This is a genomic window from Geodermatophilus sp. FMUSA9-8, assembly GCF_037034165.1.
Classification (GTDB): Bacteria; Actinomycetota; Actinomycetes; order Mycobacteriales; family Geodermatophilaceae; genus Geodermatophilus; species Geodermatophilus nigrescens.
Genome location: NZ_JBAGKE010000011.1, coordinates 167485 through 223297 on the forward strand (window position 1 = coordinate 167485; position 55813 = coordinate 223297).

General features: G+C 75.4%; 59 protein-coding genes and 3 tRNA genes (1 of these 62 cut by a window edge). 22 read left to right on the forward strand and 40 right to left on the reverse strand.

What is annotated here, in order from left to right; all coding sequences use genetic code 11:
• The 9 genes from mfd to WA616_RS21085 form a co-directional block, all read right to left on the reverse strand.
• Nucleotides 1–1345 carry the 5' portion of a transcription-repair coupling factor gene (mfd, locus tag WA616_RS21045; RefSeq protein WP_336032875.1) on the reverse strand. It extends 2195 nt beyond the left edge of the window, so only the first 1345 of its 3540 coding nucleotides appear in the window; the start codon lies at nucleotides 1343–1345; its stop codon lies off the left edge, out of view.
• A gap of 419 nt (nucleotides 1346–1764) precedes the next feature.
• Nucleotides 1765–2547, reverse strand: a complete 783-nt coding sequence (locus tag WA616_RS21050; RefSeq protein ID WP_336032876.1) for a hypothetical protein — start codon at nucleotides 2545–2547, stop codon at nucleotides 1765–1767.
• Nucleotides 2548–3283: 736 nt separating this feature from the next.
• Nucleotides 3284–3913, reverse strand: a complete 630-nt coding sequence (locus WA616_RS21055) for a sugar transferase (protein ID WP_336032878.1) — start codon at nucleotides 3911–3913, stop codon at nucleotides 3284–3286.
• A complete protein-coding gene (locus WA616_RS21060) occupies nucleotides 3910–4176 on the reverse strand; it encodes a hypothetical protein (RefSeq protein WP_336032880.1) in 267 nt (88 codons plus the stop codon). Before WA616_RS21060 ends, WA616_RS21055 begins: the two co-directional genes overlap by 4 nt.
• Nucleotides 4177–4340: 164 nt before the next feature.
• A complete protein-coding gene (gene pth, locus WA616_RS21065) occupies nucleotides 4341–4898 on the reverse strand; it encodes an aminoacyl-tRNA hydrolase (protein WP_336033024.1) in 558 nt (185 codons plus the stop codon).
• A gap of 101 nt (nucleotides 4899–4999) precedes the next feature.
• Nucleotides 5000–5704, reverse strand: coding sequence for a 50S ribosomal protein L25/general stress protein Ctc (locus WA616_RS21070; RefSeq protein ID WP_336032882.1), 705 nt, complete (start codon nucleotides 5702–5704; stop codon nucleotides 5000–5002).
• A 169-nt stretch (nucleotides 5705–5873) separates the two neighbouring features.
• Nucleotides 5874–6854: a ribose-phosphate diphosphokinase gene (locus tag WA616_RS21075; RefSeq protein WP_073418578.1), complete on the reverse strand. Its 981-nt coding sequence runs from the start codon at nucleotides 6852–6854 to the stop codon at nucleotides 5874–5876.
• A gap of 13 nt (nucleotides 6855–6867) precedes the next feature.
• Nucleotides 6868–8379, reverse strand: a complete 1512-nt coding sequence (gene glmU / locus WA616_RS21080) for a bifunctional UDP-N-acetylglucosamine diphosphorylase/glucosamine-1-phosphate N-acetyltransferase GlmU (protein WP_336032884.1) — start codon at nucleotides 8377–8379, stop codon at nucleotides 6868–6870.
• Between the two features lie 44 nt (nucleotides 8380–8423).
• A tRNA-Gln gene (locus WA616_RS21085) sits at nucleotides 8424–8496 on the reverse strand.
• A gap of 203 nt (nucleotides 8497–8699) precedes the next feature.
• On the opposite strand from WA616_RS21085, the gene WA616_RS21090 reads away from it, so the two are divergent.
• Both WA616_RS21090 and WA616_RS21095 read left to right on the forward strand, forming a co-directional pair.
• Entirely contained in the window at nucleotides 8700–9689 is a 990-nt protein-coding gene (locus WA616_RS21090; RefSeq protein WP_336032886.1) for an acyl-CoA desaturase, read from the forward strand.
• Nucleotides 9690–9721: 32 nt separating this feature from the next.
• Complete coding sequence (locus WA616_RS21095; RefSeq protein WP_336032888.1) at nucleotides 9722–10345, forward strand: TetR/AcrR family transcriptional regulator; 624 nt, start codon at nucleotides 9722–9724, stop codon at nucleotides 10343–10345.
• 64 nt (nucleotides 10346–10409) lie between these two features.
• Here WA616_RS21095 and WA616_RS21100 read toward each other — a convergent pair whose 3' ends face one another.
• From WA616_RS21100 to WA616_RS21135, 8 genes are all read right to left on the reverse strand, one after another.
• A complete protein-coding gene (locus WA616_RS21100) occupies nucleotides 10410–11369 on the reverse strand; it encodes a 4-(cytidine 5'-diphospho)-2-C-methyl-D-erythritol kinase (protein WP_336032890.1) in 960 nt (319 codons plus the stop codon).
• Nucleotides 11366–12298, reverse strand: a complete 933-nt coding sequence (rsmA, locus tag WA616_RS21105) for a 16S rRNA (adenine(1518)-N(6)/adenine(1519)-N(6))-dimethyltransferase RsmA (protein ID WP_336032892.1) — start codon at nucleotides 12296–12298, stop codon at nucleotides 11366–11368. Before rsmA ends, WA616_RS21100 begins: the two co-directional genes overlap by 4 nt.
• Nucleotides 12243–13346, reverse strand: coding sequence for a resuscitation-promoting factor (locus WA616_RS21110; protein WP_073418572.1), 1104 nt, complete (start codon nucleotides 13344–13346; stop codon nucleotides 12243–12245). The genes rsmA and WA616_RS21110 overlap by 56 nt, the downstream gene beginning before the upstream one ends.
• Nucleotides 13347–13660: 314 nt before the next feature.
• Nucleotides 13661–14500 (reverse strand): hypothetical protein, encoded by an 840-nt coding sequence (locus tag WA616_RS21115; RefSeq protein WP_073418571.1) that lies wholly within the window; start codon nucleotides 14498–14500, stop codon nucleotides 13661–13663.
• Between the two features lie 27 nt (nucleotides 14501–14527).
• Nucleotides 14528–15418, reverse strand: a complete 891-nt coding sequence (locus WA616_RS21120) for a TatD family hydrolase (protein ID WP_336032896.1) — start codon at nucleotides 15416–15418, stop codon at nucleotides 14528–14530.
• On the reverse strand, nucleotides 15415–17211 hold the full coding sequence (gene metG, locus WA616_RS21125; protein ID WP_336032898.1) for a methionine--tRNA ligase: 1797 nt from the start codon (nucleotides 17209–17211) through the stop codon (nucleotides 15415–15417). Before metG ends, WA616_RS21120 begins: the two co-directional genes overlap by 4 nt.
• Before the next feature lie 37 nt (nucleotides 17212–17248).
• The gene (locus WA616_RS21130) at nucleotides 17249–17863 is read right to left on the reverse strand and encodes a hypothetical protein (protein ID WP_336032900.1); all 615 of its coding nucleotides are present in this window, start codon (nucleotides 17861–17863) and stop codon (nucleotides 17249–17251) included.
• A gap of 102 nt (nucleotides 17864–17965) precedes the next feature.
• Nucleotides 17966–19480, reverse strand: a complete 1515-nt coding sequence (locus WA616_RS21135; protein WP_336032903.1) for an amino acid permease — start codon at nucleotides 19478–19480, stop codon at nucleotides 17966–17968.
• 134 nt (nucleotides 19481–19614) lie between these two features.
• On the opposite strand from WA616_RS21135, the gene corA reads away from it, so the two are divergent.
• Complete coding sequence (corA, locus tag WA616_RS21140) at nucleotides 19615–20706, forward strand: magnesium/cobalt transporter CorA (RefSeq protein ID WP_336032905.1); 1092 nt, start codon at nucleotides 19615–19617, stop codon at nucleotides 20704–20706.
• 250 nt (nucleotides 20707–20956) lie between these two features.
• A complete protein-coding gene (locus WA616_RS21145) occupies nucleotides 20957–21790 on the forward strand; it encodes a DUF559 domain-containing protein (protein ID WP_336032908.1) in 834 nt (277 codons plus the stop codon).
• Nucleotides 21791–21871: 81 nt separating this feature from the next.
• On the opposite strand, the gene rsmI is transcribed toward WA616_RS21145, so the two are convergent.
• Nucleotides 21872–22708, reverse strand: coding sequence for a 16S rRNA (cytidine(1402)-2'-O)-methyltransferase (gene rsmI, locus WA616_RS21150; RefSeq protein WP_336032911.1), 837 nt, complete (start codon nucleotides 22706–22708; stop codon nucleotides 21872–21874).
• A 105-nt stretch (nucleotides 22709–22813) separates the two neighbouring features.
• On the opposite strand from rsmI, the gene WA616_RS21155 reads away from it, so the two are divergent.
• The 3 genes from WA616_RS21155 to WA616_RS21165 are packed head-to-tail and all read left to right on the forward strand — an operon-like array spanning nucleotide 22814 to nucleotide 26503.
• Complete coding sequence (locus tag WA616_RS21155) at nucleotides 22814–24340, forward strand: dolichyl-phosphate-mannose--protein mannosyltransferase (RefSeq protein WP_336032914.1); 1527 nt, start codon at nucleotides 22814–22816, stop codon at nucleotides 24338–24340.
• Between the two features lie 42 nt (nucleotides 24341–24382).
• Entirely contained in the window at nucleotides 24383–25669 is a 1287-nt protein-coding gene (locus WA616_RS21160; protein ID WP_336032917.1) for an MFS transporter, read from the forward strand.
• A 42-nt stretch (nucleotides 25670–25711) separates the two neighbouring features.
• Nucleotides 25712–26503 carry an enoyl-CoA hydratase/isomerase family protein gene (locus tag WA616_RS21165; RefSeq protein ID WP_336032919.1) on the forward strand — a complete coding sequence of 264 codons (792 nt, stop codon included), beginning with the start codon at nucleotides 25712–25714 and terminating at the stop codon, nucleotides 26501–26503.
• Here the strand turns inward: WA616_RS21165 and ppk2 are convergent.
• From ppk2 to galU, 6 genes are all read right to left on the reverse strand, one after another.
• Nucleotides 26466–27704, reverse strand: a complete 1239-nt coding sequence (gene ppk2, locus WA616_RS21170; protein ID WP_336032922.1) for a polyphosphate kinase 2 — start codon at nucleotides 27702–27704, stop codon at nucleotides 26466–26468. The genes WA616_RS21165 and ppk2 overlap by 38 nt on opposite strands.
• A 135-nt stretch (nucleotides 27705–27839) precedes the next feature.
• Nucleotides 27840–27913, reverse strand: a tRNA-Ala gene (locus WA616_RS21175).
• 71 nt (nucleotides 27914–27984) lie between these two features.
• Nucleotides 27985–28704, reverse strand: a complete 720-nt coding sequence (gene sepX, locus WA616_RS21180) for a divisome protein SepX/GlpR (RefSeq protein ID WP_336032925.1) — start codon at nucleotides 28702–28704, stop codon at nucleotides 27985–27987.
• Nucleotides 28705–28861: 157 nt separating this feature from the next.
• Nucleotides 28862–29488, reverse strand: a complete 627-nt coding sequence (locus tag WA616_RS21185) for a GNAT family N-acetyltransferase (protein WP_073418560.1) — start codon at nucleotides 29486–29488, stop codon at nucleotides 28862–28864.
• A gap of 1 nt (nucleotide 29489) precedes the next feature.
• The gene (glp, locus tag WA616_RS21190) at nucleotides 29490–30899 is read right to left on the reverse strand and encodes a molybdotransferase-like divisome protein Glp (RefSeq protein WP_336032927.1); all 1410 of its coding nucleotides are present in this window, start codon (nucleotides 30897–30899) and stop codon (nucleotides 29490–29492) included.
• 31 nt (nucleotides 30900–30930) lie between these two features.
• Nucleotides 30931–31845 carry a UTP--glucose-1-phosphate uridylyltransferase GalU gene (gene galU, locus WA616_RS21195; RefSeq protein WP_073418559.1) on the reverse strand — a complete coding sequence of 305 codons (915 nt, stop codon included), beginning with the start codon at nucleotides 31843–31845 and terminating at the stop codon, nucleotides 30931–30933.
• A gap of 81 nt (nucleotides 31846–31926) precedes the next feature.
• On the opposite strand from galU, the gene WA616_RS21200 reads away from it, so the two are divergent.
• The 4 genes from WA616_RS21200 to WA616_RS21215 are packed head-to-tail and all read left to right on the forward strand — an operon-like array spanning nucleotide 31927 to nucleotide 36638.
• A complete protein-coding gene (locus WA616_RS21200) occupies nucleotides 31927–32520 on the forward strand; it encodes a 5-formyltetrahydrofolate cyclo-ligase (protein ID WP_336032931.1) in 594 nt (197 codons plus the stop codon).
• Between the two features lie 46 nt (nucleotides 32521–32566).
• Nucleotides 32567–33916 carry an SLC13 family permease gene (locus WA616_RS21205; RefSeq protein WP_336032933.1) on the forward strand — a complete coding sequence of 450 codons (1350 nt, stop codon included), beginning with the start codon at nucleotides 32567–32569 and terminating at the stop codon, nucleotides 33914–33916.
• Between the two features lie 17 nt (nucleotides 33917–33933).
• Nucleotides 33934–35124, forward strand: coding sequence for a CaiB/BaiF CoA transferase family protein (locus WA616_RS21210; protein ID WP_336032935.1), 1191 nt, complete (start codon nucleotides 33934–33936; stop codon nucleotides 35122–35124).
• On the forward strand, nucleotides 35121–36638 hold the full coding sequence (locus tag WA616_RS21215) for a carboxyl transferase domain-containing protein (protein WP_336032937.1): 1518 nt from the start codon (nucleotides 35121–35123) through the stop codon (nucleotides 36636–36638). The genes WA616_RS21210 and WA616_RS21215 overlap by 4 nt, the downstream gene beginning before the upstream one ends.
• Before the next feature lie 153 nt (nucleotides 36639–36791).
• On the opposite strand, the gene WA616_RS21220 is transcribed toward WA616_RS21215, so the two are convergent.
• Both WA616_RS21220 and WA616_RS21225 read right to left on the reverse strand, forming a co-directional pair.
• On the reverse strand, nucleotides 36792–37193 hold the full coding sequence (locus tag WA616_RS21220) for a VOC family protein (RefSeq protein ID WP_336032939.1): 402 nt from the start codon (nucleotides 37191–37193) through the stop codon (nucleotides 36792–36794).
• Between the two features lie 9 nt (nucleotides 37194–37202).
• A complete protein-coding gene (locus WA616_RS21225) occupies nucleotides 37203–38312 on the reverse strand; it encodes an LLM class flavin-dependent oxidoreductase (RefSeq protein WP_336032942.1) in 1110 nt (369 codons plus the stop codon).
• Between the two features lie 217 nt (nucleotides 38313–38529).
• Between WA616_RS21225 and WA616_RS21230 the strand changes: the two genes are divergently transcribed.
• Complete coding sequence (locus WA616_RS21230; RefSeq protein ID WP_336032944.1) at nucleotides 38530–39843, forward strand: aminotransferase class I/II-fold pyridoxal phosphate-dependent enzyme; 1314 nt, start codon at nucleotides 38530–38532, stop codon at nucleotides 39841–39843.
• A 307-nt stretch (nucleotides 39844–40150) separates the two neighbouring features.
• Here the strand turns inward: WA616_RS21230 and WA616_RS21235 are convergent, their stop codons facing one another.
• Nucleotides 40151–40630 (reverse strand): SRPBCC family protein, encoded by a 480-nt coding sequence (locus WA616_RS21235; RefSeq protein ID WP_336032947.1) that lies wholly within the window; start codon nucleotides 40628–40630, stop codon nucleotides 40151–40153.
• Nucleotides 40631–40707: 77 nt separating this feature from the next.
• Here WA616_RS21235 and WA616_RS21240 point away from each other — a divergent pair, with 77 nt between their 5' ends.
• Nucleotides 40708–41115: a YkvA family protein gene (locus WA616_RS21240; protein WP_336032950.1), complete on the forward strand. Its 408-nt coding sequence runs from the start codon at nucleotides 40708–40710 to the stop codon at nucleotides 41113–41115.
• Here the strand turns inward: WA616_RS21240 and WA616_RS21245 are convergent.
• On the reverse strand, nucleotides 41112–41690 hold the full coding sequence (locus tag WA616_RS21245) for an MBL fold metallo-hydrolase (RefSeq protein WP_073418550.1): 579 nt from the start codon (nucleotides 41688–41690) through the stop codon (nucleotides 41112–41114). The genes WA616_RS21240 and WA616_RS21245 overlap by 4 nt on opposite strands.
• 154 nt (nucleotides 41691–41844) lie before the next feature.
• Here WA616_RS21245 and WA616_RS21250 point away from each other — a divergent pair, with 154 nt between their 5' ends.
• The 3 genes from WA616_RS21250 (at nucleotide 41845) to mscL (ending at nucleotide 43318) form a co-directional block, all read left to right on the forward strand.
• On the forward strand, nucleotides 41845–42195 hold the full coding sequence (locus WA616_RS21250) for an FmdB family zinc ribbon protein (protein ID WP_336032954.1): 351 nt from the start codon (nucleotides 41845–41847) through the stop codon (nucleotides 42193–42195).
• Between the two features lie 84 nt (nucleotides 42196–42279).
• Nucleotides 42280–42879: a Flp pilus assembly protein CpaB gene (gene cpaB / locus WA616_RS21255; protein WP_336032957.1), complete on the forward strand. Its 600-nt coding sequence runs from the start codon at nucleotides 42280–42282 to the stop codon at nucleotides 42877–42879.
• A gap of 13 nt (nucleotides 42880–42892) precedes the next feature.
• Nucleotides 42893–43318, forward strand: coding sequence for a large conductance mechanosensitive channel protein MscL (mscL, locus tag WA616_RS21260; RefSeq protein ID WP_336032960.1), 426 nt, complete (start codon nucleotides 42893–42895; stop codon nucleotides 43316–43318).
• Here the strand turns inward: mscL and WA616_RS21265 are convergent.
• The gene (locus tag WA616_RS21265) at nucleotides 43315–44013 is read right to left on the reverse strand and encodes a YbaK/EbsC family protein (RefSeq protein ID WP_336032963.1); all 699 of its coding nucleotides are present in this window, start codon (nucleotides 44011–44013) and stop codon (nucleotides 43315–43317) included. The genes mscL and WA616_RS21265 overlap by 4 nt on opposite strands.
• 90 nt (nucleotides 44014–44103) lie before the next feature.
• Between WA616_RS21265 and WA616_RS21270 the strand changes: the two genes are divergently transcribed.
• Together WA616_RS21270 and WA616_RS21275 are read left to right on the forward strand one after the other, a co-directional pair.
• Nucleotides 44104–44466, forward strand: coding sequence for a VOC family protein (locus WA616_RS21270; protein WP_336032965.1), 363 nt, complete (start codon nucleotides 44104–44106; stop codon nucleotides 44464–44466).
• Entirely contained in the window at nucleotides 44463–44882 is a 420-nt protein-coding gene (locus WA616_RS21275; protein ID WP_336032968.1) for a PaaI family thioesterase, read from the forward strand. Before WA616_RS21270 ends, WA616_RS21275 begins: the two co-directional genes overlap by 4 nt.
• 45 nt (nucleotides 44883–44927) lie before the next feature.
• On the opposite strand, the gene WA616_RS21280 is transcribed toward WA616_RS21275, so the two are convergent.
• The 4 genes from WA616_RS21280 to WA616_RS21295 are packed head-to-tail and all read right to left on the reverse strand — an operon-like array spanning nucleotide 44928 to nucleotide 47559.
• Complete coding sequence (locus tag WA616_RS21280; protein ID WP_336032971.1) at nucleotides 44928–45890, reverse strand: MSMEG_6728 family protein; 963 nt, start codon at nucleotides 45888–45890, stop codon at nucleotides 44928–44930.
• Nucleotides 45891–45921: 31 nt separating this feature from the next.
• On the reverse strand, nucleotides 45922–46221 hold the full coding sequence (locus tag WA616_RS21285) for a biopolymer transporter Tol (RefSeq protein ID WP_073418526.1): 300 nt from the start codon (nucleotides 46219–46221) through the stop codon (nucleotides 45922–45924).
• Nucleotides 46218–47072, reverse strand: coding sequence for an NAD-dependent protein deacetylase (locus tag WA616_RS21290; protein WP_336032976.1), 855 nt, complete (start codon nucleotides 47070–47072; stop codon nucleotides 46218–46220). The genes WA616_RS21285 and WA616_RS21290 overlap by 4 nt, the downstream gene beginning before the upstream one ends.
• A gap of 40 nt (nucleotides 47073–47112) precedes the next feature.
• On the reverse strand, nucleotides 47113–47559 hold the full coding sequence (locus WA616_RS21295; protein WP_073418522.1) for an SRPBCC family protein: 447 nt from the start codon (nucleotides 47557–47559) through the stop codon (nucleotides 47113–47115).
• 90 nt (nucleotides 47560–47649) lie between these two features.
• Between WA616_RS21295 and WA616_RS21300 the strand changes: the two genes are divergently transcribed.
• Nucleotides 47650–48465: an alpha/beta fold hydrolase gene (locus WA616_RS21300; RefSeq protein WP_336032981.1), complete on the forward strand. Its 816-nt coding sequence runs from the start codon at nucleotides 47650–47652 to the stop codon at nucleotides 48463–48465.
• Nucleotides 48466–48512: 47 nt separating this feature from the next.
• Here WA616_RS21300 and WA616_RS21305 read toward each other — a convergent pair whose 3' ends face one another.
• Entirely contained in the window at nucleotides 48513–48761 is a 249-nt protein-coding gene (locus WA616_RS21305; RefSeq protein ID WP_336032984.1) for a hypothetical protein, read from the reverse strand.
• Between the two features lie 91 nt (nucleotides 48762–48852).
• On the opposite strand from WA616_RS21305, the gene WA616_RS21310 reads away from it, so the two are divergent.
• A tRNA-Arg gene (locus WA616_RS21310) sits at nucleotides 48853–48928 on the forward strand.
• Between the two features lie 329 nt (nucleotides 48929–49257).
• Here the strand turns inward: WA616_RS21310 and WA616_RS21315 are convergent.
• Complete coding sequence (locus WA616_RS21315; RefSeq protein ID WP_336032987.1) at nucleotides 49258–49581, reverse strand: hypothetical protein; 324 nt, start codon at nucleotides 49579–49581, stop codon at nucleotides 49258–49260.
• A gap of 305 nt (nucleotides 49582–49886) precedes the next feature.
• Between WA616_RS21315 and WA616_RS21320 the strand changes: the two genes are divergently transcribed.
• On the forward strand, nucleotides 49887–50165 hold the full coding sequence (locus WA616_RS21320) for a hypothetical protein (RefSeq protein ID WP_336032990.1): 279 nt from the start codon (nucleotides 49887–49889) through the stop codon (nucleotides 50163–50165).
• Nucleotides 50166–50388: 223 nt separating this feature from the next.
• On the opposite strand, the gene WA616_RS21325 is transcribed toward WA616_RS21320, so the two are convergent.
• From WA616_RS21325 to WA616_RS21335, 3 genes are all read right to left on the reverse strand, one after another.
• Nucleotides 50389–51264, reverse strand: a complete 876-nt coding sequence (locus WA616_RS21325; protein ID WP_336032993.1) for an AraC family transcriptional regulator — start codon at nucleotides 51262–51264, stop codon at nucleotides 50389–50391.
• Between the two features lie 33 nt (nucleotides 51265–51297).
• On the reverse strand, nucleotides 51298–51567 hold the full coding sequence (locus WA616_RS21330; RefSeq protein ID WP_336032996.1) for a hypothetical protein: 270 nt from the start codon (nucleotides 51565–51567) through the stop codon (nucleotides 51298–51300).
• 364 nt (nucleotides 51568–51931) lie between these two features.
• Nucleotides 51932–52663, reverse strand: a complete 732-nt coding sequence (locus WA616_RS21335; protein WP_336032999.1) for a hypothetical protein — start codon at nucleotides 52661–52663, stop codon at nucleotides 51932–51934.
• Between the two features lie 487 nt (nucleotides 52664–53150).
• Between WA616_RS21335 and WA616_RS21340 the strand changes: the two genes are divergently transcribed.
• Entirely contained in the window at nucleotides 53151–53873 is a 723-nt protein-coding gene (locus WA616_RS21340) for a phosphatase PAP2 family protein (protein ID WP_336033002.1), read from the forward strand.
• Between the two features lie 30 nt (nucleotides 53874–53903).
• Here WA616_RS21340 and codB read toward each other — a convergent pair whose 3' ends face one another.
• Together codB and WA616_RS21350 are read right to left on the reverse strand one after the other, a co-directional pair.
• The gene (gene codB, locus WA616_RS21345; RefSeq protein WP_336033005.1) at nucleotides 53904–55223 is read right to left on the reverse strand and encodes a cytosine permease; all 1320 of its coding nucleotides are present in this window, start codon (nucleotides 55221–55223) and stop codon (nucleotides 53904–53906) included.
• Nucleotides 55220–55717 carry a nucleoside deaminase gene (locus WA616_RS21350; protein ID WP_336033007.1) on the reverse strand — a complete coding sequence of 166 codons (498 nt, stop codon included), beginning with the start codon at nucleotides 55715–55717 and terminating at the stop codon, nucleotides 55220–55222. The genes codB and WA616_RS21350 overlap by 4 nt, the downstream gene beginning before the upstream one ends.
• Between the last annotated feature and the right edge of the window lie 96 nt (nucleotides 55718–55813).

Genomic DNA, 55813 nt, shown 5'->3' on the forward strand with positions numbered 1-55813 from the left:
CCTGGGTGATGGAGGCCAGCCCGGCGTCGGGGGCGGACTCCAGGCCGGGCACCAGCCGCACGCCGAGCTCGGCGGCGCCGAACTGGTCGGCGGCGCGCTGCGCCGGGCCGGGGCCGGCGAAGGTCAGCACGACGCGCCAGCCCTCGCGGGTCCAGTCGCGCAGGGTGCCGACCGCGCGGTCGAGGTCGCCGGAGAAGCGCTCGACGGTCGTGGCCTCCAGCGCGGCCGCGTCGTCGTCGAGGTCGCCCAGGGTGAACGCGCCGGTGGTCCACCAGGGCAGGCCGCGGCCGCGGGCGGCGGCCTCGACGTCCTCCAGCGCCCGGAACGACGACGCCCCGAGGTCCAGCGGCGCCTCGCCGGCCTCCGCGGCGGTCGCCCAGGAGGCGGCGAGGAACTCCTCGGCGGTGCGGACGAGGTCGGCGGCGCGGCTGCGCACCCGCTCGGGGTCGGCGACCAGGACGTGGGTGCCGGCGGGCAGGAGGTCGGTGAGCAGCTGCAGCTGCCCCTCGACCAGCGCGGGGGTCAGCGACTCCATGCCCTCGACGGCGATGCCCTCGGCCAGCTTGCCGAGCATCTCGGCGAGGCCGGGGTGCTCCGCGGCGAGCTCCGCGGCGCGGGCGCGGACGGCGTCGGTGAGCAGCAGCTCGCGGCACGGCGGGGCCCACAGCCGGTCGGGCCGGTCGTCGAGGGAGCGCTGGTCGGCGGCGGAGAAGTACCGCAGCTCGTCGACCTCGTCGCCCCAGAACTCGACGCGGACCGGGTGCGGCTCGGTGGGTGGGAAGACGTCGAGCAGGCCGCCACGGACGGCGAACTCGCCGCGCTTCTCGACCAGTTCGACGCGGGTGTAGGCGGCGTCGGCCAGCGCGCGGGCGACGTCGTCGAGCTCGGCGGTGTCGCCCGGCTTCAGCTCGACCGGGACGAGGTCGCCGAGGCCCGGCGCCAGCGGTTGCAGCACGCTGCGGACGGGCGCGACCAGCACGTCGACCGTGCCGTTCTGGCCGGGGTCGGTGAGGTCGCGGAGCACGGCCAGCCGGCGGCCGACGGTGTCCGCGCGCGGGGAGAGCCGCTCGTGCGGCAGCGTCTCCCACGCCGGGAAGGTCTCCACCCGGCGACCCGGGAGGAAGCAGCGCAGCAGGTCGGCGGCGACGTCGGCGTCGCGCTCGCCGGTGGTGACCAGCAGGACCGGGACGCCGGCCCCGGGCGCCTGCGCGGCCAGCGCGGCCGCGACCAGCGGCTGCACCGGCGGCGGCGCGGGGACGGCGAGCTCGGCCGACCCCGCGGCGGCCACCACGCGGGCCATGCCGGGATCGCTGAGGACGACGTCGAGCACGCCGCGCAGGCTCACGGGGACTTCCTCCTGGGGACAACGGCCCGCAGCGGTGCCGCCGAGTGCGGCGCAGGCCCCCTCCCAGGCTAGACGCCGGTCGCGGGCTCCGCCGGGGTGCGATCGGCCGCCGGCACCGGCAGAGACACAGAGGGTGGCCCGTTGCGGAGGCGAGACCGACGGCGGTTCCGCGAGCCAGGCGTCCGTGTCGTAACCAGGGCCCACCGCGAGTGCCGCGACTGAACGACTTGGTCCATCGTGTGGATACGACGGCATGAACCGGCCCTGCCGTCGGCCAGCTCGCGCCACGACCTTCCTGGCCGTGGCCAAGCTCCGACCAGCACCGACGCTGGCCGCCCTTGACGAGGACTAGCGAAGAGTCGCATGACGGTCGAGGACACGGCCAGGCAGCTTCTCAGCGCAACCGGATCAGCGACGTGTCACCAGAGCTCACGGTAACGCTCAGCGGCCAAGGGGGCATTGGTGCTGGGCATGAGGCCAAAGGCGTTCCCATCGATGGGCACATTGAAGAGGATTTCGTACAGCAATTGCCCGGGCCCAGCACCCGCATTCTCGCGGAAAAATTGATTCATCTGCTCCATGAAAACGGGGGCGTCACCGAAACGGGCGTTGGGACCCCACTCGCTGACAGCGAAGGGTAGTCCGACGCTTCGGGCAAATTGGATGTGGGCCTGGATCCCTCGGGGCGCACCGTACGCATCGACCGAAACAGCACGATCCCAGAATTCATCCACGGTCGAAGCATAGGGCCAGGCATTGAAGTACGGAATGGAGATCACATCGACGTATTGCGAGCCCGGGAAGAAGGTGCGCCAGTCGAATCCCCGGTCTCCCGGCGTCTCACTGTTCGGGGTGAACACTAGCCGAGCCGCTGGAAAGTACTGAATCTGCAGAGCGCGGAAGCGCTTCCAGGCCGATATGAAGTCGTCCCGATCTGCGGCGGTGACGCTCCATGGATACCATGTGCCGTTGAACTCGTGCGCGAAACGGATGTACAACGTGCCCGGCCTACCCGTCCAGATGTCGGCCATTGCTTGCAGGGACGCCGTCCACCGTTCGTCATAGTCACCGCGGGCAGCAGCCGACCAGGATTCTCCTCGATCGATCGCACCTATCGCAAGGTCAAGATCCCCCATCCAGTCTCGATACTGACCGTCTGACTGCAGCGGCCACAGAGCAGTTTGTCCTGCATTGTTGTCCACCCAAGCCCCCGAGATGGGAAGGGCTGTGCCACGCCACGCACCAAATTCTCCCGTCGGAGCCTGGTCACTGGAAGCACCCGAGGTCCATGTAGGACCCGTCACTCCGTCTGACACGGAGAAGACCACCTCATCAGAGTCGCAGACATCCTCCTGTGAAGCACCAAGCGCCTCCACCCTGAAGGTGTAGGACCCGACCTCAAGATCGACGCCGGCAGAGTATGCATCTGCGATTCCTGGCGAGCCTCCGTAGAAATGGCCACTCTCAACCACCTCTCGATCGGAGTCGGCTCGCTGCACCGTCCAACTGGCCGATTGGGCGGGCTCTGATCGCACTCCTGCGAGCAGTACCCGACCCGGACGGAGGTCCATACCCGGACCCGGTGCGGTGATCGACACCGCAGGAGTTCCACATACCTCCGCGGATTGATCTCCGCCCCCGCCAGTCGGGGATTGGAAGCCCTCCGGCCTCGGCCCGGATTCGGTCCCGGCAGTTGCCGTCGGGCGCGAGCTTGCGCAGCCAGTGACGATGAGGGGCACAAGGACCGCGATAGAAAGCAGCGACTTCAGGCGTCGACACGTGGGCGGTGCTGGAACCGTAACCTCTTCATTCAGGCCCACATCCGGCGGCGCACCGAAACGAGCAGAGTTGCCGCTCACACCAGCATGCCCAGGTCGAGTAGCGTCCACAGGACAGCCTTCCTTGCACTAATGGCCAACGTCTGAGTGAAGACGTCCATCAAGGTTCGAGCACTTGCTGTAGCGAAGTAATTGCGACCCCGATTTCGAGCCGGCGCGGCTCATCGAACGGCACGGACGTCATCGCCCTGCGGGTGAGTGTTCGTTGCACACCTCCACCCACAGCCGCATTCCACAATCGCCCGCATGACTGACTCCACGAAGCGATAGCTGACCAGTAGGCGCCGGAGCGGCTGAGTACCGCGCGGAACGTCTTGGCGACGATCAGCGCGTCGAGGGCCAGCAACCAATTCTGGACGTGGCGCAGGTCGAGCCGGACCGACTCCTCCCATGACAGGTCGCTGCGGCCGGAGATCTGCCAAAGGCCGGTGAGGCCGGGCCGGACGAGCAGCCGGCGGCTGACCGAGGAGCCGTAGCCGGCCACCTCGTGGGGCAGCGGCGGGCGCGGGCCGACCAGCGACATGGAGCCGCCGAGTACGTTCAGCAGCTGCGGGAGCTCGTCGAGCGACAGGCGCCGCAGCCACCGGCCGACGCGGGTGACGCGGGAGTCGGTGCGCATCTTGAACAGCAGCCCGTCGGAGGTGTTCTGCGCCTGCAGCGCCTCGACCTGCCGGTCGGCGTCGACGACCATGCTGCGGAACTTGAGCATCGTGAACCGCGCGCCGTTCACGCCCACCCGCTCCTGGCGGTAGAGGACGGGCCGGGGCTGTCGAGCCGCACGGCCAGCGCGAGGGCGAGCAGCACCGTCCCGGTGGCCAGGACGGCGGCGGCGACGTCGAGCAGGTGCAGCGCGGCGCTGTAGCGGCCGGCCCAGCGGCGGGCGGGGACGCGGCGGACGGAGCGCAGCGGGCGCGTGAGGTCGGGCGCGGGGCGGGGCACCGGCAGGGCCCGGGCGGCGCTCCCCTGGGCGGGTGCGGAGTGGTCCAGCAGCACGTCTCCCCCTCGTCACGCTGAGTGCCCGGGAGAGACGGTCGTCACCGACCGTGCATCGTCGTCCCGCCGTTCCCGGCGTCACGTCCCCCGACGCACGACAAACACTCACAGAGCGTCACAAGCGGGTCAATGCGGAGAGTGACCCTTCACCCGAAGGGGAGAGATCAGGTGCGCGGGTGGACGACGTTCTGCGCCGCCTCGAGGCCGTGCGCGAGCAGCTCCTCGGCGGCGTCGGCGGCCTCGGCGACCAGGAGGTCGAGCTCCTTGCGCTCGGTGGCGGAGAAGTCCTTGAGGACGAAGTCGGCGGGGTCCTGCCGGCCCGGTGGCCGGCCGATGCCGACGCGGACCCGCAGGTAGTCGCGCGTGCCGGTGGACCGGCTGATCGAGCGCAGCCCGTTGTGGCCGCCCTCGCCGCCGCCCCGCTTGAGCCGCACCGCGGCGAAGGGGATGTCGAGCTCGTCGTGCACGACGACGAGGTCGGTGGCGGGGATCGAGTGGTAGTCGAGCAGGCCGCGCACGGGGCCGCCGGACTCGTTCATGTAGGCGGTCGGCCGGGCGAGGACGACGCGGCGGCCGGCCAGGCGGCCCTCGCCGATCAGCGTCCGGGCCCGCTTGCCCTTGCCCGGGGACAGCCGCGTGCCGATCCGGGAGGCCAGCTCGTCGAGGACCATCGCCCCGACGTTGTGCCGGTTGCCCGCGTAGGACGGGCCGGGGTTGCCCAGGCCGACGACGAGGAAGGGCCCGTCCGACGGCGGGGACGCCGCAGGGGCGCCGGCGGTCGCGCCGGCGCCCCTGCGGGACGTGCTCTCGGTCAGCGGGGACCTCAGCTGTTCTCGGTCGACTCGATCGACTCGCCGCTGCCCTGGTCCTGCGGCTCGGGGACGACGTCGCCCTCGCCGGTGCCCTCCTCGGCCGGCGCGGACTCCTCGCGCTCGATGCCGGCCTCGGCCTCGGCCTCGGCGAGCTCGGCGTCGAGCTGCTCGGCGGTCGGGGCGGCCATGACGTTGACGACCAGGGCCTCGGGGTCGGTGAGCACGGTGGCCCCGCCGGCGAGGGACAGCTCGGCGGCGGTCACGCCGTTGCCGGCCTCGCGGCCGGTGACGTCGACCTCGACGGTCTCGGGGATCGCGGTGGCGTCGGCCTCGACCGAGACGGTGTTCAGCTCGACGCTGACCAGGGTCTCGGTGGCGGCCTCGCCCACGACGACGACGGGGACGTCGACGGTGACGCGCTCGCCGCGGCGGACGACGAGCAGGTCGACGTGCTCGTGCACGCGGGTCAGCGGGTCGCGCTGCACGGACTTGGTCAGCGCGAGCTGCTCCTGGCCGTCGAGGATGACGGTGATCAGGGCGTTGGTGCCGCCGTTGCGCAGCACCGCGGCGAACTCGCGGGCCGGCAGCGACAGGTGGACCACGTCCTGGCCGTGCCCGTACAGGACGGCGGGGATGCGGCCCGCGCGGCGGGTCCGGCGGGCGCTGCCCTTGCCGAACTCGGTGCGGGCCTCGGCGGCGAGGCGGAAGTCAGCCACGGTGTGTGCTCCTCAGGTGATACGGCCGGTGTGCCGGCGGCCGGGCGCGGCACACCTCGCGGGGAGCACACGCACGTCGATCACGGAGTGCGGACGGGCCGCCTCCCTCGCCGGGCGACTGCCCATCCTACGCGACCGTGAGGAGGCGGCCGCGCGACCTCCGGGACCGCTAGCTGGCGCCGCCGAAGAGGCTCGTGACCGAGCCGTCCTCGAAGACCTCCTTGATCGCCCGCGCGAGCAGCGGGGCGATCGAGAGGACGGTCAGCTTGTCGAACAGGCGGGCCGGCTCGATGGGCAGCGTGTTGGTGACGATGACCTCGCTGACCTGGCTGTTCTTCAGCCGGTCGACGGCGGGGCCCGACAGCACGCCGTGAGTGGCGCAGACGATGACGTCGGAGGCACCGGCCTCGAACAGCGTCTCGGCGGCCTTCACGATCGTGCCGCCGGTGTCGATCATGTCGTCGACCAGGATGCAGACCCGGCCCTCGACGTTGCCGACCACGCGGTTGGCCTTGACCTCGTTGGGCCGCATGGGGTCGCGGGTCTTGTGGATGAAGGCTAGCGGGACGCCGCCGAGGGCGTCGGTCCAGCGCTCGGACACCCGGACGCGGCCGGAGTCGGGCGAGACGACGGTGATGTCGCGGTCGCCCCAGCGCTCCTTGACGTGGCCGACGAGCAGCTCGAGGGCGAAGAGGTGGTCGACCGGGCCGTCGAAGAAGCCCTGGATCTGGGCGGTGTGCAGGTCGACGGTCATCAGCCGGTCGGCGCCCGCGGTCTTGAACATGTCGGCGACCAGCCGGGCGGAGATGGGCTCGCGGCCGCGGTGCTTCTTGTCCTGCCGGGCGTAGGGGAAGAACGGCGCGACGACGGTGATCCGCTTGGCCGAGGCGCGCTTGAGCGCGTCGACCATGATGAGCTGCTCCATGAGCCAGGTGTTGATCGGCGCGGTGTGGCTCTGCACGACGAACGCGTCGCAGCCGCGCACGGACTCCTCGAACCGGACGAACAGCTCGCCGTTGGCGAACTCGTAGGCCGCTGTCGGCGTCGGTGTGACCCCCAGGTGGCCGGCGATCTCCGCCGTCAGCTCGGGGTAGGCCCGGCCGGAGAACAGCATCAGGCTCTTGCTGGTGGTCTGCCGGATCGCGCTCATCGGCTGTGTGCCCTCACTGCTCGGAGTTGGCCGCGGAACCGGCCCTGGAGTCGGCCCCGGCACCGGTCTCGGCGTCCGCAGGCCCCTGCTGGCCAGCCGCGCCCTCTGCCGCGGCTGCGGCCCTCGCGGCGGCGGTGCCGGGACGGCGTCGTCGGACCCAGCCTGCCACATTGCGCTGTGCGGCCCGCGCCACACCCATGGCCCCCGGCGGGACGTCCTGGGTGATCACCGACCCGGCGGCGGTGTAGGCGCCGTCGCCCACGGTGACCGGCGCCACGAGCATCGTGTCCGAGCCGATGCGCACCTCGTCGCCGATCGTCGTCCGGTGCTTGGCCACGCCGTCGTAGTTGACGAAGACGGTGGCCGCGCCGATGTTCGCGCCCCGGCCGATGGTCGCGTCGCCCACGTAGGACAGGTGCGGCACCTTCGACCCCTCGCCCACCTCGGCGTTCTTCGTCTCCACGAACGCGCCGACCTTGGCGTCCGCCGCGAGCCGGGTGCCGGGCCGCAGGTAGCTGAACGGCCCGACCGAGGCGCGCGGGCCGACGACGGCGCCGAGGACGTGCGAGCGCACCACCGCGGCCCCCTCCTCGACGGTGGTGTCGACGAGCGTGGAGTCCGGCCCGACGACGGCGCCGGCCGCCACCGCCGTCGTCCCGCGCAGCTGCACCCCCGGCTCGAGCAGCGCGTCCGGGGCGACGGTCACGGTGACGTCGATCCAGGTCGTGGCCGGGTCGACGACGGTGACGCCGGAGCGCATGAGGTCGTCGAGCACGCGGTCGTTGAGGGTGCGGCGGCGGGCGGCGAGCTCGCGTCGGTCGTTGCAGCCGAGCACGTCGGCGGGGTCGTCGGCGCGGACGGCGGCCACCGGGGCGCCGCCCTCGACCAGCGGGGCCAGCGCGTCGGTGAGGTACTGCTCGCCCTGCGCGTTGTCGGTGGCCAGGCCGGCGAGCACCCGCCGCAGCGTGCCGGCGTCGGCCACGTAGACGCCGGCGTTGACCTCCCGGATCGCCCGCTGCTCCGGCGTGGCGTCGCGCTCCTCGACGATCGCCCGCGGCGCGCCCTCGGCGTCGCGCACGATGCGCCCGAGCCCCGTCGGGTCCTCGACCTCGGCGGTGAGCACGGTGAAGACGCTGCCGGCCTCGGCGTGCGCGCGGGCGAGCTCGGTGAGCGTCCGCTGCCGCAGCAGCGGCGCGTCGCCGTTGACCACCAGCACGGCGCCCTCGAGGTCGGGGACGGCGTCGAGCGCGACCCGCGCCGCGTGGCCCGAGCCGAGCTGCTCGGCCTGCACCACCGCCCGCGCGCCGGGCGCGACGGCGGCCAGGTGCTCCTCGACGGCCTCGCGCCCCGAGCCGACCACCACGAGGGTCTCGCCGGCGCCCAGCGGCGCCGCGGCCGCCAGCACGTGGCCGAGCATGCTGCGCCCGCCGAGCTCGTGCAGGACCTTCGGCGTGGCCGACCGCATCCGGGTGCCCTGCCCGGCGGCGAGGACGACGACGGCGGCGACTGCCTGCTGGGCGCTCACGGGACTCCTCCGACGCTGGGACGCCGGCGGTCCTGCCGGCGCTGCTGGGGGACTCGGACTCGAACCGAGACTTCCCGGCTCCAAAGGCCGGCGGGCTGCCGATTACCCCATCCCCCACCGCGGCGCCGCGGGGCACCACACCCCGACGAGCCTAGGGCGCACGCCCGCGCGCGGCACGGCTGCGGTGACCCCGCCCCCACCTGCGGCTCCGGAGCCCGGGCGGCGGACCTCCCTACGGTGTCGTAGGTTACGGCGCACCCAGCCACCGGTCGTCCAGAGACGCGCGACCGGGCCGGCCGACTCCAGGAGGCAACCGCCCCGTGTCCGCCCCGTCCCTCACCCGGCCGACGGCCTTCCGTCCCGCCGACCCCGACGCCGGCCTCCCGGCCACCGCGTACGGCAAGGAGAAGGGCCACCTCGAGCAGCTGGTCCTCTACGTCTTCGTCGTCGTCCCCTTCCTGGCGCTGGCCGCGATCGTTCCGGTGGTGTGGGGCTGGGGCCTGTCGTGGCTGGACGTCGCGCTCGCCGTGGCCTTCTACTTCGTCCCCCTGCTCGGGGTGACCGTGGGCTACCACCGCTACTTCACGCACGGCTCGTTCAAGGCGCGGCGCCCGCTGCGGATCGCGCTGGCGATCACCGGCTGCATGGCGATCCAGGGCCCGGTCGTGCAGTGGGTGGCCGACCACCGGCGTCACCACGCCTTCTCCGACCGCGACGGCGACCCGCACTCGCCGTGGCGCTACGGCACGGACAGCCGCGCGCTGCTCAAGGGCATGTGGCACGCCCACCTCGGCTGGCTCTTCGACCGCCGGCAGACCAACGCCGCCCGCTACGCCCCCGACCTGCTCAAGGACCGCGGCCTGCGGATCACCAGCCGGCTGTTCTCCCTGTGGGCGTTCCTGAGCCTGGCGCTGCCCGCGGTGATCGGCGGCCTGGTCACGCAGAGCTGGGCCGGCGCCTGGTCGGCGTTCTTCTGGGCCGGCCTGGTGCGCACCGGCCTCCTGCACCACGTCACCTGGTCGATCAACTCGGTCTGCCACGTCGTGGGCAACCGGCCCTTCGTCTCCCCGGGCCGTGACCGCGCCACGAACTTCTGGCCGCTGGCGGTCCTGTCCGCCGGGGAGTCCTGGCACAACCTGCACCACGCCGACCCGACCTGCGCGCGCCACGGCGTCCTGCGTGGGCAGATCGACATCAGCGCCCGGGTCATCTGGGTGTTCGAGAAGCTGGGCTGGGCGCACTCGGTGAAGTGGCCCGACCCGGTGCGCCTGGCCGCCAAGCGCCGCGCGGCCGAGCCGGCCGCGGCCTGACCGGGGCCCGGCCGACCGTGGACGCGCACGGCATGCCCCGCCCGCGCGTCCGGATGACGGGCGCGCAGCGGCGCGAGCAGCTCGTCGCGGTCGGCCGGGCGGTGTTCGCCGAGCGGGGCTACGACGGGACCTCGATCGAGGAGCTCGCCGTCCGCGCCGACGTGAGCAAGCCCGTGGTCTACGAGCACTTCGGCGGCAAGGAGGGCCTCTACACCGCCGTCGTCGACCGCGAGATGCAGCGGCTGCTCGACCGGTTCACCGGCGCCCTCGCCGAGGGCGGCAGCCCGCGCGCCCTGCTGGAGCGGGCGGCGCTGGTGCTGCTGGACTACGTCGAGGACGACACCGAGGGCTTCCGGGTGCTGTCCCGGGACTCCCCCGGCTCCGGCGCCTACTCCTCGCTGCTCGGCGAGCTCGCCCGCCGCGTCGAGTTCCTGCTCGCCGAGCAGTTCGCCGCCCGCGGCTACGTCCCGGCGCTGGCCGGGCTGTACAGCACCGCGCTCGTCGGCATGGTGGCGCTGGTCGGGCAGTGGTGGCTCGAGCACCGCTCCCCCGGCAAGGAGGAGGTCGCCGCGCGGCTGGTCGACCTCGCCTACTCGGGGCTGGCCCACCTCGACCCCGACCCGGCGCTGCGGACGACGGGCACCGCGCCGGCCTGAGGCACCGGCCTGAGGGGCCGGCCCGAGGCGCCGGCCTGAGGGGCCGGCCTGAGGCGCCGGCGCCTCAGCCGACGAGGCGGGCGCCGGGCACCGGCCCGTGCACGACGCGGACGGTGCGGAACACGCCCTCGCCGGCCAGCACGGCGGCCAGCCGCAGCGCCGCGTCCTCGCCGTCGGCCAGCGCGGCCACGGTCGGGCCGGAGCCGCTCACCAGGGCGGCCGCGGCGCCGGCGTCGGTGGCCGCCCGCAGCGCCCGCCGCAGCGCCGGCCGCAGCGAGATCGCGGGCGCCTGCAGGTCGTTGACCAGCGCCGCGGCCAGGGCCGGCGCCGGCCCGCTGCGCAGGGCGGTGAGCACCGGCTCGGTCGAGGGCGTGTCCGTGCCGTCGGGGACCCGCCCCGCGGCGCGCAGCCGGTCGAGCTCGGCGTAGATCGCGGGGGTGGACAGGCCGCCGTCGGCGATGCCGAGCACCCAGTGCCAGGGCCGGCGGGCGAGCACCGGGGTGAGCTGCTCGCCGCGGCCGGTGCCGATCGCGATGCCGCCGGCCAGGCTGAACGGGACGTCGCTGCCGAGCTGCGCGGCCAGCGCGGTGAGGTCGCCGCGGGTGGCGTGCGTGCCCCACAGCGCGTCGAGGGCGACGAGGGCGGCCGCGGCGTCGGCACTGCCGCCGGCCAGCCCGGCCGCGGCGGGGATGGTCTTGTCGACCGCGATGGCGGCGTCGGCGGCCACGCCGGCGTGCTCGGCGAGCAACTCGGCGGCCCGCCAGACGAGGTTGCGCCGGTCGGTGGGCACCGGGTCGGGCCCGCCGGCGCCCTCGCCGGTGACGGTGACCGACAGCCCCTCACCCGGCCGCACCGTGACGGTGTCGAGCAGGGAGACGGCGAGGTAGACCGTCTGCAGCGCGTGGAAGCCGTCCTCGCGCAGCGGACCGACGGCCAGCGAGACGTTGACCTTGGCGGGGGCGTGCGCGGTGACCGCGCCGTCGCCGCGGGTGTGTCCGGGTCCGCCCGGCGAGGACCAGCTCACGCGCCGGCCACCGGGGACGTCGCCGCCAGCCGCGCGAAGTCGGCCACCGAGAGCCGCTCGCCCCGGGTGGACGGGTCGATGCCGGCGGCGCGCAGCCGGGTCTCGGCCGCCGCGGCGCTGCCCGCCCAGCCGGCGAGGGCCGCGCGCAGGCCCTTGCGGCGCATGGCGAAGGCGGCGTCGACGACGGCGAAGGTGGCCGCCCGGTCCCCCGGCGGCGGGTCGTGCCGGTCGACGGCGACCAGCCCGGAGTCGACGTTCGGCTCGGGCCAGAACACCCGCCGGCCGACGTTGCCGGCCCGCCGGGCGGTGCCGTACCAGGCGGCCTTGACCGACGGGACGCCGTAGGCGGCGCCGCCGGGCGGGGCGGCCAGCCGCTCGGCCACCTCGGCCTGGACGAGCACCAGCGCCCGCCGCAGGGTGGGCAGGAGCTCCAGCAGGTGCAGCAGCACGGGCACGGCCACGTTGTACGGCAGGTTCGCCACGAGCGCCGTGGGAGGCGGACCCGGCAGCTCGCGCACGCGCAGCGCGTCGGCCTCGACGACGGTCAGCCGGCCGGCGAGGGCGGGCCGCCGCGCGGCCACCGTCTCCGGCAGCAGGGCGGCCAGCCGGGGGTCGATCTCGACGGCGGTGACGGCCGCGGCGGCCGCCAGCAGGCCGAGGGTCAGCGAGCCGAGCCCGGGCCCGACCTCGAGGACGACGTCGTCGGGCCGCAGCTCGGCGGTGCGCACGATGCGGCGGATCGTGTTGGCGTCGTGCAGGAAGTTCTGCCCGAGCGTCTTGGTGGGACGCAGACCGAGCTGCTGGGCCAGCTCGCGGATGGCGGCGGGGCCCAGCAGCCCGTCGGTCTGCTCGGGGGTGCTCAGCGGCTCGTGCTCAGGAGAACAGGCGGGAGCCGCAGTGCGGCCACTGGCCGGCGCCGGAGCGCGCATAGAGCATCTGGGCGCGCATGGTCTGCTCGTCGGCCGAGGCCTGCGACGGCAGGCCGCTGCCGCCGACGGCCTGCCAGGTGGCGACCGAGAACTGGTAGAGCCCGTGGTACTTGCCGGTGGAGCTGACCGCGTTGGCGCGGCCGCCGGACTCGCACTGCGCGAGTGCGGCCCAGTTGAGGCCGTCGGCGGTGGCCGGGACGCCGCCGGCCGGCGCCGGGCGCTCCTTGGTGCCCACGCTGACCAGCTCGTCGACCGGCGCCAGGGTGACGGCGGTGTTGAGCTGCTCGCGGGCGGTCTCGACGCCGTCGGTGACGGTCACGCGGAAGGTCGTGGCCTGCTCGCCGGCGACGCCCTCCTGGGTCACGGTCTCCTCGCCCTCGAAGGCGTTCGGGTCCTCGGTCTCGACCGTGCGGAACGGCACCGGGGCGGTGACGACCTGCTCGGTGACCGCGACGCGGAAGACCTGCAGGCGCATGGCGCCCAGCAGCGGCTGGGTGGCGAGGAGACTGGTGCGGTCGTGCTCGCCGAGGACGACGCCCTGCTCGGCGAGCAGGTCGCCGGCGGTGGCCGCGGTCGTGGTCACCACGCGGGTGGCCCCGTCGACGACGAGGGTGACGGCCTTCGGGGTGGTGATCGACAGCGCCATGCCGTCGAGCGGGAGGCGCTCGCTGCGGCTGGCGGACAGCACCATGCCGTCGGCGCGGTAGCCGAGCTGCTCGAGCGCCTCGTCGACCGACAGGGCGGTCACGTAGACCTCGCTGCTGACGCCGTCGACGGTGAGCTGCAGCGGGCGGGCGCGGTTGACCACGACCGTGTCGCCGTCGGCGACCGCGGCCTCGGCGGCGGGGAGGACGACGTCGTGCGCCTCGGTCTCCAGCCCCTCCTCGGCGAGCACCTCGCCGACGGTGTCGGCGTAGGTGCTGACCTCGCGCACCTGGCCGTCCACGGTGAGGGTGAGCGACTTCTGCGCGGCGTACCAGGCCACCGAGCCGCCCACCAGTCCGGTGAGGACCAGGGCGAAGAGGGCGAGCTTCAGCGTTCGGGACACGGGTCTCTTCCGAGGTCGGGGGCCCGGCACGGGGTCGCCCTCGGGCGGCAGCCTGCTCGGAGGGGACCCCCGGGCCGTGGCGCCACCCGGGAGGGTCCCCATCCCGGTCGGTCACGTCACGATAACGAGCCTGGTGCGTGTGGCAACGGTGCGCACGGAGTCAACCACCGGGGTGAGATGTCGACTCGGCGCCGCGCCGACACGGTGTGTGACGGACGCGCCGGATGGGGCGGGCGTGACGACCGCGTTCGGTGAGGTCAGTACGTGACGGAGGTCACGGTGTGGCGGCCGTCGCTGGGGGCAGTGGGGCCGCTTCAGCCGGCCAGCGCCCGCTCGCTGACGCGCACCGGCCGCAGCCAGGTGAGCAGGAACCCGGCGACGGCGAGGCCCGCGGCGAGCCCCGCGAACCCACCGGCGACCAGCGCGACCGGCAGCAGGTCGACGTTCGCGGTGACCCGGTCGCCGAGGTCGATGCCGCCGACCAGCAGCAGCGTGCCCAGGGGCAGCAGCGCCAGCACGCTGGTCGCCGCCGTCACCAGGTGCGCGGTCCAGGTGCGCAGCGCCTCGTCGACCGGCACGTCGGCGCCGTCGGCGGGCAGGGGCCGGGTGAGCGCGCGCAGCAGCGCGACCTCCGCGAGCAGCCAGGTGGCCAGCGGGATCGCGAGGGCCGTCCAGCCGACGGCGTCGCGCAGGTCGCCCTGCTGCCAGGTGACGACGGCAGCGACGACCTCGGCGACGACGACGGCGCGCATCGTCCACAGCAGCCACAGCGAGATCTGCTCGCTGCGCCGCGGCCGGCGGGCGGGCTCGGCCAGGCGCCAGCGCGGCCGCGGGCGCGTGGCCTCGGCGAGCACGACGCCGACGAGCAGGCCCACGATCAGCGCGGGCAGCCAGAGGAACACCGACGCCTCGGCGAACACCGCGATGCTCGCGCCGATGGCGACCAGGCCGAGCAGCAGGCCCAGCCGGCGCACCCGGCGGCCGTGCTGCGCCTGCCGCTGCAGCGTGGCCACGCCCTCGGGCGTGGGGGTGGTGAACTCGATCGCCGCGGACGCGACGGCGCGCCGGCCGGCGGCCAGGGCCCAGGCCCGGGCCAGCAGCACGCCGGGCACCAGCACGGCGATGAAGAGGACGACGGCGATGAGGCGGCCCACGCCGACCAGTGTGCCTCGCTCCGGCGCTCAGCCGGTCGGGTCGGTGCCCCAAGGGCCGAAGACGCGCTCGGCGTTGCGGGTGAGGGCGTCGCACAGCTCCGCGAGCTCCACCCCGGTGACCTCCGCCAGCGCCCGGACGGTGTGCGGCACCAGGCGGGAGGCGTTGGGCCGGCCGCGGTGCGGCATCGGCGTGAGGAACGGCGAGTCGGTCTCCACGAGCAGCTGCCCGACCGGGGTGCGGGCCGCGGCCTCGCGCAGATAGCCCGCGTTGCCGAAGGTCAGCGTGCCGGCGAAGGACAGCACGAACCCGCGCTCGGCGCAGGCCCGCGCGAAGGCCGCGTCGCCGGAGAAGCAGTGCATGACCACGTGCTCCGGCGCGCCCTCGTCGTCGACGACCCGCAGCACCTCCTCGTGCGCGTCGCGGTCGTGGATCACCAGCGCGACCCCGTGCTCCTTCGCGATCCGGACGTGCGCGCGGAAGGACGCCTCCTGCGCCGCCCAGCCCTCGGGCCCGGTGCGGAACCGGTCCAGGCCGGTCTCCCCCACCGCGCGGACGCGCGGCAGCGCCGCGAGCCGGTCGATCTCGGCCAGCGCGTCGTCGTCGGCGAGCCCCTCCCCGGCCTCGTTGGGGTGCACGGCGACGGCGGCCAGCACCGCCGGGTGCCGGGCCGCGAGCTCCGCCGACCAGCGCGAGGAGGCGACGTCGACGCCGACCTGCACCAGCCGTGGCACCCCCACGGCGGCCGCGGCGGCGATCTCGGCGTCCACCGCGGCGTCCTCGGCGGGTTCGTCGGTGCGGAACCCGTTGAGGACGATGTCGAGGTGCGTGTGGCTGTCGACGGCCGGCGCCGGCAGCGGCTCCGGGGACGGCGGCGGCTCGCCCCGCCGGTTGGCGCGGGACGCGGCCGAGCGACTCACGGGGCGTTGCCCTCCAGCCGGGCCAGCTCCTCGGCCACGATCGACTCGTCGAGCTTGCGGAACACCGGGGTGGGCGGGGACAGCGGCGTGCCCGACGGCAGCGGGCGGGAGGCCCACACCGCCTGGGCGTCGCCGTAGTCGCCGGTGATGACCGGGTAGGGCGAGCCGTCGTCGAGGTCGGTGACCTCCTCCACCCGCGGCGCCGGCGACCACACGCCGGTGCCGCCGAGCAGCTCGTGCACCTTCTGCGCCGAGTGCGGGAGGAACGGGGTGAGCAGCGCGTTGCAGTCGCTGACCGCCTGCAGCGCGGTGTGCAGCACGGTGTCCCGGCGGGCCGGGTCCTCCTTGAGCTTCCACGGCGCCTGGTCGGACAGGTACTTGTTCGCCTCGCCCACGACCCGCATCGCCTCGGTGGCCGCGGCCTTCTGCCGGTTGCGGGCCAGCAGGTCGCCGATCGGCCCGAACGCCGACGACGTCGAGGCCAGGAGCGCGCGGTCGGCGTCGGTCAGGTCCCCCGGCGTCGGGACGGCGCCCACGTTCTTCGCCGCCATCGACACCGTGCGGTTGACCAGGTTGCCCCAGCCGGCGACGAGCTCGTCGTTGTTGCGCCGCAGGAACTCCGACCAGGTGAAGTCGGTGTCCTGCGTCTCGGGGCCCGCGACGGCGACGAAGTAGCGCAGCGCGTCGGGGTCGTAGCGGGCGAGGAAGTCGCGGACGTAGATGACCACCTGGCGGCTGCTGGAGAACTTGCGGCCCTCCATGGTGAGGAACTCGCTGGAGACCACCTCGGTGGGCAGCGCGAGCCGGCCCAGCGAGCCCGGGCTGCCGCCCTTGTCGCCCTCGCCGTTGTAGCCCTGCAGCTGCGCGGGCCAGATCTCGGCGTGGAAGACGATGTTGTCCTTGCCCATGAAGTAGTAGGCGTCGGCGTCGGGCGACTGCCACCACTGGCGCCAGGCGTCGGCGTCGCCGGAGCGGCGGGCCCACTCGATGGACGCCGACAGGTAGCCGACGACGGCGTCGAACCAGACGTAGATGCGCTTGTCGGGCCGGTCGCGCCAGCCGTCGAGCGGGATCGGCACGCCCCAGTCGATGTCGCGGGTGTAGCTGCGCGGCTTGAGGTCCTCGAGCAGGTTCTTGGCGAAGTTGAGGACGTTGGGCCGCCAGCCGCGCCGCGAGTCCAGCCAGTCGCCGAGGGAGCGGGTGAACGCCGGCAGGTCGAGGAAGTAGTGCTCGCTCTCGACGAAGCGCGGCGTCTCGCCGTTGATCCGGCTGACCGGGTTGATCAGGTCGGTGGGGTCGAGCTGGTTGCCGCAGTTGTCGCACTGGTCGCCGCGGGCGCCGTCGTAGCCGCAGATCGGGCAGGTGCCCTCGATGTAGCGGTCGGGCAGGGTGCGGCCGGTGGACGGGCTGATCGCGCCGAGCGTCGTCTGCGGGAAGACGTACCCGTTCTTGAGCAGGCCGAGGAAGATCTCCTGGCTCACCTGGGCGTGGTTGACCGTGGTGGTGCGGGTGAACAGGTCGTAGCTCAGGCCGAGGGCCTGCAGGTCGCCGACGATGACCCGGTTGTTGCGGTCGGCGATCTCCCGCGGGCTCACGCCCTCCGCGTCGGCGGCCACGGTGATCGGCGTCCCGTGCTCGTCGGTGCCGCTCACCATGAGCACCCGGTCACCGGCCATCCGGTGGTAGCGGCTGAAGACGTCGGAGGGGACGCCGAAGCCGGAGACGTGGCCGATGTGCCGCGGGCCGTTGGCGTAGGGCCAGGCCACGGCGGTCAGGATGTGCCGATCACTCACGTGACGAGAGTAGTGAGGCCCGGCCACCCGCCTCCCGTCAGGAACCGGGGGCGGTGCTCGACGCCGGAGCGCCGGTGCCCGCGTCGGTCCCGACGGGGGTGCTGACGGCGAGCGCGCCGAGGGCCAGGCCGATGAGCACCACGGTGACCAGCCGGGTGCGCGGGTGGGTCACCGGCGGCTCGGCCGGGCGGCGGCGCGGGCCGGCCGCGGTCCAGGCGACCGTCGCCGACGCCGAGGTGAGCATGAGCTTGCCGACCGGCACGGCCAGCGCGAGCAGCAGCAGCGCCGGCAGCGGCAGCGTCGTCGGCAGGGCCAGGTCGCTGCCGACGGCGAGGACGGCCAGCGCGGCGAGCAGGACGATCTCGCCGCAGGCGACCCCCGCGGGGAGCCGGTGGCCCGAGCCGTCGAGCGCGGCCAGGCCGCCGGCGGCGCACAGCACGATCCAGGCGGCCAGCCCGCCCAGCGCGGCGGCGACGAGCAGGCCCGGGGGCTGCGGGGTCGCCGTCATCAGGCCGTCGAGGCCGGTCAGCGCGCCGGCCAGCAGCCCGACCGCCTCCAGCATGCAGACGGCGGCCAGCAGCAGCACGGCCGCCGGCCGCCGCTGCGGGTCGGCGGTGGTCGGGAGGGGGGCGTCGAGGACGCTGGTCGCCACGGGATCGCTCCTGGCCGGGGACGTCGGTCACCGGTCAGGTCGTCCCGCGGGCGGCGCGGCAGGAGGCCCGCCGCCCCCTCCCTCACCCCTCGGGGGGAGGGGTCAGCGCCGGGCCTCCCGGTCGGCGGCCAGCCGCCGCGCCGCGGCCTCGCCCTCGGCGCCGGCGAGCCGGCTGTGCCGCCGCCCGTAGGCGAAGTAGACGACGAAGCCCAGCGCCATCCAGATGGCGAACCGTAGCCAGGTGTCGGCCGGCAGGTTGAGCATCAGGTAGAGGCAGGCCACCGCCGAGACGATCGGCAGGACCGGCACGAGGGGGACGCGGAACGCGCGGTGGAGGTCGGGCCGGGTCCGGCGCAGCACGATCACGGCGATCGAGACCAGCACGAAGGCGAACAGCGTGCCGATGTTGACCAGCTCGGCGAGCGTGCCGAGCGGCAGGAAGCCCGCGAGCAGGGCGACGGCGATCCCGGTGCCGATGGTGATCTTGTACGGCGTGCCGTAGCGCGGGTGGACCGCCGCCATCCCCGGCGGGAGCAGGTGGTCGCGGCTCATCGCGAACAGCACCCGCGACTGGCCGAGCATCAGGATCATCACGACCGACGTCAGTCCGGCCAGCGCGCCCACCGAGATCAGGCTGGAGACGAACGACAGCCCCACGCTGCTGAACGCCTCGGCCAGCGGCGCCTCCGTGGACAGCTCGCCGTAGGGCTGCATGCCGACGACGACGAGGCTGACGGCGACGTAGAGCAGCGTGCAGATGACCAGCGAGCCGATGATCCCGCGCGGCAGGTCCTTGCGCGGGTCCCTCGTCTCCTCGGCCGCCGTCGCCACGATGTCGAAGCCGATGAAGGCGAAGAACACGATCGAGGCGCCCGCGATCACGCCGCCCCAGCCGAAGCTGCCCTGGCTCCAGCCGAACAGCGTCTGGATGAGCGGGGCGTGCCAGCCGCTCTCCCCCGCCGCGGCCGGCTCGGCCGGCGGCACGAACGGCGTGTAGTTGGCGGCCTTCGTGTAGAAGAACCCGAGCACGATGATCAGCAGGACGATGGCGACCTTGATCGCGACGATCACGCCGGTCACGCGGGACGAGAGCTTGATGCCGAGCACCAGGACGCCGGTCATCACCAGCGCGATGACGATCGCCGGGATGTTGACCGTCGCGGTCTCGCCGGCGATGGAGGTCGGCAGCGGGATCCCGATGTCGCCGAGCAGCTGGTTGAGGTAGCCCGACCAGCCCACCGAGACCGTGGCCGCGCCCAGCGCCAGCTCCAGCACCAGGTCCCAGCCGATGATCCAGGCGACGAGCTCGCCCAGCGTGGCGTAGGAGAACGTGTAGGCCGACCCGGCCACCGGGACCGTCGAGGCGAACTCGGCGTAGCAGACCGCCGCCAGCCCGCAGACGACGCCGGCGATGACGAACGAGATCGCCACGGCAGGGCCGGCGGTGGTCTTCGCGACCTCGCCGGTGAGGACGAAGATGCCGGTCCCGATGATCACCCCGACGCCGAAGACGGTGAGGTCGAGGCCCGAGAGGTTCTTCTTCAGCCGGTGCTCCGGCTCGTCGGTGTCCCGGATGGAGTCCTCGACGGACTTGACCCGTCGCGTGCCAGCGGCCACGCCGTCCTCCTGCTCGTCGCCCGGCGTTCCCGCGGGCGCCGGTCCTCCGGGCAGCGTGGCACGGGCGCCCGGTGCCCGCACGCCTACGCTGCTGCACGCCCGCCGCGGCGGCGGGGCGGGAGGAGGCGGTCGGGGTGAGCGAGGAACGGACGGGCGTGCCCGGCCCCTACGTGCCCACGACGCGCCCCCGGCCGGCCGGTGCGCCGCGCCCGGCGCCGGCCCGGCCGGACGGGGTGGGCGCCGTCGTCGACTGCGCCGTCTACGTCGAGGGCCGCCGCGAGCCGCCGGTGGACCCGATGGAGGCGCTGGAGGCCGCCGTCGAGCGGGGCGGCTTCGTGTGGCTGGGACTGTTCGAGCCGACGGAGGAGGAGCTCGGCGCGATCGCCGAGCGGTACGGGCTGCACCCGCTCGCCGTCGAGGACGCCGTCTACGCCCACCAGCGGCCCAAGCTCGAGCGCTACGACGACGACCTGTTCATGGTGCTCAAGACCGCGACCTACCTCGAGCACGAGGAGCTGACCGCCACCAGCGAGGTGGTCGACACCGGCGAGGTGATGGTCTTCCTCGGCGCCCACCACGTGATCACCGTGCGGCACGGGCAGCACGGCGACCTCGCCGACCTGCGGCGCCGGCTCGAGGACCAGCGCGACCTGCTGTGCCTGGGCCCGTCGTCGGTGCTCTACGCGGTGGCCGACCTCGTCGTCGACTCCTTCGTCGAGGTGGCCGAGCAGGTGCAGGACGACGTCGACGAGCTCGAGGCGTCGGTGTTCAGCCCGCAGCGCACCGACGACATCGGCCGGCTCTACCAGCTCAAGCGCGAGCTGATGCAGCTGCGCCGGGCGGTCGGGCCCCTGGAGCTGCCGCTGCAGAAGCTGTCGGAGCGGCAGGTCGACGTCGTGCCCGACGCGATGCGCTCGTACTTCCGCGACGTGCTCGACCACGCGATCCGCGTGCGCGACCAGGTGGCCGGGCTCGACGAGCTGCTGTCGTCGATCCTGCAGGCGTCGCTGGCGCGGACGTCGATGAACGACAACGAGGACATGCGCAAGATCTCGGCGTGGGCGGGCATCATCGCCGTCCCGACCGCGATCGCCGGGATCTACGGTATGAACTTCGAGTGGATGCCCGAGCTGCAGTGGCGCTGGGGCTACCCGATGGTCTGGCTGGTGATCGTCGTGGCGTGCTCGCTACTCTACCGCGGCTTCAAGCGCAACGGCTGGCTCTAGCCCGACCAGGCATTGGAAGCTATGCGCACGTATCGGGGCCTCTGACGTGGGCATAGCTTCCAATGCCTCGACGGTCCAGTCCGGCCTGTGGACGGCGCTGTCGCTCCACAGCTGAGCCGCTGCCGTCCGGCGGCACCGGTCGAGGTCCCACGGTCGCCACATGCAGTGGCGCGAGCACATCACCGAGGTCATCGCGGCGAACGGCGGCATCGCCAGCCGGCAGGAGCTGCTCAGACGGGTCCCGGCGACCGTGCTCGACGGCTTCCTCGGCCGGCGGACGCTGACCCGCCTCTTCCCGCACGTCTACTGCCTCGCCGGCCAGAGCGTGGACGACCGTCTGTTGCTCCGCGCGGCCCTTCGGCACGCGGGCCAGGGTGCCGCCATCAGCCACACGTCGGCGCTGGCGGTCTGGGGGCTCGTCACTCTGCGGCGTCCGGTGCACCTGACCGTCGACCAGGCGAGCCGGCGCGCGGGCGCGGCCGACCTGGTGATCCACCGACGCCTGCGCTTCCGCGTCGAACCTCCTCAGTGCGTCCTCCGCCACGGCCTGCCGGTGACGCACCTCGCCCGCTCGCTGGTCGACTCGTGGCCACTGCTGGCGGTCGACGATCGCCGTCCCCTGCTGCTCGACGCCGCACGCCGACGACTCGTGACGCCGTCCGCACTGCTCGAGGCACTGGGTGAGCGCCCCAACGTCGGCGGTCACCGCACCCTGGCCCAGGCCATCGATCTCGCGCACGACGGCTGCGAGAGCGAGCTGGAGGCACTCGGCGTCCTCGGGGTGTTCCGGCACCGCTCACTCCCGCCGGGGATCGGTCAGTACCGCTTGGCCCTGCCGCACGGCGGCATCCGGCTCGACCGAGCCTGGCCGGAGGTCAAGCTGGCGGTGGAACTCGACGGCGCCCGTCACCACACCTCGCCGGAGGACCGGCAACGCGACCTGGCTCGCGACGCAGCACTCGCCGCAGCCGGCTGGCTGGTGCTGCGATTCACCTACGCCGACGTCAGGCGGAACCCCGAGCTCGTGCGTCGGCGGGTCCTGGAGGTCTACCGGATCCGTCAGGCGCAGCTCCGCGTGGGCTGACGTGGCACCGGTGAGGCATAGGAAGCAATCCGCACGTCTGGGCGACCGATACGTGCGGATGGCTTCCTATGCCTGGTCCAGCTAGTCCTTGGCGGCGACGACGGCGTCGTAGACGGTGCGGCGCGGGAGGCCGGTGCGGGCGACGACGGCGCGGATCGCGTCCTTGCGGGTGGCCCCCGCGGCCTCCTCCCCCGCCACCAGCGCCGCGAGCTCGGCCGGCGACAGGGACACCGGCTCCGGCACCGCGCCCGCCACCACGAGCGTGATCTCCCCGCGCACGCCGTCGGCGGCCCACTCGACGAGCGCGAACAGCGGCCCGCGGCGGACCTCCTCGTGCGTCTTGGTCAGCTCGCGGCACACCGCCGCCTCCCGCGACGGGCCGAACGCGGCGGCGGCATCGGCCAGCGCGTCGGCCAGCCGGTGCGGCGACTCGAAGAACACCATCGTGCGGCGCTCGTCGGCGAGCGAGGTCAGCCGCGACCGCCGCTCCCCCGGCTTGCGCGGCAGGAACCCCTCGAAGCAGAACCGGTCGACCGGCAGCCCCGACACCGCGAGCGCCGTCGTCACCGCCGACGGGCCGGGCACCGAGGTCACCGCGACGCCCGCCTCGATCGCCGCGCGCACCAGCGTGTAGCCGGGGTCGGAGACCGAGGGCATGCCGGCGTCGGTGAGCAGCAGGACGGTGGCGCCGTCGGCCAGCGCGGCCAGGAGCCCCGGCAGCCGCTGGCGCTCCACCGACTCGTGGAAGGTCACCACCCGCCCGGTCAGCGTCACCTCGAGGTCGGTGGCCAGCCGGTGCAGGCGCCGGGTGTCCTCGACCGCCAGGACGTCGGCCGTCACCATCGCCTGGCGCAGCCGCGGGCCGACGTCGCCGGGCTGGCCGAGGGGCGCCCCACCGAGCACGAGCCGTCCGGTCACGGCGTCGAGCCTGTCACGCCGGCCCGTCGCGGCCTGCCTGCAGGGGCCCGGCGCGAGCCTGCGAGTGCCGGGGGGCAGGCAGGTCCTTTCACTACCCTGAGGCCCATGGCGGTCCTGGCTCCCGAGCGCACCGCCGCCGAGCCTCCCGCCGGCCCGCCGCCCGCCCGCCGGCGCTGGCCGCTCCCGCGCCCGCGGGTCGACCGCGTCCCGCCGCTGCCCGGCGACGCGCGGCTGTCCTGGCTGCTCACCGGGCTGCTCGGGCTGCTGACGCTGGTCAGCCGGCTGGTCGGCATCAGCTACCCGCGCACGCTGCTGTTCGACGAGGCGTACTACCCACCCGAGGCGTGGGACCTGCTGACGTGGGGTCACGAGTACAACCGCGGCTACACGTTCATCGTCCACCCGCCGCTGGGGAAGTGGCTCATCGCGTCGGGCGAGCAGCTGTTCGGCTACACGAGCCTGGGCTGGCGCTTCCCGTCGGCGGTGGCCGGGGCGGTGACGGTCGTCGTCCTCGTCCGGCTGGCCCGCCGGCTCACCGGCAGCACCCTGCTCGGCCTGGTCGCGGGCCTGCTGCTGGCCCTCGACGGGTTCGCGTTCACGGTCTCCCGGATCGGCCTGCTCGACGTCTTCCTGCAGGTCTTCGTCGTCTCCGCGGTCGCCTGCCTCGTCGTCGACCGCGAGCGGGTGCGGGCCCGCGTGCGCGCGCACCTGCCCGTGCCGGCCACCGGCTTCCGGCTCGGCCCGCGCGGCTGGCGGATCGCCGCCGGCCTGCTCTTCGGCTGCGCCTGCGCGGTCAAGTGGAGCGGGCTGTACTTCCTCGCCTTCGCCGCCGTGCTGTCGCTGTTCTGGGACCGGGCGGCGTGGCGCGAGGCCGGCGTCCCGAACCCGACGGCGACGACGCTGCGCCGCTCGCTGCCCGGCGCCACCTGGGCGCTGGCCGCCGTCCCGGTGCTCACCTACCTGGCCAGCTTCACCGGGTGGTTCCTCGGCGAGACGGCGCAGGGTCGCTGGTGGGCGCAGCGCAACCCGGAGACGGCGTTCCCGTGGGTCCCGGACGCGCTGCGCTCCTGGTGGCACATGCACGCCGAGTGGTGGACGTTCCACAACGGCCTGTCCACCCCGCACCCGTGGGAGTCGGGCCCGTGGACCTGGCTGGTCAACGGCCGGCCCATCCTGCTGTGGAACCCGCAGGGCCTCACCGACGCCGCGGGCGACCAGGTGATCCGCTACATCCTCATGGTCGGGACGCCGACGCTCTGGCTGGCGTTCGCGCCGGCGCTGGCGTGGACGGCGTGGCGGGTCGTCGCCCGGCGCGACCCCGTGGCGATCCTCGTCGCGGTCATGGTCGCCGCGGGCTGGGGCACCTGGTTCCTCAACCCCGAGCGCACGATGTTCGTCTTCTACATGGCGCCGGTGCTGCCGTTCTTCGTGCTCGCCGTCGTCCTGGTGCTGCAGGACGCGCTCGGCCGGCAGGGTGCCCCGCCGTGGCGTCGCTCGGCGGGGCTGGCCGCCGTCAGCGGCTACGTGGCCGTCGTCGCGGGCACGTTCGTCTTCCTCCACCCGGTGCTCGCCGGGCTGCCGCTCTCGCACGCGGAGTGGGTGGCCCGCATGTGGTTCCCCTCATGGTTCTGAGGACTTGAGCCGCCAACTGGTTGCGGAGTACAACCAGAGGACGTGAGCTCCTCATCCGGCACGTGGAAGCAGCCGAAGGCCGTCTACGCCGTCGCCTTCGCCTGCGTCGTCAGCTTCATGGGCATCGGCCTCGTCGACCCGATCCTGCCCGCCCTCTCCGAGCAGCTCGACGCCTCGCCCAGCCAGGTCAGCCTGCTGTTCACCAGCTACCTCGTCGTCACCGCCGTGGCCATGCTCGGCACCGGGTGGGTGTCCAGCCGGATCGGCGCGAAGAGGACGCTGGTCACCGGGCTCGCCGTCATCGTCGTGTTCGCCACCCTCGCCGGGCTGTCGGGCTCCATCGACGGGATCGTCGGCTTCCGCGCGGGCTGGGGCCTGGGCAACGCCCTGTTCATCGCCACCTCGCTGGCGGTCATCGTCGCCTCGGCCACCGGCGGCTTCGCCGGGGCGATCGTGCTCTACGAGGCCGCCCTGGGCCTCGGCATCGCGGCCGGCCCGCTCGTCGGCGGGCTGCTCGGCGACGTGAGCTGGCGGGGGCCGTTCTTCGGCGTCGCCGTCCTCATGGCGATCGCCCTGCTGGCCACCGTCGTGCTGCTCGACGAGAACCCGAGGCCGCCGCAGCGGACCTCCCTGTCCGCGCCGCTCAGGGCGCTGCGGCACCGCAGCCTGCTGACCATCAGCCTCACCGCGCTCCTCTACAACTGGGGCTTCTTCACGATGCTGGGCTACGCGCCCTATCCGATGGAGCTCGGCGCCGTCGACCTCGGCTGGGTCTTCTTCGCCTGGGGCCTGCTGGTCGCCCTGTTCTCCGTCGTCGCCGCACCCCGCCTGCAGGCCCGCTTCGGCACCGCGCCCTCGCTCTACGGCGCGCTCGGCACCTTCGCCGTCCTGCTCCTGCTCATCGGCCTGTACACCGACGTCCGGTGGGCGCTCATCGCCTGCGTCGTCGCCTCCGGCGCCGTCGTCGGGATCAACAACACGCTGACCACCCAGGCGGTCATGCTCGTGGCGCCCGTGGAGCGCCCGGTCGCCTCGGCCGCGTACGGCTTCGTGCGCTTCATCGGCGGCGGGCTCGCCCCGTTCGTCGCGGGGCAGATGGTCGACGCCTGGGACATCCACGTCCCGTTCCTCGTCGGCGCGGGCGCCGTCGCCCTGGGCGTCGCGGTGCTCGCCACCGGCCACCGCGTGCTCACCGCCGCTGACGCCGGCCTCGCCGGCGGCCACGGGCAGCCCGACCCCGCCGACGTCGCCGGTGAGGTGGCCGACGAGTTCGGCGGCGCCCCGGCCGCGGTCGACGGCGAGGTGGCCGCTCAGCACGCCCGCGCCTGAGCAGCCCTACGGTGGGCGGCACCGGCACCGGGGAGGACGACGATGACCAACCCCACCGACCGCCCGCGGGTGGCCACCGAGGTCGACGGCGACGTCTGGACGGTGACCCTGGACCGTCCCGAGGCCGGCAACGCCATCGACCCGGCCATGGCCGCCGCGCTCGCCGACGCCCTCGACGCCCGGCCGGCGGGCGCACGCGCGGTGCTGCTGCTCGGCCGCGGCGAGCGGTTCTGCGTCGGCGGCGACGTCCGCGCCTTCGCCGGCGCCGACGACCTGCCCGCCTTCATCGGCCGCCTCGCCGAGGACTGGCACGCCGTCGTCCGCCGGCTGCTGGACAGCCCGGTGCCGGTGGTCGCCGGCGTCCAGGGCGCGGTGGCCGGGGCCGGCGTGGGGCTGGTGGGGGCCTGCGACGTCGTCGTCAGCGCCCGCTCCACCCGCTTCCGCCCGGCCTACGGCGCGCTGGGCCTGTCCCCCGACGGCGGCAGCTCCTGGGTGCTGGCCCGCACCCTGGGCGCCCCGCTGGCGCTGGACCTGATGCTCACCGACGGCACCCTCACCGCCGTCGAGGCACACCGGTACGGGCTGGTGGCGCGGCTGGTGGAGGACGAGGAACTGCCCGGCGCGGCGGTCGAGCTGGCCCGCCGGCTGGCCGCCGGCCCGGTGCGGGCGATGGTCCGCACGCGCGGGCTGGTGCGCCGGGCGGCGACGCGCACCGCCGCCGAGCAGCTCGACGACGAGGCGCGGCTGATCGCCGAGTCCGCCGCCGACCCGGAGGGCCGGGAGGGCGTGCGCGCGTTCACCGCGAAGCGGCCACCGGACTTCCGGTCGGCCTGAGCGCCTCGCCGGCCCCGGCCGGCACCACGACGAGCGGGTCCGGCGTGCCGACGACGTCGCCGCGGCGGCCGGTGTAGTCGAGCACCGACAGCACGTGCCGCATGGCCTCGAGCCGGGCGCGCTTCTTGTCGTTGGCGCGCACCACCGTCCACGGCGCGTGCGGGGTCGACGTCGCCGCGAACATCGCCTCCTTGGCCGCCGTGTAGTCGTCCCAGCGGTCGAGGGCGGCGAGGTCGGTGGGCGAGAGCTTCCACTGCCGCACCGGGTCGCGCTGGCGGATGGCGAAGCGGGTGCGCTGCTCGCCTCGGGACACGGAGAACCACAGCTTGACCAGGTGCACGCCGTCGGCGACGAGCATCCGCTCGAACTCCGGCGCCTCCCGCAGGAAGGCCGCGTACTCCTCGTCGGTGCAGTAGCCCATCACCCGCTCGACGCCGGCGCGGTTGTACCAGGACCGGTCGAACAGCACGATCTCCCCGGCCGCCGGCAGGTGCTGCACGTACCGCTGGAAGTACCACTGGTTCTGCTCGCGCTCGCTGGGCTTGTCCAGGGCGACCGTGCGGGCGCCGCGCGGGTTGAGGTGCTCGGTGAACCGCTTGATCGCGCCGCCCTTGCCCGCGGCGTCGCGGCCCTCGAAGACGATGACCAGCCGCTGCCCGGTGTCCTTCACCCAGCCCTGCAGCTTGAGCAGCTCGATCTGCAGCCGGCGCTTCTCGATCTCGTACTCCCGGCGGCGCAGCAGCTCCGGGTAGGGGTGGTCCTCGCGCCAGGTCTCCGGGCGCGGGCCGTGCCCGCCCGTCCGGCCGCCCGCGAGCACGCCGCCGGTCCAGCGGCCCGGGTCGGGCTGGCGGCGCGGGCGGGGCAGCGCCGCCGCGGCCCGGTGCGGGGCCGGGAGCGCGGGCGGCGGGACGGCGTCGCGCGGCAGCGGCACGACGACGTCGGCGGGGGCGGGTGCGGCGACGTCGGCGGGGGCGGACCGGACGGCGGACGGGGGCGCGGCCTCCGGCAGCCGCAGCAGCTCCAGCGGCGCCCAGACCACGCGCGGGGTGCCGGCCCAGTCGACGCGCACGCGCGCGCGGCATCGGCCGTCGTCGTCGAAGCGCCAGCCCAGCACCTCGGCGGCGCGCCAGGCGCCGTCGAGGTGCAGCTCCGCGGGCTGCACCTCCCCGAGGGAGGCGACCCGGTCCCCGTGTGCCGCCATGCTGGTCACGCTAGGAGAGATCGCACCTGCGGAGTGTGAGCACCTGTGACGAAGTCGCGGCCCCGTCGATGGCGATCCGGGCCAGGAACGACCGACGCCGCCGGGGCGGGTGCCCCGACGGCGTCGGACTCAGGGTGGAGCTGAGGGGATTCGAACCCCTGACCCCCTCGATGCGAACGAGGTGCGCTACCGGACTGCGCCACAGCCCCTGACGTGCGCCAAGACTACCGCCCGTCTCCCCCGGGCCGCCGACGGGGGTGGCGGCCCGGGGTGTCGGGGTTCAGCCGTTGACGACGCGCGGCTCGTAGTAGTCGATGTCGGCGAAGCCGATGTCGTCGTCGTCGAGGCCGACGACGGCGCTGTCCTGCCAGCCGGCCGGCGCCGGGGTGCGGGCGGCGACCACGCGGGCGGGCCGCAGCGGGTGCACCGGCGCGAGCGGCAGGCTCGGGTGCGGCAGGCCGACGGTGTGGTGCACCGGCTCCTCGTCGACCCGGGCGTCGACTCGGGCGTCGACCCGGGCGTCGACCGGGGCCGCCGGGCGAGCGGCCGGACGCGGCGCGGGACGGGCGGCGCCCCGGGCGGCGGTGCGGGCCGCGCGGCGGGCGGCGGCCTGCTCGCGGCGGACCGCGGCGCGCAGCACGGCCAGGTAGCCGACGACCGCGACATCGAGCAGCCCCTGGGCCACCCACAGCCACGGGCTGACGACCAGCGCGCCGACCAGGGCCAGCAGCGTCAGCGCGACCAGGCCGGCCAGCGTGCGGCGCCGGACGGCGTGCACGTCGACCCGCAGCTCGCCGGTGCTGCGCAGCAGGTCGCGGTCGACCGCGACGCGCTCGGTCTCCGCCGAGCGCACCGGGTCACCGAGCCGCCGCCGCTGCAGCGTCCGGCCCGGGGTGACCTCCGCACGGGCCACCCTCCCGTCGCCGCGGGTCACCACCATCGGCACCAGCACGACGAACCAGAGAACGACCAGCGCGGCGAGCAGCACGCCTGACCCCATCGAGAACACCACCCGTCACACGAGTCACTTGCCGCGGCAGGTTATGCAGGCAGATCCCCAGGACGAGGGAGGCGCGCGGGCGTGTCGCGGGAGTGTTGCGTGACGGGTGGGACGGAGGAGGCGGCGTGTCGACATGCGGTCGGCCGCTCACCGACCGTCAGTGGTGTAGACCCGGGCCCCGCGCGAGCCAGGTGGACAGCACACCGGCCGGGGCGTCCTCGGCCAGCAGGGCGTAGGACAGGTGGTCGCGCCAGTCGCCGTCGATGTCGAGGTAGCGGCGCAGCAGCCCCTCGCGCGCGAAGCCCAGCCGCTCGACCAGCGCCTGGCTCGGCCGGTTCTCGGGGCGGATGTCGGCCTGCAGCCGGTGCAGCCCGCCCGGGCCGAAGGCGTGGTCGCACACCAGCGCGACGGCGAGCGAGGCGAGCCCCCGCCCGGCGACGGCGCGGTCGACCCAGTAGCCCAGCGACCCCGACCGCAGCGCCCCGCGGACGATGTTGTCCACGGTCACCTGCCCGGCCAGCCGGCCCTCCACCCGGACGGCGAACGGCATGGACGTGCCCGCCCGCGCCCGGCGCAGCACCGACCGGCGCATCGCCCGGTAGGCCGCGGGCGTGTGCCGCACCGACCAGGCCACCGGCGCCGAGGGCTCCCACGGCCGCAGCCACGACTCGTTGGCCAGCCGCAGCCGGCTCCACTCCACGGCGTCGCCGCGGCCGAGCGGCGACAGCTCGACCGGGCCGTACGCCAGGCGGGCCGGCCAGCCGGGGTGGGGCGTGGGTTCCAGCTCAGCCGCCCAGGAGCAGCGGCATGACGGTCACCAGACCGCCCTCGGCGACCTCGGTGACGTCCTCGTCGACGACGATCAGGCAGTTGGCCCGCGCCATCCGGGCGAGCAGCGCCTCGTCCCCGCCGCCGAGCGGCTCGACCACGTAGCCGCCGTCGGGGTGGCGCATGACCTGGCCGTGCAGGTACTGCCGGTAGCCCAGCGGGGAGAGCAGCCGCTCGGCGGAGATCGCCTGCACGGTGCGGCGGAACAGCTGCCGCTTGCCGAGCATCGAGCGGATCGCCGGGCGCACGAAGACCTCGAACGACACCAGCGCCGCGACCGGCTCGCCGGGCACGCAGATCACCGGGACGTCGTCGCGGCCCAGCCGGCCGAAGCCCTGCAGGGGGCCGGGGTGCATCGTCACCTGACGGAAGCGCATCGGGCCGAGCTCGGCGAGCACCTCCTGCACCATGTCGCCGTCGGCGGCGAAGGTGCCGGCGATGAGCACCAGGTCGCTGCGCAGCAGCTGGCTCTCCAGCACCTCGGTGAGCCGGCGGCGCTCGGTGGGCAGGATGCCCCAGCGGTAGGCGGCGGCCCCGGCGTCGCGGGCGGCGGCGGCCAGCGCGTAGGTGTTGACGTCGACCACCTGCCCCGGCGCGGGCTGCGTGGTGATGTCGACCAGCTCGGTGCCGGCCGAGAGCACGGCCACCCGGGGACGCGGGCGCACCTGCACCCGGTCGCGGCCGACGGCGGCGAGCAGGCTGATCTGCGCCGGCCCGATCGGGGTGCCCACGGTGACCGCGCTGGTGCCCGGCGACACGTCGTCGCCGGCGCGGCGCACCCAGCTGCCCGGCTCGACGCCGGCGTGCACCTGCACCCGCACCATCCCGCCGTCGGTCCACACACCGGGGACGACGACGTCGGCGCCGGTGGGCAGCATCGCGCCGGTGGCCACCCGCTGGGCGAGCCCGGGGGCCAGGGCGGTCGGCACGGCGGCGCCGGCCACGGTCTCGCCGACGACGGCCAGTTCCACCGGCGCGTCGGGCGTGGCGCCGGCGACGTCCTCGGCGCGGGCGGCGTAGCCGTCGACGGCGGCCTGGTCGAACGCGGGCAGCGCGCGGGCGCTGACCACGTCCTCGGCGCAGAGCAGGCCCTGCGCGTCGAGGACGGCGAGCTCGATCGGCTCGGGCTGGGGCACCGCGGCGAGGATCTCGTCGAGGTGCGCCTCGACGGTGCGCGGCGCCGGCGGCTCGGGCTCGGCGAGGGTGCGGGGCGGGGGCACCGCGCCGCGGTCGATCGCGGCGGTGGCGTGCACCGGCAGCCGCGGGGACGTCGGGGGGTCGACCGTGGCACCGCTGCGGAGGTCCAGCGCCGTGGTCTCCCGGATCGTCGTGTCCCGGGGCGCCCGGCCCGCGCCGTTCTCGCTCATCGCGTCGATCGTCCCCCCTCGGGGGGCCGCCTCAGGCCTGCGACGCGCCCTCGGCGGGCAGGTCGGCCACGAACTCGGTCAGCCAGGAGCGCAGCGCGGGCCCGAGGTCCTCGCGCTCGGAGGCCAGCCGGATGACCGCCTTGAGGTAGTCGAGCTTGTCGCCGGTGTCGTAGCGGCGGCCGTCGAAGACCACGCCGTGCAGCGGGTGCCCGCGCTCGACGAGGGTGGCCAGCGCGTCGGTCAGCTGGATCTCCCCGCCCCGGCCGGGCGCGGTCTCGCGCAGCACGGCGAACACCTCGGGCGAGAGCACGTACCGGCCGATGATCGCCAGGCTGGAGGGCGCCTCGTCGACCGGGGGCTTCTCCACCAGGCCGGTGATCGTGACGACGCCCTCCTGGACGTCCTCCTCGATGGCGACCGCGCCGTACTTGTCGATGTTCTCGGCACCCACGTCGAGCAGCGCGATCACCGAGCCGCCGTGCTCGGCCTGGACGGCGAGCATCTGCTCGAGCAGGTGGTCGCGGGCGTCGATGAGGTCGTCGCCGAGCAGGACGGCGAACGGCTCGTCGCCGACGAACGCGGACGCCTGCAGCACCGCGTGGCCGAGGCCCCGCGCCTCGCCCTGCCGGACGAAGTGCACCTGCGCGACGTCGGTGGACTCCTGGACGGCGGCCAGCCGGCCGGCGTCGCCCTTCTTCTCCAGCGCCGCCTCGAGCTCGGGGGTGCGGTCGAAGAAGTCCTCGATGGCGGCCTTGTTGCGGCCGGTCACCATCAGCACCTCGGCGAGACCCGCGCGGGCGGCCTCCTCGACGATGTACTGCAGCGCGGGGCGGTCGACGACCGGCAGCAGCTCCTTCGGCACCGCCTTGGTGGCGGGGAGGAACCGGGTGCCCATCCCGGCGACGGGGATGACGGCCTTGCGCGCCGGGCGCTGCGGGGTCGACATGGGCGGCAGCCTAGCCAGGCGGGCGCACCGGCCGATCCCGTACCGACCCCTCCGGGGGAGGCGCGGCCCTAGCCTGACCGGGTGACCCCGCCGCCGGAGGGAGACGCGGCCAAGGCCGCGCTGCGCGAACGGCTCCTGGCCGCCCGCCTGGACCGCTCCCCCGCCGCGCGCGCGTCCGCCGCGGCGGCGGTCACCAGCGCCCTGCTCGCCCGCCTGGCGCGGGTGCGGGTGCTGGCGGCGTTCGTCCCCGATGACACCGAGCCCGGCGCCGGCCGGCTGCCGGCCGCCTTCACCCAGCTCGGCGCCCGGGTGCTGCTGCCGGTGGTGCCCGACTCCGGGGCCGAGCTGCGGTGGGCGGTCGACACCGGCCGGCTGGCGCCGGGCCGCTTCGGCCTGTCCGAGCCGGTGGGGCCGCGGCTGGGCCCGACGGCGCTGGGCACCGCGCAGGTCGTCGTCGTGCCGGCGCTGGCCGTCGACCGCGCGGGCACCCGGCTCGGCCGCGGCGGCGGCTACTACGACCGCGCCCTGCGGCACGCGCGCCCGGGCGCCGTCGTGGTGGCCCTGGTCTTCGACGACGAGCTGGTCGACGCGCTGCCGGCGCTCGACCACGACCGACCGGTGACCGCCGTGGTCACCCCCTCCGGCGGCTGGCAGGAACTACCGACCGGTAGGTGACACGGTGGGCGGCGTCCCGTCAGCGTCGACGACAGGAGCCCCGCCCGTGTCACCGGAGATCGTCACGATCCTGGCGCTGGTCGCCATCTTCGCGATCGCCTCGTTCCTGCCGATCAACATGGGCGCCCTCGCCTTCGTCGCCGCCTTCCTCGTGGGGACGCTGTCGGTCGGGCTCACCACCGACGACATCCTGGGCGGCTTCCCGGCCGAGCTGGTGGTCACGCTCATCGGCGTCACCTACCTGTTCGCCATCGCGCAGAACAACGGCACCGTCGACCTGCTGGTGCGCGGGGCGGTGCGGCTGGTCGGCGGGTACGTCGCGGCGATCCCGTGGGTGATGTTCGCCGTCACCGCGCTGCTCACCGCGATCGGCGCCCTCTCCCCCGCCGCGGTGGCGATCATCGCGCCGATCGCGCTGGGGTTCGCCGCCCGCTACGGCATCAACCCGCTGCTGATGGGGATGATGGTCGTCCACGGCGCCCAGGGCGGCGGGTTCTCCCCGATCAGCGTCTACGGCGTGACGGTGAACCAGATCGTCGAGGACGAGGGGCTCACCTCCAGCCCGGTCACGGTCTTCCTGGGCAGCCTGTTCTTCAACATCGCGATCGGCGTCGTGCTGTTCCTGGTGTTCGGCGGCCGTGCGCTCATCGGTCGGCGGGTGTCGGCCGGGGTCCCCGCGCACGCCGGGCACGCCGAGGAGCCCGCGGTGACCGGCCACGGCGCCCCGCCCGGACCGGCCGTCGGTCCCGACTCCCTGCGCGACGAGGACACCACCGCCGACGACGCCGCACCGCAGCGGATCACCGTCGACCAGGTGCTCACCCTCGTCGGGCTGGTCGCCGTCGCCGTCCTGGCGCTGGTGTTCGACCTGGACATCGGGTTCGTGTCGATCACCGTCGCGACCGTGCTGGCGCTGTTCGCCGCCGCCCGCCACAAGGGCGCGGTCAGCCAGATCAGCTGGTCGACCGTGCTGCTGATCGCCGGCGTCCTGAGCTTCGTGTTCGTGCTGCAGGAGGCGGGCACGATCGACTACGTCGGCGAGGCCGTCATCGGCCTGGGCGCGCCCCTGCTCATCGCGCTGCTGCTCTGCTACATCGGCGGGGTGGTGTCGGCGTTCGCGTCGTCGACCGCGATCATCGGCGTCGCCATCGCACTGGCGGTGCCGTTCCTGCAGGCCGGGGAGATCGGCGCCGTCGGCGTGGTGGTGGCCCTGTCCGTGTCGTCGACGATCGTCGACGTCAGCCCGTTCTCGACCAACGGCGCGCTCGTGCTCGCCAACGCGCAGAACGTGGACAGGGACCGCTTCTACCGCCAGATGCTCGGCTACGCCGGGATCGTCGTCGCCGCGGGCCCGCTGCTGGCCTGGCTGGTGTTCGTCGTCCCCGGCTGGCTGTGAGACAGGGAGAGGGACGCATGACCGGACCGCGCAGTGGACCCCTCGAGGGGATCCTCGTCGTCGACCTGACCCGCGCGCTGGCCGGGCCGCACGCGGGCATGATGCTCGGCGACCTCGGCGCCCGGGTGATCAAGGTGGAGAACCCCGGCAGCGGGGACGACACCCGCGGCTGGGGGCCGCCGTTCGTCCAGCCGGAGGGGGCGGCGCGGGAGTCGACGTACTTCCTGTCGACCAACCGGAACAAGGAGTCGGTCACCCTCGACCTCAAGGACGACGGAGACAAGGAGCTGCTGCGCGAGCTCGTCCGCCGGGCCGACGTCCTGCTGGAGAACTTCCGGCCCGGGACGCTGGCCCGCCTCGGGTTCGGCACCGACGTCCTCGCCGAGCTCAACCCGCGGCTGGTCACGCTCTCCATCAGCGGCTTCGGCCACGACGGCCCCGAGGGCAGCCGCGCCGGCTACGACCAGATCGCCCAGGGCGAGGCGGGTCTCATGTCGCTGACCGGCCCCGGCCCCGACGACCCGCAGCGGGTGGGCGTGCCGATCGGCGACCTGCTCGCCGGCATGTACGGCGCCTACGGCGTGCTCGCCGCCCTGCACGAGCGCGAGCGGACCGGCCGCGGCCAGGTGGTGCGCACGTCGCTGCTCGCCGCGATCGTCGGCGTGCACGCCTTCCAGGGCACGGCGTGGACGGTCGGCGGGCAGGTCGGCCGCGCGCAGGGCAACCACCACCCCTCGATCGCCCCCTACGGCCTGTTCCGGTGCAGGGGCGGCAGCGTGCAGCTGTCCTGCGGCTCGGAGGGGCTGTGGCGGCGGCTGTGCGCCGAGTTCGGCCTGGACCCCGAGGCCGACGGCCTGGCCACCAACGGCGAGCGGGTGGGCAACCGGGCGCAGGTCATCGAGCTGCTCGAGCGCGCCTTCGCCGACATCGGCCCCGAGGACCTGCTCGCCCGCCTGGCCGCGGCCGGCGTCCCCGCGGGCAAGGTCCGCTCGATCGACGAGGTCTACGCCTGGGACCAGACGCTGTCCCAGGGCCTGCTGGTCGACGTCGACCACGCCACGCTGGGCCGGCTGCAGCTGCCCGGCCCGCCGCTGCGCTTCTTCGCCCCCGGTCCCGGCGGCGAGACCGAGACCACCCGCCGCGAGCACGCCGCTCCCCCGGTGCTCGGTGGCTCCGACGCCGAGATCCGCGCCTGGCTCACCTCGTGACGCGGCTGGACGCCCGGACCCTGCGCGACCTCGTCCTCGACCCCGGGTCGTGGACGAGCTGGGACGCCCCGATCGGCGACCGCGACGTCGACCCCGCCTACGCCGAGGAGCTGCGCGCGGCCGCCGAGCGCTCGCGGCAGGACGAGGCCGTCGTCACCGGGGAGGGGTCGCTGCGCGGCCGGCGGGTGGCCGTCGTCGCCGGGGAGTTCGGCTTCCTCGCCGGGTCGATCGGCGTCGCCACCGCCGAGCGGCTGGTCGCGGCCGTCGAGCGGGCCACCGAGGAAGGGCTGCCGCTGCTGGCCGCGCCGGTGTCCGGCGGCACCCGGATGCAGGAGGGCACGGTCGCCTTCCTGCAGATGATCGGCATCACCGCCGCCATCGCCCGGCACAAGGCCGCGGGCCTGCCCTACCTCGTCTACCTGCGCGACCCGACGTTCGGCGGGGTGCTGGCCTCGTGGGGGTCGACCGGGCACGTGACGATCGCCGAGCCGGGCGCCTCGATCGGTTTCCTCGGCCCGCGCGTCTACTCCGCGCTCTACGGCGAGCGGTTCCCCGAGGGTGTGCAGACCGCCGAGCACCTCGCCGAGCGCGGGCTCATCGACGCGGTCGTGCCGCACGAGGACGTCGCGGACCTCGCCGACCGGGCGCTGTCGGTGCTGTCGGCCCGCCGGACCTGGCACCTCGACGTGCGCGACGCCGAGCGGCCCACCCCCGAGGACGGCACGGACGCCTCCGACCCCGAGGACGGGCGCAGCGCCTGGGACGTCGTCACCGCCTCCCGCCGCCCCGACCGGCCCGGCGTGCGGCGGCTGCTGCGCACCGCGGCCACCGACGTCGTCGGGCTCTCGGGCACCGGCGCGGGCGAGAAGGACCCCGGCCTGCTGCTCGCGCTGGCCCGCTTCGGCGGCGCGCCGTGCGTGGTGCTCGGGCAGGACCGGCGCGGGCAGTCGCTGTCGGCGCCGCTGGGCCCGGCCGCGCTGCGGGAGGCCCGCCGGGGCATGCGGCTGGCCGCCGAGCTGCACCTGCCGCTGGTCACGCTCATCGACACCCCCGGCGCCGCGCTGTCGCGGGAGGCCGAGGAGGGCGGGCTGGCCGCCGAGATCGCCCGGTGCCTGGAGGACCTGGTGACGCTCAGGGCGCCGACGCTGGCGGTGCTGCTCGGGCAGGGCACCGGCGGCGGCGCGCTGGCGCTGGTGCCCGCCGACCGGGTGCTCGCCGCGGCCAACGGCTGGCTGGGGCCGCTGCCGCCGGAGGGCGCCTCGGCGATCGTGCACCGCACCGTCGACCGGGCGCCGGAGATGGCGGCCGGCCAGGGCGTGCGGGCCACCGACCTGTGGCGCGCCGGGATCGTCGACCGCGTGGTGCCCGAGCGGCCCGACGCCGCCGACGAGCCGGTGGAGTTCTGCCGGCGGCTCGGGCGGGTGCTCGGCGAGGAGCTGGCCGGACTGCTGGGCCGCGAGGACGCCGAGCGCACCCGCAGCCGGCTGCACCGCTACCGCCACCTCGGCCGCTGACGGCCCGCGCGCGACCTGGCGGCTGGTCCGCGCACGATCAGCCGGCCTGATCGTGCCGCGTCCTGGCTCACCGCCGACCGTGCGCCAGGACGCGCTGCGGTGAGCCAGGACGCGCTGCGGTGAGCCAGGACGCGCCGGGGTGCGCCGGGACGGCTACCAGGCGACGCCGGGCGCGTAGGTGCCGAGGCTCCACTCCTGGCCGCCGGGGTCGAGCAGTCGCGCCCGCCGGGTGCCCCACTCGGTGTCCTCCGGGGCGAACACCGGGGTGCCGCCGGCGGCGACCCCGCGCGCGAAGCGGTCGTCGACGTCGGCGGGGTCGTCGAGCACCAGGTAGAGCCCCGACCCGGTCGACCGGCCGACCAGCGGCGGGTGCACGTAATCGGCGTCGTCGCTCGCGACCATGAGGACGACGTCGTCGCAGCGGACCTCCGCGTGCGCCACGGTGCCGTCGCCCGCGTCGGACCGGCGGACGACGGTGAAGCCGATGGCCGTCATCCACTCCAGGGCGGCCGGGGCGTCACGGTAGCTGAGGTAGGCGGCCAGTCGCGCTCCCATGGCCGGACGCTAGGCCGCGCTGACCTCCGGGACCAGCCCCCAGGCGCCCGCCACGAGCTCCAGGCTGCGCACCCGCTCCGCGACGCCGTGGGTGGACGCCGAGAGCATCAGCTCGTCGGCGCGGGTGGCCGCGGCGAGCCCGCGGAGCTGCGCGGCCACCTGACCCGGGTCGCCGACGACGGCGTTGCTCGGCATCGCCTCGGCGGCCGCGCGCTCGGGGTCGGTCTGCGCCTCCTCGAGGCTGGGCACCGGGCGCAGCCGGTTGGTGCGGATGGCCAGGCGCATGAGCTGCCCGGGCAGCGCGAGCCGGCGCGCGTCCTCCTCGGTGTCGGCGGCCAGGACGTTCGCCGTCACCACCGTGTACGGGCGTCCCAGCGCGGGCGAGGGCCGGAACGACTCCCGGTACAGCTCGACGGAGGCCTGCACGTTCGGCCCGCCGAAGTGGTGGGCGAAGGCGAACGGCAGCCCCAGCGCGCCCGCGAGCTGCGCGGAGAAGCCGCTGGAGCCCAGGAGCACCACGTCCGGTGACGACGTCGGGGCGGGCGTGGCGGTGAAGCGCTCGGCCAGCCCGCCCTCGACCCGCCGGTCGCCGAGCAGGCCGAGGAGGTCGAGCAGGTGCTGCGGGAAGTCCTCCGCGCCGAGGGCGGCCGGGTCGCGGCGCAGCGCGATCGCGGTGTGCGCGTCGGTGCCGGGGGCGCGGCCGATGCCGAGGTCGATCCGGCCCGGGTGCAGCGCCTCCAGCAGCGCGAACTGCTCGGCGACGACGAGCGGCGCGTGGTTGGGCAGCATGACCCCGCCCGAGCCGACCCGGATCCGCGCGGTCGCGGCGGCCAGGTGCGCGATGAGCACCGGCGGGTTGGTGCTGGCGACCGCCGGCATGTTGTGGTGCTCGGCCACCCAGATGCGGGTGTAGCCGAGCCGGTCGGCGGCCTGCGCGACCCGCGTGGTGGCGGCCAAGGCGTCGGCGGTGGACTGCCCCGAGCCGACGGTGGCCAGCTCGAGGACGGACAGCGGCAGGGGCGCGGGCTCGATCATCACCTGCGGCAACGCCCCCGGGACCGGCTCGGCTTCCCGCCCGCCGGTGTCGGCCAGGTGGCCGGAGGGTGTCCGGGCGGTCACGGCACGAGCGGTACCGGCGCGTCTCACCCGTACGGACGCGCACCACCCGGCCGAGGTGGTACGCACGGTGAGCAGACGACGACCGGGTGTCGCACCACGGGGGCACGAGGGTCACCCGGTCGGACTGTGAGCTGACCCACCGTTGACGGAGAGTCACGGCGCTGGCGAGGGTGTCGCAGCGCCGGACCCTCCGCCGCACATCCCGAACGGAGCCCCCGTGCACCACGCCCCGACCGCCGGACCGCGCACCGGACCGGACACCGGGAGCGGCCGACGCGACGCCTTCGCCCCGCTGCTGCAGGACCCCCTCGCCGCCCTGTTCCGTGAGCACGTCCGGGAGGGCTCCAACACGCACGGCGTGCCGACGGCGGGCGCCCCCGAGCCGGTCACCGTCTACGACGACGGCGTCCCGCGGGTGAACCTGGGCAGCAACAACTACCTCGGCCTGGCCGGCGACGAGCGCGTCGTCGAGGCCGCCGTCGCGGCGGTGCGCCGCTACGGCACCAGCACCTCGGGCAGCCGCGTCCTCAACGGCACCACCCGGCTGCACCTGCAGCTGGAGGAGGAGCTCGCCGACCTCTACGGCGTCGAGGCGGCGGTGCTGACCTCCTCGGGCGTCAACGCCAACGTGGCGCTGCTGTCGACCGCCTGCGCCCCGGGCGACGCGCTGCTCGTCGACGCGCACGCCCACGCCAGCGTGCACGCCGGCGCGGCCGCCAGCCGCGGCACCGTCATCCGGTTCACCCACAACAGCACCGACTCCCTGGCCCGCCGGCTGGCCCGGCTCGACCCGGAGGCCGGCGCGGTGGTCGTCGTCGACGGCGTCTACTCGATGACCGGCGAGACCGCGCCGCTGGCCGCGATCGCCGACCTGTGCGCGCGGTACGGCGCGCGCCTGGTCGTGGACGAGGCGCACGGCCTGGGCGTGCTCGGCGAGCACGGCCTCGGCGCGGCGGAGGCCACCGGCGCGCTCGACCGCGTCGACGGGATCACGCTCGCGTTCAGCAAGTCGCTGGCCAGCGTCGGCGGCGCGGTGCTCACCTCCCGCGCGGTGGCCGACGGCATCCGGGCCAGCGCCATGCCCTACGTCTTCAGCGCCGCCAACGAGCCCGCCGGCGTCGGCGCCGCGCTCGCCGCGCTGCGGATCCTGCGCGCCGAGCCGGAGCGCCGGACCCGGCTGCAGGAGAACGGCGTCAAGCTGCGGGTGGAGCTGTCGGTGGCCGGCACGCCGCCGCTGCCCGGCAGCGGCGCGGTGATCGCCGTCCCGACCGGCAGCGAGGCCGCCACCGTCGCCGCCTGGCGGGCCGCCTACGAGGCCGGCGTCTACTGCAACGCGGTCGCCTACCCGGCCGTCCCGCGCGGCAAGGGCGTGCTCCGGCTGTCGGTCATGGCCACCCACACCCCCGAGCAGCTGCAGGCCGCGGCCGGCTCGGTGGCGCAGGCGGTGCTCGCCACGCGCGAGTCCACCCGCGAGTCCACCCGCGAGGCGGCCGGGGACGACCGGCGCCACGGGAGGCTCGCCGTCGCCTGACCGTCAGGGCGTCAGGGCGTCAGGGCCCCGGCGAGCACCTCGGCGACGCAGCCGGCGGCCGCCCGCGGGTCGGCCCCGGCCGGCACGCCGAGGGCGGCGGCGAGGTCGAGGCGGTGCACCAGCGTCTCGTGCACCTGCCAGGTCGGGGGCCTCCCGCGCGAACGGCTCGTCGTCGGGCAGCGGCCCCTCGGGTCCGGTGCGCGCGCAGGCTGCCGCCCAGCGGTGGATGGCGGCGAGGTGGCGGACCAGGTCCTCGACGCACAACGACGCGCAGCCCGGCACGGGGCGGCGAGCAGGCCGGGGGCGGTCACGCCGGGACGCCCGCGGCGACCCGGCCCAGGCGCTCGAGGTCCGCGCGCAGGCCGGGGGTGCGGTCGCGGTGGGCGGGCAGCAGCAGCGCGGCCAGGAGCTCCATGGCGACCGGCATGCCGGTGAGCTCGTAGCGCTGGGCGATGCGGGTGCCGGTGGCGGTGGGCTCGAGGACGACCCGCCAGTGCGTGCGGTCGCGGTAGGGCCCGCCGGGCAGGGTCCGCCAGGCCAGCACCCGGCCCGGGTCGACCTCGGTGACCTCGCAGACCCGCGCCCACCGCGACCGGCCCACCCGGTTCTCCCCGCGGAACCGGGCGCCGGGCGCGACGTGCGCGGACCCGGGGAGCCAGGCCGCCCGGACGCACTCGCCGCTCCACTCGCCGATCCGGGTCGGGTCGGCCAGCACCGACCAGACCGCCTCCGGTGCTGCCGCGACCTCGACCTCGACGCCCACGGACGGGGGGATGCGCAGGCTCACCCGGCGGATCCTGCCGGGTGGCCCGACGTCGTGGGGACCCTCGCCGCGCCGCCGGCGGCCCCGCCAGACTGGGTGCCGTGCCGGACTGGGCGTGGACGCTGATCGGCATCGGCGCGGGCCTGCTGCTGTGCTGGCTGGTGCTGCTCGCGGCGCTGTGGGCGGCCCGGCCCGACGAGCTGCGGGCGCGGGAGCTGCTGCGGCTGCTGCCCGACGTGCTGCGGCTGGTCCGCCGGCTGGCCGGAGACCGCTCGCTGCCGCGCGGCGTCCGGGTACGGCTGTGGCTGCTGCTGGGCTACCTGGCGATGCCGGTCGACCTCGTGCCCGACGTCATCCCGGTCATCGGCTGGGCCGACGACGCCGTCGCCGTGGCGCTCGTGCTGCGCTCGGTGGTCCGCCGGGCCGGCCCGGACGCCGTCGCCCGGCACTGGCCCGGCACCGAGGCCGGGCTGGCCGCGCTGCGCCGGGCGACCCGGCTGCCGGCCTAGCGCGGGGTCGAGGTCCCCGGCCGGAAGGGCGCGCCGTGGCCCGGCACGACGAGCGTGGCGAGCTCGAGCACCCGCTCGCGCTGCTGCCGCAGTTGGTCGCGGTCGGGCGCGTAGGGGTCGTCGGCCGGGCCCTCGCCGGTCCACCACAGGTGGGTCAGCGCGACGACGTCGTCCGCGGTGCCGACCAGCGTGGTGACGTCCTGCGGCGTGTGCCCGGGCGTGGCCAGCAGCCGCACCGCCGGGGTGAGCTGCACGCCGTCGGCCGGGCGGCGGGTGAACACGTCCCCCTCGATGACCGACTGGAAGTCGTGCACCGGCACCACCGGGAACAGCGCGATGTTGACCGTGTGGTCGAGGTGGTGGTGGCTGACGACGACGTCGGTGACGTCCTCGGGCGCGACCCCGAGCGCGCGCATCGGCGCCAGCACCAGGTCGCGGTCGGCCACCATCCCCGGGTCGACGACGACCACCCGGCCGGCGTCGCGGACCAGGGTCACCGTGCCGGCGACGTTCGGCAGGCGGGCGTAGCCCTCGACGAGGACGTCGACGCGGGCGGTGCGGGCGAGGTCGGCCATGAGCGCACGCTAGGGCCGCTGACCCTGCGGGGCGACACCACGCGGATCACGTGGACGCCGGGTCGGGACGTGGCGCATCATTGGCAGTCGAGGGCCCCGAGTGCCAGCCGGCGCCGGGCCCACCCGTCCCACGCTCGACCAGGAGTGCCGCACCGTGCCCACGTACCAGTACGTCTGCACCAACCCCGAGGGCAAGCACCAGTTCGAGGTGGTGCAGTCCTTCACCGACGCCGCGGTCGCCGAGTGCCCGACCTGCGGCGCGCCCGTGCGCAAGGTCTACGGCTCGGTCGGCGTGGTGTTCAAGGGCTCCGGCTTCTACCGCACCGACAGCCGCTCGGGCTCCAGCTCCACCGAGCCGGCGAAGGCCTCGGGCTCCAGCGACTCCTCGTCGGGCTCGTCGTCCTCCTCGTCGTCCTCCTCGTCGTCGTCGTCGAAGGAGTCCTCCAGCTCCTCCTCGTCGTCGACCTCGTCGTCCTCGGGCGGGAGCAAGGCCGCGGCCTCCTGAGCCGCGCCGTCCACACCCGGACGGCTCCTCCACACCCTCCCGCCGCGCGCCCCGCGGTGGGAGGCGCCCGCCCAGCCTGGGCCGGTGCCCCGCCTGCGCCGGCCCCGGTCCCCCGTCCTGCTGCTGCGCCGCCTCGTCGCCGCGCTGCTCGTCGCCTTAGCGCTGGTGCTGGCGGTCCGCCCGCCCGAGCAGCCACCCGCCCCTCCGGCGCCGGGCACCCCGGTGGTGACGGCCGCGGCCGACCTCCCCGCCGGGTCGGTGCTGGCCGCCGGGTCCCTGGCGGTCGTCGAGCTGCCGGCCGCCCCGGCGGGGTCGACGGGCGACCCGGCCGCGCTCGCCGGGCGGGTGCTCGCCGCGCCGGTGCGGGCCGGTGAGCCGGTCACCGACGTCCGTCTGGTCGGCCCCGGCCTGACGGCGCTGCTGCCCGCCGGCCAGGTGGCCGCCCCGGTGCGCCTGGCCGACCTCGGCGTCGCCCGCCTCGCCGCCGCCGGCGACCGCGTCGACGTGCTGGCCACCTCCGCCGGGACGCCCTCGGCCGCGACGGTCGCGCGGGGCGCGCTCGTGCTCGCCGCACCGGACGACGAGGGCCTGCTCGTGCTCGCCGTCGACGAGGACACGGCCGCCACACTCGCCGCTGCCGCCACCACCGCCACGCTGACGTTGACCCTGCCCGCCCCGCCGTGAGGAGATGGGGCCCGTGCTCAAGGGCTTCAAGGACTTCCTGCTGCGCGGCAACGTGGTCGAGCTGGCCGTCGCCGTCGTCATCGGCGCCGCGTTCACCGCCGTCGTCACCGCGTTCACCGACTCGTTCCTCACCCCGCTGATCGGCCTGGTGGCCGGCGGCGGCGAGGTGGGCGGCACCTTCACGGTGAACGGCCAGACGTTCACCTACGGCGCGTTCATCAGCCAGGTGATCACCTTCGTGCTCACCGCGGCGGTCGTCTACTTCATCGTGGTGCTGCCGCTCAAGAAGGTCGCCGAGCGGCGCAAGCGCGGCGAGGAGGCGGGCCCCGTGGCGCCCACCCAGGTGGAGCTGCTCGCCGAGATCCGCGACCTGCTGCGCGCGCAGCAGGGGGCGGGCCCCGGCGAGCGTCCCGGCGGGCCGGGCTCGACCGCCCTCTAGTCGCTGCCCCAGTGGGGCGGGCGGTCCTCCAGGTAGCGCCGGTCGGGGTCGGCGTCGTCGGGCCGCTCGCCCCAGCCGACGTCGCGGTCGTCGGGCGCCCGCTCGGCCGGCGCGGCCGGGGCCGGCTGCGGCTGGTCGGCGACCGGGACGCCGAGACCCTCCAGGACCTCGGCCCCGGGCAGCGCCGCGAGCACCGACCCGGGCAGCGCGAGCTTCGCCCCGCGCGTGCCCGACCCGACGACGACGAGGCCGGCGGCCGCCACCGCGGCGTCCACGAGCACCGGCCACGACGGCGGCAGGCCCACCGGCGTGATGCCGCCGTAGGCCATGCCGGACTCGGCGACGGCGACGTCCTGCGGGGCGAAGGACGCCTTGCGCGCGCCGAGGTGCCGGCGGACCAGCCCGTTGACGTCGGCGCGGGTGGTGGCCAGCACCACGCACGCGGCGAGCGCCGTCTGCCCGGCCCGGCGGGTGGCCACCACGACGCAGTTCGCCGAGGCCTCCAGCGGGACGCCGTAGGCCTCGGTGAAGGCGGCGGTGTCGGCGAGGTCGTCGTCGACCGGCGCCACCCAGGCGGGGCCGGTCAGCGCGGGCAGCGCGGCGGCCACGGCCTCCCCGAGCAGGTCGGCGCGGGTGGCGGCGGGCTCCCAGGTCAGCGAGCCGAGGACGGGGGGCTGGTCGGTCGGGTCGGGCACGTCGGCGATCCTGCCCCGTGGCCGGATCCCTGCGCCGGACGGCCCGATCACCGGCGGTGGGGACGGCGCCGACCGGCCAGGATGGGCTCCATGATCGGCTCGCTGCACAGCGTCGTCATCGACGCGCCCGACGCCCACGCGCTCGCCACCTTCTACGCCGACCTGCTCGGGATGGAGGTGAGCAAGGGCTCCCCCGGCGACGACTGGGTGGTGGTCACCGGGCAGGGGCACCGGCTGGCCTTCCAGCAGGCGCCGGACCTCGTGCCGCCGGACTGGCCCGACGCGGGGCGGCCGCAGCAGTTCCACCTCGACGTCTTCGTGCGCGACATCGACGAGGCCGAGCCGCGGGCGCTCGCGCTCGGCGCCCGGAAGCTGCCCGGCGGCGGGGGCGACTTCCGCGTCTACGCCGACCCGGTGGGCCACCCGTTCTGCCTCGTGTGGGACGCCGCGTGAGCGCGGAGCTGCCCGGCGTCGACCGGTCCTCGGCCAGCGCCTTCGTGGCGGCCACCGGCTTCGACGTCGCCGAGGCCACCGGCACCCGGGTCACCGGCACCGTCGAGCTCGGGCCCGACCAGCACACGCCGTGGGGCGTCGCGCACGGCGGCGTCTACTGCGCGGTGATCGAGTCGGCGGCCTCGATCGGGGCCAGCGTCGCGGTCGCCGACCGCGGCCAGTTCGCCGTCGGGGTCAACAACAGCACCGACTTCCTGCGGCCGGTCACCGCCGGGCGGCTCGACGTCGTCGCGGAGCCGGTCCAGCAGGGCCGCACCCTGCAGCTGTGGCTGGTGCAGCTCACCCGCGCCGAGGACGGCAAGCTCGTCGCCCGCGGCCAGGTGCGGCTGCAGAACGTGCCGCTGCCCGGGGCCTGAGCGCCGCTGGTCGCGAGGGCGGGGCGCCCCCCCGGCGCCCCGCCCTCAGACCAGCGGCAGCGCGGGCTCCCGGTAGGTGGTGCCGGCCAGCGACGGCGGCAGCACGTCGGGGTCGATCACCACGGAGAACAGCGCGCGCGGGTCCTGCAGCGTGGCCGGCGGCCGGGCGGCCGCCCGGGGCACCACGTGGTCCCAGCGGGCCGGGCGGCGGTGCGGCAGCAGCTCGCGGCCGTCGAAGAGGTAGTCGCCGAGCACCTCGCCCACGAGCAGGCCGGCGCCGTGCTCGATGGGCAGCGCCACGGGATCGCCGGGGCGGATCTCGTCGAGGAAGGTCGACAGCTGGCGCAGGTCCTTGCTCGGCCGCCGGCCCGAGAGCTCCTTGGCCAGCGCCCGCAGCTCGACCGGGGAGAGCCCGGTGGCGTCGACGTCGACCCCCGACTGGGTGCCCAGCCCGACGACGCCGGCGGCCAGGCAGGCGCCGAGCTCGTTGTGCGCCCGCGGCCGCACGACCCACACCCGGGTGCCCTCCGGCTCGGGCGCGGGCGGCACGTCGTCGTGCCCGGGCCACAGGTAGGGCAGGTCGTCGGGCTCGACGCCGAACAGCGGCTCGAACAGCGGCCGGTAGAAGTCCGGGTCCTTGGCGAGCAGGTTCGACCGGTGCGAGCGGTGCACCGCCTCGTCGCCGACCCAGGAGGGCAGCAGGCCGGCGCGGGCCAGCTCGTCCTGGGAGGCGCGCTCGACGTCGGGGGCGAACTCGGCGATCAGCGTGTGCGTGCTGTCGGCGAACCCGCGCTCGCGCCACACCTTCACCATCGCCAGGCCGTAGACGACCAGCGCCGCCGTCCGCCCGCGCCACATGTGCACGACCGGGTGGGAGGTCCAGCCGTAGTCGGGCAGCTCCAGGGCGCGCAGCACCTGCAGCGTCTCGACACGCTGCTTGCCCAGCCGCGGCGAGTCCAGCAGCCGCGCGCTCTCCACGAAGTCGGCCACCGGCAGGAAGGTCTGCATCGTGGGGCTTCCTGCCCGGCGACGCGGGCGGTCAACCGCCGAGCGCGTCCAGCGCCGCCTCCCAGCGGGCACGGCGGGCATCGTCGTCCTGGTCCCACCAGGCGGGGCCCCGCTCCCCCAGCCCCGTCTTGGCCAGCTGCACCCGGTCGCGGGCGGCCCGCACGGCCTCCGGGTCGCCGGCCGTGCGCACCGCCGAGCGGGCGGCGCCCAGGTGGGACAGCAGCCGGGCGCGGACGTCGTCGGGCAGCGACGGGTCGGCCTTCCGCCACCGCCGCCCGTCGACGACGATCCAGCGCCCGTCGGCGGTGTGCTCGACCTCCCGGCGGGTCACGCGCCGCAGCGGCGCGCGAGCTCGGGCAGCACCGCGCCGAGCGGGGCGTCCACCTTCACGTCGACCTTGGCGTCGCCGCGGGTCGGGCCCAGGTTGACCGCGCCCACCGGGATGCCGAGCTCGGCGGCGCGCAGCACGAACCGGTAGCCGCTCATGACGGTGAGGGACGACCCGAGGACGAGCAGGGAGCCGGACTCCTCGAGCATCCGGAAGCAGGTGTCGACGCGGTCACGCGGCACCGTCTCCCCGAAGAAGACGACGTCGGGCTTGAGCGGCCCGGACCCGCAGGCGCGGCAGTCGACCATCACGAAGCCGTCGAGCACCTCGTCGGGCAGCTCGGCGTCGCCGTCGGGGTTCACCTCGTCGGCGCGCGGGCCGAACGACGGGTTGGCCGCGCGCAGCCGGCGGTGCAGCTCGGCGCGCGGGGCGACGTCGCCGCAGGACAGGCACACGGTGCGGTCGAGGCCGCCGTGCAGCTCGACGACGTCGCGGGCGCCGGCGGCCTGGTGCAGCCCGTCGACGTTCTGGGTGACGACGCCGCCGAGCAGGCCGGCGCGCTGCAGCCGGGCGACGGCGGAGTGCCCCGCGTTCGGGCGGGCGGCGGCCATCTGCGGCCAGCCGACGTAGCTGCGCGCCCAGTAGCGGTGCCGCCCGCGGGGGTCGCGCCGGAAGGTCTGCCAGGTCATCGGCGTGTGCCGGCGCAGCGAGCCGGTGGCGCCGCGGTAGTCGGGGATGCCGGAGTCGGTGGACAGGCCGGCGCCGGAGAGGACGAGGACGTCGCCGTCGGCGACCAGGCCGGTGAGCTCGTCGAGGGCCGCCGGGGTCTCGACGGCGGGGAGGGCGGCGGTCACCGCCCCATCGTCCTCCGCGCGCGCTCCCCGCGCCGCGACGTCAGGAGGAGGCGACGAGCTCCCGCTCGATGCGGGTGAGCAGGTCGTCGTAGACGCGGCGCAGCCCCTTCGGCGCGAAGGTGCGCTCGAAGAAGCCGCCGACGCCGCCCGCGCCGTCCCAGGTGGTGCGCACCCGCACGGTGCTGCCGTCGCCGGCGGCGGGCAGGACCGTCCAGGTGGTGACCATCGACGAGCGGGTGTCGCGCTCGACCAGGGTGCCCTCAGGCTCGCTGACCTCGACGTCCTGCTCGCGCACGCGCTTGCTGGTCGCGGCGAACCGCCAGTGCACGCGGGTGCCCGCGCCCTGCCCGCCGGCCTCGACCCGGTAGTCGCTGAACTGCTCGGGCAGCGCGCGGGAGCGGGCGCCGGTGTAGTCGGCGAGGGCCGCGCGGACCCGGTCGACGGGCGCTCGGACGACGCGTTCGGCGGTGGCCACGACCTGTCCCATGCGGCCATCCTCCCCCGCCCGGTGCCGCCCGGACCGCGGGAGTGGTCGGGCTCACCCGTGCGGCACGGCGCCCGCGGGTACGGAGCGTGGGTGGACGCAGTGCTCTCCTCCTCCCGCGCCGGCACGGGCGAGCCCCTCCTGCTCCTGCACGGCATGGGCAGCTCCCGGCGCGACTTCACCGCGGTGCTCCCCCTGCTGACCGCCCGCTTCGACGTGCTCGACGTGGACCTGCCCGGGGTGGGGTCCTCCTCCGCGCTGGACCGCCGGCCCACCGTCGCGGCGATCACCGACGCCGTCGAGCGGACCCTCGTGGAGGAGGGCATGGGGCGGGTGCATGTGCTCGGCAACTCCCTCGGCGCCCGGGTCGGCCTGGAGCTGGCCCGCCGCGGCCGCGCGCTGTCGGTGGTGGCCATCGCGCCGTCGGGCCTGAACGTGCCGCCGGAGCGGCTGGTGCAGGGCAGCGGGATGGCGCTGGCGCGGGTGGTGATGCGCGTCGGGGCCCCGCTGGTGGGCGCGCTGTCGCGCTCGGCGCTCGGCCGGTCCGCCCTGCTGGCGCCGCTCAAGGCCCGCCCGTGGGCGACCTCCCCCGAGGAGGCCGTGGGCGCGCGGGAGGGCTTCGCCGACTCCCGCGACTACTGGCGGACGCTGCTGTGGGGCCTGCTGGTCGACGTCCCGCGCGGCCTGGACCGCATCTCCTGCCCGGTCACGCTCGTGCAGGGCGTGGCGGACTGGATCGCGTCGGGGCAGACGGTGCGCTACCTGCCGCTGGTGCCCGGCTCCCGCTTCGTCCCGCTCCTGTGGGCGGGCCACGCCCCCCAGTCGGACCGGCCGCGGACGATCGTGCGCCTGGTCGAGGAGACCGCCGCGCGGGCGGCTCAGCCCGGGGACTCCTCCGCGTCGAGGTAGCGGCAGCGGAAGCGGGCGCCGGCCATCGCCTCGGTGAAGCGCGCCTCCTAGGCGGGGTCGTCGGCCGGGAACGTCGCGAACACCCGGTCCTCGCAGACCACGGGCTCGCCGTCGGGCCCGGGGCGGGAGCGCCGGAGCAGCACCCGCGTGACGCCGTCGACCTCGTCGTGCGCCGGGCCCCAGGTGGCGCGGGGCGGCGCGAGGGCCGGCCGTCCCGCCGTCCAGACGCCCAGCCGGGACAGCAGCAGGCCGAGCAGGACCAGCAGCACCACGATCTCGACCACCGCGAGCACCACGACCCGACGGTAGGCCCCGGGGACGCTGCGCGGGACCCCGCGCGCTGCCCCGGTAGCCTCGGTCCGCCCCGGGTCGGCCGCGCGCCGACGAGCCCCCGTAGCTCAGGGGATAGAGCATCGGTTTCCTAAACCGTGTGTCGCAGGTTCGAATCCTGCCGGGGGCACCAGCATCACCGCAGGTCCGTGCACTGATCCGCTCGGTCCGCTGACCGGCGGTCGCACCCGCTGGGGCCCTCGATCCGCACCCGGTCAGCACCCGGTCTGCACCAGCGGCGTCCATCCGCTCCGCGACGGCGGCCCGGTCGGAGCGGTCGCGCCGGACCTCGCCGACCCGCAGCGGCCCACCGGTCCTCGAGGGGGAGACGAACTCCTCCGGCTCCCGGCAGGCCTGGTGGTCGGCCAGGTCGGCGAGCTACCCGTAGGTCAGGTACCGCCGGTCGGTGGTCGGCAGAGCCTGGCGTCTGGGCTCTCTTCCCTCATGGCGCTCGCAGCGGCGCTACCGCTCCGGACGGTCGGACGGGGCACGTTCGTGGTGCCGCTCCGCGTTCGACGTCTCGATGTGCTCGCGCGTGCGCGCGTGTTCGGCCATCTCGTGGAGGTGCGCAGCTCTGTCCGGTCGGGTCCTCGCCACCGCGTCGAGCGTGTTCGCGATCCTCCCCTCGGTCGCGGCGATGTCGCCGGCGGTCGCAGCGAGCGATTCGCCGACCAGCTTTCGCCGCTCGTCCAGCTCCGCGGCGAGGTGGCGCTGCCGCCATGCGTCGCGAGCCACGTCGTCCTTCCTCAGGCCGTCCGCACCAGCGTGCCGGTCCTTCGATGCCATACCGCCAGCGTCCCGCCGTCCAGCCGCCTCTGCACGCCGTCCCGGTGCGTCGCTGAGCGGCGACGGAGATCGGCTCGGTGCGGCCGAGATCGGCGCCCCTGGACTCACGAACCCCTGGGAGTGCTCGCTGCGTACCTCCGGAGGAGGGACCGGGAGCCCAGCTGCCCCAGGGCGAGCTGTCACCGCGTGTCACTCGCCGCAGGACCGAGATGGCCGGGCGCCGCTTCGCGTGGGGGCGAACTCGCACGTCTCAGCCTTCGCCTGCGGTGCTAGCCCACCGTTCGTCCCCCGCTCACGATCGGGTCATGACCGTGGCGCCGGAGCGATCGCTGCTCGCTCAGCGGCATGCCGCTGCTGTCCAGCAGGCCGCCGAGGCGATCCGGGCGGCCGCCACGACCGTCGCGGCAGTGGCGTTGAGCTACGACGACATCGCTGCCGCCGCGGACGCCGTCGTCGACATCGCCGACTCCCCCGCGCCGTACGGGGACCGGGCGGCGTGGGCGCGCGCGCGAGCCGACGACCACCGCCGCCTGGCGCTGCGGATGTGGACGCGCGCTGCCGCACCCGGTTCGGCCACGCCCTGACCGGCAGGTCCCGGCCAGGGGAACCGACGCCTCCACGACGCGCAGCCCGGGGACCGGACCGGGGTGGCGGCGCCTCGCGCCGCGGCAGCCGGGCCGGCCCGGCGCTCCGCGACCGCGCTCGCGGATCAGGTGCGCAGGGTGTGGCTGGGCAGCACGCCGTAGGCGGCGCGGTAGTGCTCGGTGAACCGGCTGGGGGTGAAGCCCCACCGCGCGGCGACGGCGGTCACGGTGACCCCGTCGCCGGGGTGGCGTCGCGTAGCTGCTGGTGGGCCTGAGCCAGCCGCACCTGGCGCAGGTAGGCGGTCGGCGTGGTGTCCAGGTGCCGGCGGAAGGCCAGCTGCACCGCGCGCGGGGTGACGGAGGCGGCGCGGGCGATGTCGGCGACGCCGATGTCTAGGTCGGGGTGCGAGTCGATGAACGCGGTCGCTCGCCTCAGCGTGCCGGGGTGGGCGTCGAGGCTGTCGGCGGCCGCGGGTTCGGCGACGGCGGTGTTCGGGAAGATCGTCAGGGCGGTGGCCGCGAGCAGCCGCGCCGCCGGCCCGAGCAGCAGCGGCGACGCGGCGGTCTCGGGCTCGGCGAGCAGGTCGTCGACGAACCGGATGGTCCGGCGCCACCGTCCGTCGCCGCCGTCGACGGGCCGCAGGGACAGCAGCTCCCACGACGAGCCGTCCTGCCCGGGGTCGCGGCCGGCCACCTCGATGAGCAGGGAGGCCGGCAGGCCGACGGTGTGCAGGTGCAGGGCGTGGGAACGGGCCACCAGGTCCTTCATGTCGGGGTGGTTGCCGATGCCGACGTCTCCGGGCCGGAAGCCGTGGCCGGCCTTGCCGCTGTCGTAGACCATGCTCCCGTCGAGGACGGTGTTGATCATGACGTCGTCCTGACCCGTGGCCTCGAAGACGAGATCGGACGCCAGCCGGAAGTCGACGACGGTGAGCGCTCCGGCCTGTACCTGGTCGAGGGTCACCAGCGGGCCGGCGTCAGGGAAGCCGCCCAGCCGCAGCCGCGCCCCGTAGGCGCGGTCGAGGAAGTCGCTGGCCTCCATCCGGTCGGCCGTGGTGTACCGGGAGCGCCGCGGTGGGAGGGGGGTCCCAGTGGCCATGACGCGGTCCTCCGATGGCTCGTGCCCCGGCGCTCAGGTGCGCAGGGTGTGGCTGGGTAGGACGCCGTGGGTGGCGCGGCAGGCGGCGGCGAACCGGTCGGGCCGCGAGGTGCGAACCAGCACCTCGTCCAGCCACCACGAACTCGCCCCGGAGTGCCGCGCGACGAGAACTGGCACCCCGATCGCGGTCCGCAGGCTGCCCGGGGCCACCTGGAGCGCCCCCGCCCCTCCCAGCGGAGCGCCGACCACCAGGGCGCGGGAGCGGTCCCCGGCCGACGGCTTCGCCGTGTCCTGCGCGACCACAGGGCCATGATGCCCGGCCCGGATGGGCCACCACGACGGATCCGTGCGCGATGTGACCCCCGGCCGCGATCGGGGCCTCGATCTGATCGAGTCCCCACCCGCCACAGCGTCGAGGGCGGTGAGGGACCGGTGGGCTCCCGCCTCGGACGTCGGGTGGTGTTCGAGCGGGCCTGACGTGGATGCGTGGCTCGACGCGCGTCGACGGGCCGGGACCGGCTGACGGACAGCCGCGGCCCGGCTCACCGGTGGGGCAGCCGCTCTCCGGCCAGGGGGCTCCGTCGACCGTCAACGGCGTCCAGGACTGGCTGGATCGCTTTCCTGGACCGTGTGCCGCGGGTTCGGATCCTGGCGGGGCACCAGCACCTCACCGCAGGTGCCGCGCGAGGAAGCGGTCGACGTCGTCGGCCTCGAACGCGGGGACGCCGGTGTGCCCGCCGGTGTTCGCGTGCAGCGTCTTCTCCCGCGAGCCGAGGGCGTCGAACAGGTCGAGGGCCGCCTGCCCGTCGTTGCCCTCGTCGTCCCACTGCAGCAGCACCAGCAGCGGGACCGTCACCCGCCGGGCCTCCTCCAGCACGAGCCGGGGGACGTAGCTGCCGGCGAAGAGCACGGCGGCCGCGACGCGCGGGTCGACCGCCGCCAGCCGGACGCCGATCGAGACGATGCCGCCCGAGATCCCGACCGGGCCGCCGAGCCCGGGCAGCGCGAGCAGCTCGTCGAGGGCGGCGCGCCACTCCGGCACCGCCGCCTCCACCAGCGGCAGGACCAGACGGTCGACGATCCCGTCGTCGACCGGCCGACCGGCCGCCAGGGCGCGGTGCAGGTCGGCGCGGGCCGCCTCGGCGGCGGCCGAGGGCGGCCGCTCCCCGGCGCCGGGGAGCTCGAGGGCGGCCGCGGCGTACCCGGCCGCGAGGCAGTGCCGGGCCCGGGCCAGCAGGCGCGGGTACATCCGCGCCAGCCCGCCGGGGTGGCCGAGCAGCACCAGCGGGGCCGGTGCGGAGGCGGGCGGGGGCGTCCAGAGGACGCCGGGGACCCCGCCGAGGGTGGACCGGCGCTCGAGCGCGCCGTCGTCGATCCGGTGTTCCGAGGTGGTCTGCACGGTCGTGCCCTCCGGGGGTGCGGACGGCGCTCCCGGGCGGCCTACCGCCCGGCCGTGTCCCCGCGGGGGAGCACCCACGTCTGCCTGTCCACGGGTCCTCCCTCCTCTGCGTCCGGCACGGCGGGGGCGACCGTAGCCCGGCCGGGCCGGCGCGGCGACCGGTTTCCACGACCCGCCGTCCTCGGACGCGGCACCGGTTGCCCCGCCACGCGCCCGGGTACCGCCGCCGCGGGCACGTGCCCCGGCCCGCCGCGCGGACGCCGGCCCGTTCCCGCGCGCGGGGCCACCGCCCCGCCTCCCACGACGCGCCCGAGCAGAGGGCACGCGCCCTGCCGGCACCCGGGACCCGTCCCGCCCCCCGGCAGGCGCCGTCCCGACCTGATCGGAGCCTGCCCGTGCCCTCTCCCCCGCCGCCGGGCGACGCCGGCACGGACGCCTGACCAGGACCGTCCGGGCACCGGGGAGCGCGGCGACCGCCCTCGCCCGGGTGCCCGCATCCCGGACCGGCGGACCGCTCGCACGCCCCCGGCCGCGCCGGCACGCCGTCGTCGCGCTCGTCGGGCTGCTCGCCGTCCTCTACGCCGGCCTGACGGCGGCGGTGGTCCTCGGCGACCACCTGCCCGACCTGGACACCGCCGTCCTCCGCTGGCAGCCGGCCACGCGCTGGCCCGCGCTGGAGCCGCTCGTCGACGCGTGGGTCCTGCTCGGCCAGCGGGCGATCTGCCTGGCCATCGCCGTGGCGGCGCTGCTGCCGAGGACGCTGCGCGACCGCGACCTGCGCCCGCTGCTCGTCCTCGGCCTCGCGACGCTGCTGGTGAACGTCACCGTCGGGTCGGTGAAGCACCTGCTCGGCCGGCTGGGGCCGCTGCAGCTCGGGCACGGCGCACTGGCTCCGGGCGGCAGCGAGGTGTTCACCGACGGGACGATCTTCCCGTCGGGACACACCGCCAACGCCGTCGTCACCTGGGGCGTCCTGGCGTTCCTGGCCCGGCGGGGCCGCCGCTGGGCCGCCGGGCTGGCGGTCCTCCTGGCGGTCACGGTCGGGCTGACCACGGTCTACCTCGGCACCCACTGGGTCTCCGACGTGCTGGCCGGCTGGGTGGCGGGCGGCCTCGTGCTGCTCGTCGTCCACCTGTGCCGGCCGGCCCTCGACCGGGCCCCGCGGTGGCCCCGCGGGGCCGGGACCGGCCGCCGTGCCGCACCGCGGTGACGCCGCCCCCGGCACCCGCGGGCCGCCGTCCTACCCCCGCGCGCCGGCCCCCGTCCGGTCGCCGGGCGACGTCCGGGCGAGCGCCATCGACAGGGCCACCGCGACGACGATCCCGATCACCGGCGGGATGCCGACGCCCAGCTCGCCGCTGAGCCAGGCGAGGAACGCGGCCACCGCGTAGGCGGCGAGGTTCGGCCACCGCAGCGCCGGGGGCACGTGACCCTCGGGGAGGCCCCGGCGCCACCGGGCGAGGAAGTCGCCGATGATGACGCCGCCCAGCGGCGGGATGAACGTGCCGAGCAGGACCAGGTAGTCGACCAGGTGGTCCTCGACGCCGGCCAGCGCCAGCGCGGTGGCGATCACCGACCCGCCGACGACGAACGGCGCCTTCCTCGGCCGGTCGAACAGCTCGGCGCCGGCCACCCCGAAGGCGTAGGCGGTGTCGGCGTTGCTCTTCCAGAGGTTGCCGAACAGCAGCACCAGGCCCCAGCCGACCAGGCCCAGCTGGTAGAGGACGAGGACGAAGTCGCCCTCGCCGAAGGTCAGCGCCCCGACCGCGCCGAAGAACACCATCAGCCCGTTGCCGACGAGGAAGCCGATGACGCAGGCCCACACGGCGTGCGAGCCCGTCCGGGCGAACCGCGTCCAGTTCGGCGCCTGCGTGCCGGCCGAGACGAACGTGCCGACGACGGTGGTCACCGCGACGGCGATCGCCATCGACGTCGTCGGCTCGATGCCGGCCAGGCCGCCCCACCCGCCGACCTCCTGCAGCGAGCGCGCCAGCACCCAGAACGCGAGGACCAGGATCAGCGGCGTCGACACCAGCGACACCCAGTACATGCCCTTGTAGCCCCAGTACGCGGTGGCGCACATCAGCGCGCTGGTCGCCACCATCACCGCGGCGCGGGCGCCGTAGGACTCCCAGCCGAACGCCTCGGCGGTCAGGTCGCCGATGGTCCCGACGACGACGCCGTACCAGCCGATCTGCGTGCCGCCGAGCAGGATCGAGGCGAGCTTCGCGCCGCGCGAGCCGAGCGTGTACCGGGCCATGACGACGGTGGTCAGGCCGGTGCGCGCGCCGATCCAGCCCATGACCGCGACGTAGGCCCCGAGCACGAGCGACCCGATGGCGATGACGAGCAGCAGGTCGCCGAAGGAGAACGCCGGGCCCAGGGCCGCCCCGGCGAGCATCGTCGGGGTGAAGACCGTGAACCCCAGCAGGACGACGGCGACGGAGAAGAACGACTTGCGGGCGTGCGCCGGGACCGGCGTGACCGGGTAGTCGGGGTCGACGACGGCGGCCTCGTCGGCGCCGGTCACGCGCCCGTCGGTGCGCGGTGCGCTGCTCACGCCTCCTCCCCGATGTCCTCGTTCCAGATCTCCGGGCGCTCGGAGACCATGCGGCGCATCAGCTCGACGCACTCGGCGTCGTCGAGGACGGTGAGCTCCACGCCGTGCGAGCGCAGCAGCTCCTCCGACGCCCGGAAGGTGCGGTTCTCCCCGATCACGATGCGGGGGATCTCGTAGAGCAGCGCGGTGCCGGCGCACATGAAGCAGGGCGAGAGCGTCGTGTAGAGCACGCTGCTGCGGTAGACCGACGCCGGCTGGCGGCCGGCGTTGTCGATGCAGTCGGTCTCCCCGTGCCGGATGGGACTGCCCATCTGCACCCGCCGGTTGCGGCCGACGGCGAGCACCCGGCCACCGGAGACCAGCGCGGCGCCGATCGGCACGCCGCCCTCCTCCCAGCCGATGCGGGCCTGCTCGATGGCGAGGCCGAGGTGGAAGCGGTCGAGCTCCTCCGGGGACAGGCCGGGGGGTGCGCTGGGCAGGGGCACGGTGGTCACAGGCTCTCCTCGGGACGTCGTCGTGACCTCGCAGCGAAGTCGCCGCGCGCCCGCGGGACAAGGGACACCGCGTGCGGCCGAGGCGGCCGATCCCTT

What these genes read in the sequence shown, in the direction of transcription:
- WA616_RS21280 (WP_336032971.1), bottom strand. Translation starts at nt 45,890, where the DNA reads ATGCAGACCTTCCTGCCGGTGGCCGACTTCGTGGAGAGCGCGCGGCTG.
- WA616_RS21315 (WP_336032987.1), bottom strand. Translation starts at nt 49,581, where the DNA reads ATGGCATCGAAGGACCGGCACGCTGGTGCGGACGGCCTGAGGAAGGAC.
- WA616_RS21155 (WP_336032914.1), top strand. Translation starts at nt 22,814, where the DNA reads ATGGCGGTCCTGGCTCCCGAGCGCACCGCCGCCGAGCCTCCCGCCGGC.
- WA616_RS21220 (WP_336032939.1), bottom strand. Translation starts at nt 37,193, where the DNA reads ATGGGAGCGCGACTGGCCGCCTACCTCAGCTACCGTGACGCCCCGGCC.
- WA616_RS21095 (WP_336032888.1), top strand. Translation starts at nt 9,722, where the DNA reads ATGCCCCGCCCGCGCGTCCGGATGACGGGCGCGCAGCGGCGCGAGCAG.
- WA616_RS21320 (WP_336032990.1), top strand. Translation starts at nt 49,887, where the DNA reads ATGACCGTGGCGCCGGAGCGATCGCTGCTCGCTCAGCGGCATGCCGCT.
- WA616_RS21270 (WP_336032965.1), top strand. Translation starts at nt 44,104, where the DNA reads ATGATCGGCTCGCTGCACAGCGTCGTCATCGACGCGCCCGACGCCCAC.
- WA616_RS21165 (WP_336032919.1), top strand. Translation starts at nt 25,712, where the DNA reads ATGACCAACCCCACCGACCGCCCGCGGGTGGCCACCGAGGTCGACGGC.
- ppk2 (WP_336032922.1), bottom strand. Translation starts at nt 27,704, where the DNA reads ATGGCGGCACACGGGGACCGGGTCGCCTCCCTCGGGGAGGTGCAGCCC.
- glp (WP_336032927.1), bottom strand. Translation starts at nt 30,899, where the DNA reads ATGAGCGAGAACGGCGCGGGCCGGGCGCCCCGGGACACGACGATCCGG.
- galU (WP_073418559.1), bottom strand. Translation starts at nt 31,845, where the DNA reads ATGTCGACCCCGCAGCGCCCGGCGCGCAAGGCCGTCATCCCCGTCGCC.
- sepX (WP_336032925.1), bottom strand. Translation starts at nt 28,704, where the DNA reads ATGGGGTCAGGCGTGCTGCTCGCCGCGCTGGTCGTTCTCTGGTTCGTC.
- WA616_RS21075 (WP_073418578.1), bottom strand. Translation starts at nt 6,854, where the DNA reads ATGAGCGCGATCCGGCAGACCACCAGCAAGAGCCTGATGCTGTTCTCC.
- WA616_RS21210 (WP_336032935.1), top strand. Translation starts at nt 33,934, where the DNA reads ATGACCGGACCGCGCAGTGGACCCCTCGAGGGGATCCTCGTCGTCGAC.
- WA616_RS21245 (WP_073418550.1), bottom strand. Translation starts at nt 41,690, where the DNA reads ATGGCCGACCTCGCCCGCACCGCCCGCGTCGACGTCCTCGTCGAGGGC.
- rsmA (WP_336032892.1), bottom strand. Translation starts at nt 12,298, where the DNA reads ATGCGCGCTCCGGCGCCGGCCAGTGGCCGCACTGCGGCTCCCGCCTGT.
- WA616_RS21295 (WP_073418522.1), bottom strand. Translation starts at nt 47,559, where the DNA reads ATGGGACAGGTCGTGGCCACCGCCGAACGCGTCGTCCGAGCGCCCGTC.
- WA616_RS21325 (WP_336032993.1), bottom strand. Translation starts at nt 51,264, where the DNA reads ATGGCCACTGGGACCCCCCTCCCACCGCGGCGCTCCCGGTACACCACG.